Annotated in this window: 52 protein-coding genes, 3 rRNA genes and 1 riboswitch; of the genes, 51 read left to right on the plus strand and 4 right to left on the minus strand. The window is 47.0% G+C overall.

Translation table 11 applies throughout. The features are described 5' to 3' along the window. The 6 genes from dnaA to gyrB all read left to right on the plus strand — a co-directional run bounded on the left by dnaA (nt 1) and on the right by gyrB (nt 6431). Nucleotides 1-1347, plus strand: a complete 1347-nt coding sequence (gene dnaA, locus MKY95_RS00005; RefSeq protein WP_036611990.1) for a chromosomal replication initiator protein DnaA — start codon at nt 1-3, stop codon at nt 1345-1347. Nucleotides 1348-1567: 220 nt separating this feature from the next. Beyond that, nucleotides 1568-2710, plus strand: a complete 1143-nt coding sequence (gene dnaN / locus MKY95_RS00010; protein ID WP_017691408.1) for a DNA polymerase III subunit beta — start codon at nt 1568-1570, stop codon at nt 2708-2710. 16 nt (nt 2711-2726) lie between these two features. Beyond that, nucleotides 2727-2942: a S4 domain-containing protein YaaA gene (yaaA, locus tag MKY95_RS00015; RefSeq protein ID WP_036611994.1), complete on the plus strand. Its 216-nt coding sequence runs from the start codon at nt 2727-2729 to the stop codon at nt 2940-2942. Between the two features lie 57 nt (nt 2943-2999). Then, nucleotides 3000-4112: a DNA replication/repair protein RecF gene (recF, locus tag MKY95_RS00020; protein WP_017691406.1), complete on the plus strand. Its 1113-nt coding sequence runs from the start codon at nt 3000-3002 to the stop codon at nt 4110-4112. Between the two features lie 14 nt (nt 4113-4126). Then, the gene (locus tag MKY95_RS00025) at nt 4127-4375 is read left to right on the plus strand and encodes an extracellular matrix/biofilm biosynthesis regulator RemA family protein (protein ID WP_017691405.1); all 249 of its coding nucleotides are present in this window, start codon (nt 4127-4129) and stop codon (nt 4373-4375) included. A gap of 145 nt (nt 4376-4520) precedes the next feature. Beyond that, entirely contained in the window at nt 4521-6431 is a 1911-nt protein-coding gene (gyrB, locus tag MKY95_RS00030) for a DNA topoisomerase (ATP-hydrolyzing) subunit B (protein WP_036611997.1), read from the plus strand. Nucleotides 6432-6524: 93 nt separating this feature from the next. On the opposite strand, the gene MKY95_RS00035 is transcribed toward gyrB, so the two are convergent. Beyond that, entirely contained in the window at nt 6525-7472 is a 948-nt protein-coding gene (locus MKY95_RS00035; protein WP_036612000.1) for a YheC/YheD family protein, read from the minus strand. Nucleotides 7473-7899: 427 nt separating this feature from the next. On the opposite strand from MKY95_RS00035, the gene gyrA reads away from it, so the two are divergent. From gyrA to MKY95_RS00065, 6 genes are all read left to right on the plus strand, one after another. Continuing rightward, nucleotides 7900-10464 (plus strand): DNA gyrase subunit A, encoded by a 2565-nt coding sequence (gene gyrA / locus MKY95_RS00040; RefSeq protein ID WP_036612002.1) that lies wholly within the window; start codon nt 7900-7902, stop codon nt 10462-10464. Nucleotides 10465-10686: 222 nt separating this feature from the next. Then, a complete protein-coding gene (locus MKY95_RS00045; RefSeq protein ID WP_036612005.1) occupies nt 10687-11805 on the plus strand; it encodes an HD-GYP domain-containing protein in 1119 nt (372 codons plus the stop codon). A 466-nt stretch (nt 11806-12271) separates the two neighbouring features. Continuing rightward, nucleotides 12272-13824: ribosomal RNA gene (locus MKY95_RS00050) — 16S ribosomal RNA — on the plus strand. Between the two features lie 364 nt (nt 13825-14188). Continuing rightward, nucleotides 14189-17114: ribosomal RNA gene (locus MKY95_RS00055) — 23S ribosomal RNA — on the plus strand. A 76-nt stretch (nt 17115-17190) separates the two neighbouring features. Then, nucleotides 17191-17307: ribosomal RNA gene (rrf, locus tag MKY95_RS00060) — 5S ribosomal RNA — on the plus strand. Together the 16S, 23S and 5S rRNA genes form the textbook arrangement of a ribosomal RNA operon. Nucleotides 17308-17519: 212 nt before the next feature. Next, a complete protein-coding gene (locus tag MKY95_RS00065; RefSeq protein ID WP_017691399.1) occupies nt 17520-17960 on the plus strand; it encodes a hypothetical protein in 441 nt (146 codons plus the stop codon). 654 nt (nt 17961-18614) lie between these two features. Here the strand turns inward: MKY95_RS00065 and MKY95_RS00070 are convergent. Further along, entirely contained in the window at nt 18615-19139 is a 525-nt protein-coding gene (locus MKY95_RS00070) for a hypothetical protein (RefSeq protein ID WP_036606136.1), read from the minus strand. A gap of 500 nt (nt 19140-19639) precedes the next feature. On the opposite strand from MKY95_RS00070, the gene MKY95_RS00075 reads away from it, so the two are divergent. The 12 genes from MKY95_RS00075 to rsmI all read left to right on the plus strand — a co-directional run bounded on the left by MKY95_RS00075 (nt 19640) and on the right by rsmI (nt 29609). Further along, on the plus strand, nt 19640-19825 hold the full coding sequence (locus MKY95_RS00075) for a sigma factor G inhibitor Gin (RefSeq protein ID WP_017691396.1): 186 nt from the start codon (nt 19640-19642) through the stop codon (nt 19823-19825). A 259-nt stretch (nt 19826-20084) separates the two neighbouring features. Next, nucleotides 20085-21911, plus strand: coding sequence for an aminotransferase class I/II-fold pyridoxal phosphate-dependent enzyme (locus MKY95_RS00080; RefSeq protein WP_076320279.1), 1827 nt, complete (start codon nt 20085-20087; stop codon nt 21909-21911). A 560-nt stretch (nt 21912-22471) separates the two neighbouring features. Beyond that, a complete protein-coding gene (locus MKY95_RS00085) occupies nt 22472-22849 on the plus strand; it encodes a CidA/LrgA family protein (RefSeq protein WP_143781161.1) in 378 nt (125 codons plus the stop codon). Beyond that, nucleotides 22819-23511, plus strand: coding sequence for an LrgB family protein (locus MKY95_RS00090; RefSeq protein ID WP_051446958.1), 693 nt, complete (start codon nt 22819-22821; stop codon nt 23509-23511). The genes MKY95_RS00085 and MKY95_RS00090 overlap by 31 nt, the downstream gene beginning before the upstream one ends. 217 nt (nt 23512-23728) lie before the next feature. Continuing rightward, nucleotides 23729-24376, plus strand: a complete 648-nt coding sequence (gene tmk / locus MKY95_RS00095; protein WP_036606134.1) for a dTMP kinase — start codon at nt 23729-23731, stop codon at nt 24374-24376. 61 nt (nt 24377-24437) lie between these two features. Next, nucleotides 24438-24767, plus strand: coding sequence for a cyclic-di-AMP receptor (locus MKY95_RS00100; protein WP_017691391.1), 330 nt, complete (start codon nt 24438-24440; stop codon nt 24765-24767). Between the two features lie 342 nt (nt 24768-25109). Then, entirely contained in the window at nt 25110-25553 is a 444-nt protein-coding gene (locus MKY95_RS00105) for a YaaR family protein (protein WP_017691389.1), read from the plus strand. 9 nt (nt 25554-25562) lie between these two features. After that, nucleotides 25563-26534 (plus strand): DNA polymerase III subunit delta', encoded by a 972-nt coding sequence (gene holB / locus MKY95_RS00110; RefSeq protein ID WP_036606132.1) that lies wholly within the window; start codon nt 25563-25565, stop codon nt 26532-26534. A 117-nt stretch (nt 26535-26651) separates the two neighbouring features. Further along, entirely contained in the window at nt 26652-27452 is an 801-nt protein-coding gene (locus MKY95_RS00115) for a stage 0 sporulation family protein (RefSeq protein ID WP_017691387.1), read from the plus strand. 28 nt (nt 27453-27480) lie between these two features. Continuing rightward, a complete protein-coding gene (gene yabA / locus MKY95_RS00120) occupies nt 27481-27849 on the plus strand; it encodes a DNA replication initiation control protein YabA (RefSeq protein WP_017691386.1) in 369 nt (122 codons plus the stop codon). 95 nt (nt 27850-27944) lie between these two features. Further along, a complete protein-coding gene (locus MKY95_RS00125; RefSeq protein ID WP_036606131.1) occupies nt 27945-28724 on the plus strand; it encodes a tRNA1(Val) (adenine(37)-N6)-methyltransferase in 780 nt (259 codons plus the stop codon). Beyond that, on the plus strand, nt 28725-29609 hold the full coding sequence (gene rsmI / locus MKY95_RS00130; protein ID WP_036606130.1) for a 16S rRNA (cytidine(1402)-2'-O)-methyltransferase: 885 nt from the start codon (nt 28725-28727) through the stop codon (nt 29607-29609). 282 nt (nt 29610-29891) lie between these two features. On the opposite strand, the gene MKY95_RS00135 is transcribed toward rsmI, so the two are convergent. After that, entirely contained in the window at nt 29892-30146 is a 255-nt protein-coding gene (locus MKY95_RS00135; RefSeq protein WP_024633700.1) for an AbrB/MazE/SpoVT family DNA-binding domain-containing protein, read from the minus strand. 317 nt (nt 30147-30463) lie between these two features. Here MKY95_RS00135 and MKY95_RS00140 point away from each other — a divergent pair, with 317 nt between their 5' ends. The 14 genes from MKY95_RS00140 (at nt 30464) to MKY95_RS00205 (ending at nt 43429) form a co-directional block, all read left to right on the plus strand. Next, nucleotides 30464-31741, plus strand: coding sequence for an HD domain-containing protein (locus MKY95_RS00140; protein WP_339196299.1), 1278 nt, complete (start codon nt 30464-30466; stop codon nt 31739-31741). A gap of 333 nt (nt 31742-32074) precedes the next feature. After that, nucleotides 32075-32845, plus strand: a complete 771-nt coding sequence (locus tag MKY95_RS00145; RefSeq protein ID WP_179088589.1) for a TatD family hydrolase — start codon at nt 32075-32077, stop codon at nt 32843-32845. Nucleotides 32846-33086: 241 nt separating this feature from the next. After that, a riboswitch (cyclic di-AMP (ydaO/yuaA leader) is annotated at nt 33087-33340 on the plus strand. 273 nt (nt 33341-33613) lie between these two features. Beyond that, nucleotides 33614-34798, plus strand: coding sequence for a 3D domain-containing protein (locus MKY95_RS00150; protein ID WP_036606128.1), 1185 nt, complete (start codon nt 33614-33616; stop codon nt 34796-34798). Nucleotides 34799-34953: 155 nt separating this feature from the next. Beyond that, the gene (gene rnmV, locus MKY95_RS00155) at nt 34954-35499 is read left to right on the plus strand and encodes a ribonuclease M5 (RefSeq protein ID WP_017691379.1); all 546 of its coding nucleotides are present in this window, start codon (nt 34954-34956) and stop codon (nt 35497-35499) included. Nucleotides 35500-35503: 4 nt separating this feature from the next. Further along, nucleotides 35504-36406 carry a 16S rRNA (adenine(1518)-N(6)/adenine(1519)-N(6))-dimethyltransferase RsmA gene (gene rsmA / locus MKY95_RS00160; protein ID WP_100528122.1) on the plus strand — a complete coding sequence of 301 codons (903 nt, stop codon included), beginning with the start codon at nt 35504-35506 and terminating at the stop codon, nt 36404-36406. Between the two features lie 59 nt (nt 36407-36465). Continuing rightward, nucleotides 36466-37362, plus strand: coding sequence for a sporulation peptidase YabG (gene yabG / locus MKY95_RS00165; protein WP_017691377.1), 897 nt, complete (start codon nt 36466-36468; stop codon nt 37360-37362). A gap of 153 nt (nt 37363-37515) precedes the next feature. Continuing rightward, a complete protein-coding gene (locus MKY95_RS00170; protein WP_017691376.1) occupies nt 37516-37791 on the plus strand; it encodes a Veg family protein in 276 nt (91 codons plus the stop codon). 257 nt (nt 37792-38048) lie between these two features. Beyond that, nucleotides 38049-38225 (plus strand): small, acid-soluble spore protein, alpha/beta type, encoded by a 177-nt coding sequence (locus MKY95_RS00175; protein WP_017691375.1) that lies wholly within the window; start codon nt 38049-38051, stop codon nt 38223-38225. A gap of 149 nt (nt 38226-38374) precedes the next feature. Beyond that, nucleotides 38375-39229, plus strand: a complete 855-nt coding sequence (gene ispE / locus MKY95_RS00180; RefSeq protein WP_339196306.1) for a 4-(cytidine 5'-diphospho)-2-C-methyl-D-erythritol kinase — start codon at nt 38375-38377, stop codon at nt 39227-39229. 97 nt (nt 39230-39326) lie between these two features. Beyond that, nucleotides 39327-40154: a pur operon repressor gene (gene purR, locus MKY95_RS00185; protein ID WP_017691373.1), complete on the plus strand. Its 828-nt coding sequence runs from the start codon at nt 39327-39329 to the stop codon at nt 40152-40154. Nucleotides 40155-40342: 188 nt separating this feature from the next. Continuing rightward, nucleotides 40343-40627 carry a septation regulator SpoVG gene (spoVG, locus tag MKY95_RS00190; protein ID WP_017691372.1) on the plus strand — a complete coding sequence of 95 codons (285 nt, stop codon included), beginning with the start codon at nt 40343-40345 and terminating at the stop codon, nt 40625-40627. Nucleotides 40628-40710: 83 nt separating this feature from the next. Beyond that, nucleotides 40711-40905 (plus strand): hypothetical protein, encoded by a 195-nt coding sequence (locus MKY95_RS00195; RefSeq protein WP_124118801.1) that lies wholly within the window; start codon nt 40711-40713, stop codon nt 40903-40905. Between the two features lie 68 nt (nt 40906-40973). After that, entirely contained in the window at nt 40974-42374 is a 1401-nt protein-coding gene (gene glmU, locus MKY95_RS00200) for a bifunctional UDP-N-acetylglucosamine diphosphorylase/glucosamine-1-phosphate N-acetyltransferase GlmU (RefSeq protein ID WP_091039102.1), read from the plus strand. Nucleotides 42375-42475: 101 nt separating this feature from the next. Beyond that, complete coding sequence (locus MKY95_RS00205; protein WP_017691370.1) at nt 42476-43429, plus strand: ribose-phosphate diphosphokinase; 954 nt, start codon at nt 42476-42478, stop codon at nt 43427-43429. Between the two features lie 291 nt (nt 43430-43720). Here MKY95_RS00205 and MKY95_RS00210 read toward each other — a convergent pair whose 3' ends face one another. Beyond that, a complete protein-coding gene (locus MKY95_RS00210; protein ID WP_024633712.1) occupies nt 43721-43921 on the minus strand; it encodes a hypothetical protein in 201 nt (66 codons plus the stop codon). A 139-nt stretch (nt 43922-44060) separates the two neighbouring features. On the opposite strand from MKY95_RS00210, the gene pth reads away from it, so the two are divergent. The 13 genes from pth to MKY95_RS00275 all read left to right on the plus strand — a co-directional run bounded on the left by pth (nt 44061) and on the right by MKY95_RS00275 (nt 57284). Beyond that, nucleotides 44061-44621, plus strand: coding sequence for an aminoacyl-tRNA hydrolase (gene pth / locus MKY95_RS00215; RefSeq protein WP_091039104.1), 561 nt, complete (start codon nt 44061-44063; stop codon nt 44619-44621). Nucleotides 44622-44719: 98 nt separating this feature from the next. Next, nucleotides 44720-44950 carry an anti-sigma-F factor Fin family protein gene (locus MKY95_RS00220; RefSeq protein ID WP_017691368.1) on the plus strand — a complete coding sequence of 77 codons (231 nt, stop codon included), beginning with the start codon at nt 44720-44722 and terminating at the stop codon, nt 44948-44950. Nucleotides 44951-45222: 272 nt separating this feature from the next. Beyond that, the gene (gene mfd / locus MKY95_RS00225; protein WP_036606125.1) at nt 45223-48750 is read left to right on the plus strand and encodes a transcription-repair coupling factor; all 3528 of its coding nucleotides are present in this window, start codon (nt 45223-45225) and stop codon (nt 48748-48750) included. Beyond that, nucleotides 48734-49894 carry a peptidylprolyl isomerase gene (locus MKY95_RS00230; protein WP_036668467.1) on the plus strand — a complete coding sequence of 387 codons (1161 nt, stop codon included), beginning with the start codon at nt 48734-48736 and terminating at the stop codon, nt 49892-49894. The genes mfd and MKY95_RS00230 overlap by 17 nt, the downstream gene beginning before the upstream one ends. A 330-nt stretch (nt 49895-50224) precedes the next feature. Continuing rightward, nucleotides 50225-50767 carry a stage V sporulation protein T gene (gene spoVT / locus MKY95_RS00235; protein WP_036606123.1) on the plus strand — a complete coding sequence of 181 codons (543 nt, stop codon included), beginning with the start codon at nt 50225-50227 and terminating at the stop codon, nt 50765-50767. A 166-nt stretch (nt 50768-50933) separates the two neighbouring features. Further along, a complete protein-coding gene (locus MKY95_RS00240; RefSeq protein ID WP_339196314.1) occupies nt 50934-52682 on the plus strand; it encodes a polysaccharide biosynthesis protein in 1749 nt (582 codons plus the stop codon). Between the two features lie 149 nt (nt 52683-52831). Further along, nucleotides 52832-54325, plus strand: coding sequence for a nucleoside triphosphate pyrophosphohydrolase (mazG, locus tag MKY95_RS00245; RefSeq protein ID WP_339196317.1), 1494 nt, complete (start codon nt 52832-52834; stop codon nt 54323-54325). Between the two features lie 309 nt (nt 54326-54634). After that, the gene (locus tag MKY95_RS00250) at nt 54635-54907 is read left to right on the plus strand and encodes an HU family DNA-binding protein (protein ID WP_017691362.1); all 273 of its coding nucleotides are present in this window, start codon (nt 54635-54637) and stop codon (nt 54905-54907) included. Further along, a complete protein-coding gene (locus MKY95_RS00255) occupies nt 54907-55185 on the plus strand; it encodes an RNA-binding S4 domain-containing protein (protein WP_017691361.1) in 279 nt (92 codons plus the stop codon). The genes MKY95_RS00250 and MKY95_RS00255 overlap by 1 nt, the downstream gene beginning before the upstream one ends. Before the next feature lie 172 nt (nt 55186-55357). Then, the gene (gene yabP, locus MKY95_RS00260; protein ID WP_036606119.1) at nt 55358-55642 is read left to right on the plus strand and encodes a sporulation protein YabP; all 285 of its coding nucleotides are present in this window, start codon (nt 55358-55360) and stop codon (nt 55640-55642) included. Continuing rightward, a complete protein-coding gene (gene yabQ / locus MKY95_RS00265) occupies nt 55639-56208 on the plus strand; it encodes a spore cortex biosynthesis protein YabQ (RefSeq protein ID WP_017691359.1) in 570 nt (189 codons plus the stop codon). Before yabP ends, yabQ begins: the two co-directional genes overlap by 4 nt. 11 nt (nt 56209-56219) lie before the next feature. After that, nucleotides 56220-56555 (plus strand): septum formation initiator family protein, encoded by a 336-nt coding sequence (locus MKY95_RS00270; RefSeq protein WP_017691358.1) that lies wholly within the window; start codon nt 56220-56222, stop codon nt 56553-56555. Between the two features lie 198 nt (nt 56556-56753). Continuing rightward, entirely contained in the window at nt 56754-57284 is a 531-nt protein-coding gene (locus MKY95_RS00275; protein ID WP_017691357.1) for a S1 domain-containing RNA-binding protein, read from the plus strand. Nucleotides 57285-57671 lie beyond the last annotated feature (387 nt).

A 57671-nucleotide genomic window follows, 5' to 3' on the forward strand; every position in this document is an offset into this window, starting at 1 on the left:
GTGGACAGCCATACTTCTGATTTATGGCAGCAAATTTTATCAATCATACAAAACAAACTCAGCAAACCCAGCTTTGACACCTGGTTCAAAGCAACCAAAGCCACAAAGCTGAATGACCGTTCAATCGTCATTTCCGCACCAACCACGTTTGCCGTCGAATGGCTGGAGAGCCGTTACACCAAATTGGTTGGCTCGACGGTATACGAGTTGCTTGGCAAGCAAGTCGATGTGAAATTTGTCATCGAAGAGAACAAGCCTGCTGAACCGGACCCGCAACTGCCGGCGCCAACGCCTACAGTTGTACAGGAAGAAGCCGTACTCAGCATGCTGAATCCGAAATATACGTTCGATACATTTGTCATCGGGCCGGGCAACCGTTTTGCCCATGCCGCATCGCTGGCGGTCGCTGAAGCGCCCGCCAAAGCTTACAATCCTCTCTTTCTGTATGGAGGAGTAGGTCTCGGTAAAACTCACTTGATGCATGCGATCGGACATTATGTTCTGGAGCATGATCCGGGCAGCAAAGTCGTTTATTTGTCGTCTGAGAAATTCACGAACGAATTCATTAACTCGATCCGTGACAACCGCGGGGAGAGCTTCCGTAACAAATACCGGAGCGTCGACATTTTGCTCATTGATGATATTCAGTTCTTGGCGGGAAAAGAATCAACACAAGAGGAATTTTTCCATACGTTTAATGCGCTGCATGAGGAACGGAAGCAGATTATCATCTCCAGCGACAGACCACCGAAGGAAATTCCGACATTGGAAGAACGGCTTCGTTCTCGCTTTGAATGGGGGTTAATCACGGATATCCAGCCTCCAGATTTGGAGACAAGGATCGCAATTTTGCGGAAAAAGGCACGTGCGGAAAACTTGGATATTCCGAATGAAGCGATGATGTACATTGCCAACCAGATTGACACCAACATCCGTGAACTGGAGGGCGCCCTGATTCGGGTCGTTGCTTATTCTTCACTGACTAATCAAGATGTAACCACTCATCTGGCAGCTGAAGCACTGAAGGATATTATTCCTTCCAGTCGTCCCAAAATGATCACTATTCATGACATCCAACAAAAGGTCGGCGAGTATTATAGCCTTAAGCTTGAAGATTTCAAAGCACGGAAACGGACCAAGGCAGTTGCTTTTCCAAGACAGATTGCCATGTATCTCTCTCGTGAACTGACAGACTTTTCTCTGCCCAAAATTGGGGAAGCATTCGGAGGACGAGATCACACCACTGTCATACATGCTCACGAAAAAATCTCCCAAGCGATTAAAAACGATCAGGATCTCTATAAAGTTATCAACAACTTAACCGAAAAAATAAAGAATCCAACCTGAACAAGTCCCAAGCCTATGCACAACGTATACACATGTGGATAGGCTTGGGTGTACGGGTTTATACCCACTTATCCACATATTCAGTGCCCCTATTACTATTATTACTAAAAAGATCTTAAAGATATCATCTCCAAAATAGCCATTTCGGAGCTTAGCCTTCGGCCTTTGAAAAACACCTTTTAACACCCCAACACCCAAAAAAACAGCTAGGAGTGAAACCATGAAAATCAGCATAATGAAAAACTACTTAAACGATTCCATACAGCAAGTATCCAAAGCGATCTCAAGCCGTACGACGATTCCGATCCTGAGCGGTATTAAATTCGACGTCAATCATCAAGGTGTAACGTTGACAGCAAGTGACACCGATATATCCATTCAATCCTTCATCCCGCTTGAAGATGGAGATAAAAGCGTAGTTCAGGTAGATCAACCCGGCAGTGTAGTTTTGCCAGCCAAGTTTTTTGTGGAGATCATCAAGAAGCTGCCATCACAGGAAGTGCACATGGAAGTCAAAGAGAACTTCAACACCTTTATCTCCGCAGGTGCTACCGAAATTCAACTGGTAGGTCTGGATCCGGAAGAATTCCCGGTACTGCCAAGCATCGAAGAAAACCAAACCGTCTCCATTCCAGGAGATTTGCTGAAAAATATGATCAAACAAACGGTCTTCTCCATTTCCACACATGAGACTACTCCAATCCTGACAGGTGTACTCTGGAGTTTGGGTGACAACGAATTGAAATTTGTGGCAACAGACCGTCACCGTCTTGCTACTCGATCAGCAATGCTGGATAATGCAGAAGGTATCCGCTTTAACAACGTGGTCATTTCCGGTAAAACGCTGAACGAACTCAGCAAAATTGTTCCGGATCAAAATACCCTTGTGGATATCGTTGTTGCAGATAACCAGGTTCTGTTCAAAATCGACCGTGTATTGTTCTACTCCCGTATTTTGGACGGAACATATCCGGATACTTCTAGAATTATTCCAACGTCATACAAAACAGAACTTGTTTTAGATACAAAAAAATTAAGTGAATCCATTGACCGGGCTTATTTGCTGTCGCGTGAAGAGAAAACAAACATCGTGCGTATGCAAACGATGGATTCGGGATCCGTTGAAATTTCTTCAAGCTCTTCCGAGCTAGGTAAAGTAAGAGAAGAAATCGAACCTGCCGAGTTTACAGGAGATCCGTTAAAAATCTCGTTCAACTCCAAATACATGCTGGATGTGCTGAAAGTTGTTGAAAGTGAGCAACTGATGATCGCTTTTACAGGAGTCATGAGTCCAATCATCTTGAAACCGCTGGATGACAGTCACAGCCTTTACGTGATATTGCCATATCGGACGACCAACTAACGAAAGGAAGATCATAGTGAACCAAGTTACGATTCGTACGGAATATATTAAGCTTGATCAATTTTTGAAATTGGCTGATTGCATCCCAACTGGAGGTATGGCCAAAGCTCTGCTTCAGGAAGGACTTGTACGTGTGAATAAAGAGCCTGAGGAACGCCGGGGACGTAAGTTATACCCTGGGGATATCGTTGAAGTGGACGGAGAAGGCACATTCGAAGTTGCTGCAGAATAAGAAGACCAGTTCGATCCTGCTGCCTCCTGACGGACGGGATAAAAGGGAGGTTACCGCGTGTTTGTGAACAGCATTGATCTGCAGAATTTCCGCAATTATGAACATCTGAGACTGGATTCTTTTGGTCCCGTAAACTTGTTGATCGGGCAAAATGCCCAAGGCAAGACCAATCTTGCAGAGGCGATTTTTGTACTTGCACTCACCAAGAGCCACCGTACATCCCGTGATAAGGAGTTAATCCGTTTCGGTGAGGAACGTGCCAGACTTGCAGCAGAGGTCGACAAAAAGTACGGATCGGTCAAGCTTGAACTATCTTTGTCGCAACAAGGCAAAAAAGCAAAGATTAACGGCCTGGAGCAGCGCAAGTTAAGTGATTTTGTCGGAGCGCTCAATGTGGTGATGTTTGCACCGGAGGATCTGGAGATTGTAAAAGGCACACCGGGGGTCCGCCGCCGGTTTCTTGACATGGAGATTGGACAGGTTGCACCTGGCTACCTGTACCACCTGCAGCAATACCAAAAAGTGCTCGTCCAACGAAATAATTTGCTTAAGCAGTTATGGGGAAAAGGGGCATCGGCCCAGACCATGCTTGAGGTGTGGAATGAACAACTGGTCGAGCATGGTGTTAAAATCGTCAAAAAAAGGAAACAATTCATAAAGAAACTGCAAAAGTGGGCAGAAACGATTCATCAGGGGATCACCGGAGGCGGAGAAGTCTTGCGGCTGGCCTACCTTCCTTCCTTCAGCGAAGCCGCTGAGGAAGATGAAGCTGTCTTAATGGACCAATTTATGATAAAATTATCACAAATGAAAGAGCAGGAGATTCGCCGAGGCACAACCCTTAGTGGGCCGCATCGGGATGACCTGTCCTTTTTCATTAACGATCGGGAAGTACAAACATATGGCTCGCAGGGGCAGCAGCGCACAACGGCGTTGTCCCTTAAACTTGCGGAAATTGAACTGATTCATGAAGAAATCGGAGAATATCCAGTTCTGTTGCTGGATGATGTTCTGTCCGAGCTGGACCCTTTTCGCCAGACGCAGCTGATCGAAACGTTCCAGAGCAAGGTGCAAACCTTTATTACGGCTACGGGGATCGAGAGCCTGAACGTTGACAAGCTCAAAGATGCCAGTATTTATCACGTTCATGCCGGACAGGTTGAACGCTAAGGAGTGAGGGGCTTATGTACATTCATCTGGGCGGTGAGAAGATCATCCGTTCTTCCGAATTGGTCGCTATTTTTGATATATCGATTGAAAAATCCTCAAAGATCTCCAAGCAGTATGTCACGCATGCCGAGCAGGAAAAAACAGTGGAACACATCGGCGAAGAGGAAGCCAAGTCCATTGTGGTGACCAAAAACATTGTGTACTACTCGCCTATTTCCTCAGCCACGCTGAAAAAGCGGGCTCACATTTTTCCGGATCTCTAGCGTTGTGTGGCATAAAAGATGTCTCTTTTGCTGCTTGTCTTTAAATTTGAATAGCTGCTGAAATGAAGGACGTTGCCTATTTCAGCAAACAATTATTAGTTAACGCATATTTACGATATTGAATCTATAGAAGTAGGTGAAAGGCATGTCTATGAATCAACCGTCATATGATGCGAATGAAATTCAGGTCCTTGAAGGATTGGAAGCCGTACGGAAGCGTCCGGGCATGTATATCGGTTCCACCAGTTCCAAGGGCCTGCATCATCTGGTCTGGGAAGTAGTGGACAACAGTATTGACGAAGCGCTTGCAGGTTACTGCGACCACATTGAGGTTAGTATCCATGAAGACAATAGCGTGACTGTAGTCGATAACGGACGGGGTATTCCTGTCGGCGAACATACCAAAATGAAACGTCCTGCACTTGAGGTAGTTATGACTGTCCTCCATGCAGGGGGAAAATTTGGCGGCGGCGGATATAAAGTATCCGGTGGTTTGCATGGTGTTGGTGTGTCCGTTGTGAATGCACTCTCTGAAAAAGTGGTTGTAACGGTTAAACGTGAGGGACATATCTATCAACAGGAATATCGCCGTGGAGCTCCACAGTATGACCTGAAAGTGATCGGTACAACCGACGAAACAGGAACAACGGTTAGATTCCATCCAGATCCTGAAATTTTCACGGAAACAAGAGTGTTCGAATATGACATCTTGCTTGCCCGGATTCGTGAGCTGGCATTCCTGAACAAGGGCATCGGTCTTACATTGACGGATGAGCGTACAGGTGCAACCAACTCGTTCATGTACGAAGGCGGCATTATCGAATACGTCTCCTACCTGAACCAGAAGCGCGAAGTCCTGCATGAGAATCCAATTTACGTCGAAGGTTCCAGAGATAACATCCAGGTGGAAGTTGCCCTGCAATACAATGACAACTACACCGAGAATATCTATTCCTTCGCGAACAATATCAACACGCATGAGGGCGGAACGCATGAATCAGGTTTCAAGAGTGCCCTTACGCGGATTATCAATGACTACGCCCGTAAGGCGGGGGTAATCAAGGACAGCACGGGGAACCTTTCCGGGGATGACGTGCGTGAAGGTTTGACGGCCATTATTTCGGTCAAGATTCCGGAACCGCAATTTGAAGGACAGACAAAGACCAAGCTGGGCAACAGCGAAGTGCGTGGGATTGTCGAATCCTTGTTTGCCGAGAAACTTCAGGAGTTCCTGGAAGAGAATCCTTCCGTATCCCGTCGCATTTTGGAAAAAGGTCTGCAAGCAGCACGTGCGCGTGAAGCTGCCCGTAAAGCCCGTGAACTGACACGTCGTAAAGGTGCACTCGAAGTGAGCTCACTTCCAGGTAAACTGGCAGACTGTTCATCCAAGGATGCTTCAATCAGCGAATTGTACATCGTCGAAGGTGACTCTGCAGGCGGATCAGCAAAGCAAGGTCGGGATCGTCATTTCCAAGCGATTTTGCCACTGCGTGGTAAGATTTTGAACGTGGAAAAAGCTCGTCTCGACCGAATATTGGGTAATGCGGAGATTAGAGCAATTATTACGGCAATGGGTACGGGTATTGGTGATGACTTCGATATTGCCAAAGCACGCTATCACAAAATCATTTTGATGACCGATGCCGACGTTGATGGTGCTCATATCCGAACACTATTGCTGACATTCCTGTATCGGTACATGCGTAAAATCATTGAGGCAGGTTATGTATATATTGCACAACCGCCATTGTTCAAGATTGAGCGTAACAAAGTGATTCGTTATGCCGGTTCCGAGAGAGAGCGCGATGAAATTATTGCAACGCTCGGCGAAAATGCGAAATTCAACGTTCAGCGTTACAAAGGTCTTGGCGAGATGAATGCCGGACAATTGTGGGAAACGACGATGGATCCGGAGAGCCGGACCATGATGCAAGTATCGATTAATGATGCCATACTTGCTGATACCATGTTTGACACCCTGATGGGGGATAACGTTGAACCGCGTCGTGACTTTATCCAGGAAAATGCAAAATACGTGAAAAACCTCGACATTTAACATATTCGAAGAGGCGCCTGAGAGGGCGCCTTTTTTATATTAGGGAAGGTATGGAACAGGGAAGGCGTATACTTAGATCTCCATATCCCTTTGTTATCTGCGTATACGTTTTTTGGCAGATGAAGCCTGTGCTTTAGGGGATGGACGGGAGCTCTTACCCTTTTTGGAGGGCAAACGACCGTACGCAATCGCATAACGTTTGATCTTCCGGTACGCCTCCTTGTCCGGTAATAAGCCAAAGGCGTAAATGCCTGGAAGTGTGTTGACTTCAAGAATCCAGGGACGCCCTGCTTCGTCTAGCGCAATATCAATACCAATCTCTTTGAGTCTTGGAAATGATGTTTGCAATTGCACAGCGGTATGAATACCTAAGCGGTACAGCTCAGTGCGAAGTTTTTTGAAGCCATCCTGGTGAAGATGGGGGAGTACGAGTTCTTCAAACGTGGCCAATCGCCCACCGCCATGAATGTTGGTGATGATTTTACCAGGGGCAGCAACACGTCCCAGAACACCTGTTGTTTCCCAGTTGTGTTGCAGATTTTTCTGAGTTAACACACGCAAGTCAAAAGGCAAATCTTCATGCTTCATCAGCGATATTCCCTGTTGAATGATATAATCACGTTCCTGAATGCGATCATTCAGTGCTCGTTCGAGTTCGTCCAGAGAATGAAATGATCTCTCCTCTGTACCGTATTGGAGATGATATGTTGTTGTGAGATAGGTAGCTCTGGAGATAATAGCACTTGCTTCGGGTTCATCAGGCAGGTTTCGATCATTGGTTTCTTCCGAAACCTCTGCATCTGTGGTGGAATCTTCGGAATTAACAACAGGTTCGTATAAACGGGTTGTTCTCACCCGCATAACGCCATTACCGTAAGTGCCACGGTCCGGTTTGATATAGTTGGACTCAAATAATTCAGTCATTCGTTCCAGAGTTTGACGGCTATATTTTCGGGTCACTGGGATATATTCATTCACAATGCGACTGCGTTGTAACACGGCTGTTTTGGCCCATTTGCTGGAGACGCGTTGGATACCCAAGATTCATCAGTCCTTTCATGTTTTGTTCAGTTCTAAAGAGGGACCAGACACGGAGAAATCAAGGGACAAGAGACGATTTCAGTGGTATAATAGAGAAATATGGCGTTTTGTGCGATGAGCTGCACAATTTGCAGTTTGATCGTAGGACGGGAATGGCTTTAGCCTCGGTAGGCACAGTACATATGCCGTTTTTCTAGCATTGTATGTGCAATTGGGGAGGAAGGCAGGGCGTATCCCTAGACACGCAGAAGTTCCCGGAAGAAAGGCTATTGCCCAGCGGACGTTTAATTGTGTAACTTTTGTGAAAGTAATATAATAAAGAGTAGCGTTCTTGCGCGGTTTTAGCCTTGTTAGGCTTTTCACATATAATCAACTTTTTTGCATGACGGAATGGAACGTTTGTTGAAGGACAAGAAGGAGGTCCAGCATGGCGGAAGAAATGAACTCTCAGATTACAGATCGGGATATAGGCGTCGAGATGCGTGAATCGTTTATGGATTATGCGATGAGCATCATCGTTAGCCGTGCCTTACCTGACGTGCGTGATGGATTGAAGCCGGTTCACCGGCGTATTCTGTACGCGATGTCAGAGCTTGGCATGACACCCGATAAACCACATAAAAAATCAGCCAGAATCGTCGGCGAAGTTATCGGTAAGTATCACCCACACGGTGACTCTGCTGTTTACGAGACGATGGTACGGATGGCACAGGATTTCTCCCTGCGTTATATGCATGTAGATGGACATGGTAACTTTGGATCGGTCGATGGTGATATGGCAGCAGCCATGCGTTATACCGAAGCACGTTTGTCCAAGATTGCTATGGAAATGCTCAGAGATATCAACAAGGATACGATTGATTTCCAACCAAACTATGACGGTGAAGAACATGAGCCAATCGTTCTGCCTGCTCGTTTTCCTAACTTGCTTGTCAATGGGGTCGGCGGGATCGCGGTAGGTATGGCTACCAATATTCCTCCTCATAACCTGGGTGAGGTCATTGATGGTGTACAGGCCATGATTCAAAATCCGGACATTACATCCATGGAACTCATGGATTACATTCAAGGACCAGACTTCCCTACGTCCGGCTACATTTTGGGCCGCTCAGGCATCCGCCAGGCGTATCAGACCGGACGTGGTTCAGTAACGATGCGGGCTAAAACCAACATCGAAGAGAACAACAACAAGGCGCGAATTATCGTTACAGAGTTGCCTTATCAGGTAAACAAGGCGAGACTCGTTGAGAAAATCGCCGAGTTGGTACGTGATAAAAAGATTGATGGTATTACTGACCTTCGTGATGAGTCTGACCGTAATGGTATGCGGGTTGTAATTGAGCTTCGCAGAGACGTGAATCCGGGGGTTGTCCTGAACAACCTGTACAAACATACATCGATGCAATCCACTTTCGGGATTAACATGCTTGCGATTGTTAATAAAGAACCTAAAATCCTGAACTTGCGCGAAGTGTTGTATCACTACCTGCAGCATCAGATTGAGGTTATTCGCAGACGTACGCAGTTTGAACTGAAAAAGGCTGAAGCTCGTGCACACATTCTGGAAGGTTTACGTATTGCGCTGGATCATATCGACGAGATTATTACGTTGATTCGTTCATCCAGTAATGCGGATGCAGCAAGGGAAGGTTTGATTGAGCGCTTCTCACTCAGTCATGATCAGGCTCAAGCTATTCTCGATATGCGTTTGCAACGACTCACAGGTCTGGAACGCGAACGTATTGAAAATGAATATAACGAACTTATGGTCAAAATCAGAGAGTATCGCGAAATTCTGGCCAATGAGCATCTGGTGCTTGAGATTATCAGTACGGAGCTGCAAGAGATCCGCGACCGCTTCAGCGATGATCGTCGTACGGAGATCACTGTAGGTGAAGAGAGTATTCTGGATGAGGACCTGATTCCACGTGAAGAGGTTATCATTACGATTACTCATACAGGCTACGTGAAACGTCTGCCGGTATCCACATACCGCAGCCAGAAACGTGGTGGACGTGGAGTCGTGGGTATGGATACGAAAGATACTGACTTTGTCGAGCATCTGTTTGTGACCAACTCCCACAATTACCTCATGTTCTTCACTGACAAAGGTAAAGTGTACCGTCTCAAAGCTTACGAGATTCCAGAGCTTGGACGTACCGCTCGGGGAACGCCGATTATCAACCTGATCCAGATCGAGCAGGGCGAATCGGTCAATGCCGTAATTCCGGTCCAGGAATTCGAAAGTGACAGATATTTGTTCTTTGCTACCCGCCAAGGGGTTGTGAAGAAGACGCCACTTGAGGATTACACCAATATCCGCAAAGGCGGCTTGATCGGTATTTCCTTACGTGATGATGACGTTCTGATCGATGTTAAGCTGACCGATGGATTGCAAGAGATCATCATGGGTACAGCTCACGGAATGTCTATTCGATTCTCGGAAGGTAATGTACGTTCCATGGGACGTAGCGCAACCGGGGTCAAAGGGATTACATTGGATGAACAGGATGCTGTTATCGGCATGGATGTAGTTGATAAAGAGCTTGATGTTCTGATCGTTACAGCCAAAGGTTACGGTAAACGTACACCTGTCAGTGATTATCGGATGCAGACTCGTGGCGGTAAAGGGATCAAGACTATTAATGTCACAGAGAAGAACGGCTCAGTAGTCAGCCTCAAAATGGTTAAAACCGAAGAGGATCTGATGATTATCACGTCCAGCGGTACGTTGATCCGGATGAGCATGGAAGGCATATCCACTATGGGTCGATACACGCAGGGTGTGAAGCTGATTCATATTCGTGACGAGGATTCAGTAGCTACAGTCAGCCGAATTGACAAAAATGAAGAGGAACCAGACGATGAGTCGCTTGAAGGCTTGGAAGGCGAGGAGTCCCAAGCTCCGGAAGTAAGCTTGGAAGAAGGCACCGTTTCTGACGCTGAGGTTAATGAAGTTGAGGGCGACGACGATTCCGGTTCGGAAGCATAAAATAGAATTTTATAAAGACTGATCTCTTTGAGATTGGAAGAAGATTGCGAGGGCTCCCACCGGGAGCCCTTTTGTTTGTATAAAGGAATCTCTTCTTTTATTCTTCCGAATCTGGGATGTACAGCCTGATTCCTGAGTAATATAATGGGAAATATCATGAAAAACCGGGACTATGGTCTTGTTTGTATTAACATAGAAGAACGATGAGTGAGGGGAATACACATGGGATTAATCACCCTGTCAGAAGTCAAACCAGGACTCAAACTTGGGAGTGATGTGCAAACACTTCGCGGCAACGTTCTGCTTCAGAAGGGAAAAGTCATTTTACCCAAGGATATGGAAGTGCTCAGAGCCTTTATGATTCAACAGGTAGATATTGAACAAGAAAGAATGGCGTCGAGTAGTACAGGAACCAAAGGTGCATCTGTGTCCGCAGGAAGTTCTGCCAATGATAACAATGGTGAACCGGCAGGGAAGACAGGGAACGTCACCACAGCTCCTGTAGTAACGTCTTTGCAGGATGAGTATGAGAAGATGGTTGGTCTAACCAAAAATGCTTTCCTGTCCTCTCTGGCGGCTGAATTACCGGTCTATGAGTTACGTACACAGTTGGAGGCTGTGTTTGCACATCTCAAACAATATAATGTGCTTACCTTCAGTCCACGAGTAATGCAAGAACATGATTATGTATATCACCATGCCGTACTGAGTGCGATCACATCCTATCAACTGGCTCAATGGATCGATCTCCCCTCCAAGGATTGGATGCAAGTGGCTTTTGCAGGCTTGTTCCATGATATTGGTAACAACAAGGTAGATCCGCAGATACTCCATAAACCATCCACGTTGACGGCTACAGAGCAGGAAGAGATTCGTCAGCATACGAAATATGGTTATCAGATCCTTAAACAGGCAAAGGCCATTAATGAGGGAGCCAGACTTGCAGCTTTACAGCATCATGAAAAAGTGGATGGTTCAGGCTACCCGTTGCAGCTTAGTGGGACGCAGATTCATATTTATGCCAAGATTGTAGCTATCGCTGATATTTTCCACGCCATGACGCTGGAGAAGATCTACCGCAAGGCACAATCACCATACCTAGTCCTAGAACAGATCCAAAGTGAGGCATTTGGGAAATTGGATCCTGCAATCGTAAGTGTATTTGTTCAACGGTCGACCCAGATCCATAATGGCATCCGAGTGAAACTCAGCAATAACCAGATTGGAGAGATCGTATTCTCTGATCGAGATCATCCTACACGGCCTATGGTGTCAGTAGAAGGAACCATCATTAACCTGATGCAGCAACGGCAGCTTCACATCCAAGAGGTTATCGGATAACAATAGATATTAAAGTAACTTGATGAGAGGGCCTTTCTTTTATAGAGAGGCTTTTTACGTGAGATAAATGTGGAAGTGTAGAAAAAACAGAAAGATTGTAGAGTTATATATAATTACTCAAAAAAAGACTTGCATTCAAAATCTCTACATGGTATATTCTAATTCCGGCCAAGAAAACACGGTTTACACGGTGCGGCAAGCAAATGAAATAAGCTTCGAAAGAAACTTAAAAAAAGAGCTTGCGAAGTTGGTTCGGATGTGATAAGATATAAAAGTTGCTGAAGAGAACGACATTCGGTAACAAAATAAGTTTGATCTTTGAAAACTGAACAACGAGTGAGTAAACATTCTGCTTGCAGAATGAACGCGAAAGTTTGAAACAAGCCTTGGCTTGAATCGACTGGAGCACAAATGAGATTTTTAATCTCGTCAGATTCAAAATGAGCTTATCGCTCTTTTCAATACTTTATTGGAGAGTTTGATCCTGGCTCAGGACGAACGCTGGCGGCATGCCTAATACATGCAAGTCGAGCGGACTTGAAGAGAAGCTTGCTTCTCTGATGGTTAGCGGCGGACGGGTGAGTAACACGTAGGCAACCTGCCCTCAAGTTTGGGACAACTACCGGAAACGGTAGCTAATACCGAATAATTGTTTTCTTCGCCTGAAGAGAACTGGAAAGACGGAGCAATCTGTCACTTGGGGATGGGCCTGCGGCGCATTAGCTAGTTGGTGAGGTAACGGCTCACCAAGGCGACGATGCGTAGCCGACCTGAGAGGGTGATCGGCCACACTGGGACTGAGACACGGCCCAGACTCCTACGGGAGGCAGCAGTAGGGAATCTTCCGCAATGGGCGAAAGCCTGACGGAGCAATGCCGCGTGAGTGATGAAGGTTTTCGGATCGTAAAGCTCTGTTGCCAGGGAAGAACGCTTGGGAGAGTAACTGCTCTCAAGGTGACGGTACCTGAGAAGAAAGCCCCGGCTAACTACGTGCCAGCAGCCGCGGTAATACGTAGGGGGCAAGCGTTGTCCGGAATTATTGGGCGTAAAGCGCGCGCAGGCGGTCATTTAAGTCTGGTGTTTAATCCCGGGGCTCAACCCCGGATCGCACTGGAAACTGGGTGACTTGAGTGCAGAAGAGGAGAGTGGAATTCCACGTGTAGCGGTGAAATGCGTAGATATGTGGAGGAACACCAGTGGCGAAGGCGACTCTCTGGGCTGTAACTGACGCTGAGGCGCGAAAGCGTGGGGAGCAAACAGGATTAGATACCCTGGTAGTCCACGCCGTAAACGATGAGTGCTAGGTGTTAGGGGTTTCGATACCCTTGGTGCCGAAGTTAACACATTAAGCACTCCGCCTGGGGAGTACGGTCGCAAGACTGAAACTCAAAGGAATTGACGGGGACCCGCACAAGCAGTGGAGTATGTGGTTTAATTCGAAGCAACGCGAAGAACCTTACCAGGTCTTGACATCCCTCTGATCGATGCAGAGATGTATCTTTCCTTCGGGACAGAGGAGACAGGTGGTGCATGGTTGTCGTCAGCTCGTGTCGTGAGATGTTGGGTTAAGTCCCGCAACGAGCGCAACCCTTATATTTAGTTGCCAGCATTTCGGATGGGCACTCTAGATAGACTGCCGGTGACAAACCGGAGGAAGGTGGGGATGACGTCAAATCATCATGCCCCTTATGACCTGGGCTACACACGTACTACAATGGCCGGTACAACGGGCTGCGAAATCGCGAGATGGAGCCAATCCCAACAAAGCCGGTCTCAGTTCGGATTGCAGGCTGCAACTCGCCTGCATGAAGTCGGAATTGCTAGTAATCGCGGATCAGCATGCCGCGGTGAATACGTTCCCGGGTCTTGTACACACCGCCCGTCACACCACGAGAGTTTATAACACCCGAAGTCGGTGGGGTAACCGCAAGGAGCCAGCCGCCGAAGGTGGGATAGATGATTGGGGTGAAGTCGTAACAAGGTAGCCGTATCGGAAGGTGCGGCTGGATCACCTCCTTTCTATGGAGAATCGTTTCCTGCAACGGAAACATTCAAATAAGCAGGTTCTTAGAACCTGCAACAGCGATTCATTTCGGTCCGTCACTTCGGTGTGGATGAAATGAAGAGCACAAACTACTCACTCGTTGCTCAGTTTTGAGAGCTCAAACTCTCAAACAGCTTGCTTTTGCATGGAGCTTGTTCTTTGAAAACTAGATATCGAAACGAAACAAACGCGAATTAGAACATTCCTTTTTAGCTGAACTTGTGTTAAACAAGTTTCAATAAAAACGGTAGATTGCACGTACGATGGTATCGAATGGGAGCGACTTTTGGCTTTGCGCAAGCAAAACAAGGGAAGTGAGCAGTCGAAACCGGAGCACGAGGTTAAGCTACTAAGAGCACACGGAGGATGCCTAGGCGCTAGGAGCCGATGAAGGACGTGGCGAACAACGAAACTGCCTCGGGGAGCTGTAAGCAAGCTTTGATCCGGGGGTGTCCGAATGGGGAAACCCAGCTGGGGTAATTTCCAGTTACTCATAACTGAATACATAGGTTATGCAGAGGCATACCAGGGGAACTGAAACATCTAAGTACCCTGAGGAAGAGAAAACAATAGTGATTCCGTCAGTAGCGGCGAGCGAACGCGGAGAAGCCCAAACCAGAGAGCTTGCTCTTTGGGGTTGTGGGACGTCTCACATGGAGTTACAAAGGAACCGGTTAAGCGAAGAGGTCTGGAAAGGCCCGCCAAAGAAGGTAAAAGCCCTGTAGTTGAAAGTCTGTTCCCTCCGAGACGGATCCCGAGTAGTGCGGGGCACGTGAAACCCCGTATGAATCCGGCAGGACCATCTGCCAAGGCTAAATACTTCCTAGCGACCGATAGTGAAGCAGTACCGTGAGGGAAAGGTGAAAAGCACCCCGGAAGGGGAGTGAAATAGAACCTGAAACCGTGTGCTTACAAAAAGTCAGAGCCCGTTTTAGGGGTGATGGCGTGCCTTTTGTAGAATGAACCGGCGAGTTACGTTCCCGTGCAAGGTTAAGGTGAAGAGCCGGAGCCGCAGCGAAAGCGAGTCTGAATAGGGCGACTTAGTACGTGGACGTAGACCCGAAACCGGGTGATCTACCCCTGTCCAGGGTGAAGGTGCGGTAACACGCACTGGAGGCCCGAACCCACGCATGTTGAAAAATGCGGGGATGAGGTGGGGGTAGCGGAGAAATTCCAATCGAACTCGGAGATAGCTGGTTCTCCCCGAAATAGCTTTAGGGCTAGCCTCGGAAAACAGAGTCGTGGAGGTAGAGCACTGATTGGGTGCGGGGCCCGCAAGGGTTACCAAGCTCAGTCAAACTCCGAATGCCATAGACTTACTTCCGGGAGTCAGACAGTGAGTGCTAAGATCCATTGTCAAAAGGGAAACAGCCCAGACCATCAGCTAAGGTCCCCAAGTGTGTGTTAAGTGGGAAAGGATGTGGAGTTGCACAGACAACCAGGATGTTGGCTTAGAAGCAGCCATCATTGAAAGAGTGCGTAATAGCTCACTGGTCGAGTGACTCTGCGCCGAAAATGTAACGGGGCTAAACACACCACCGAAGCTATGGCTTGATGCTTTGCATCAGGGGTAGGGGAGCGTTGTATAAGGGTTGAAGGTGTACCGTAAGGAGCGCTGGACATTATACAAGTGAGAATGCCGGTATGAGTAACGAAAAGATCAGTGAGAATCTGATCCGCCGAAAGCCTAAGGGTTCCTGAGGAAGGCTCGTCCGCTCAGGGTAAGTCGGGACCTAAGGCGAGGCCGAAAGGCGTAGTCGAAGGACAACAGGTCGAAATTCCTGTACCACCGTAAGCCGTTATGAGCAATGGGGGGACGCAGTAGGGTAGTGACGCGGACTGATGGATGTCCGTCTAAGCAGTAAGGCTGATGTGTAGGCAAATCCGCACATTGTAAGGCTGAGCTGTGATGGGGAGCGAAAATTATAGTAGCGAAGGTCATGATCTCACACTGCCAAGAAAAGCCTCTAGCCAGGTGATGGTGCCCGTACCGCAAACCGACACAGGTAGGCGAGAAGAGTATTCTAAGGCGCGCGGAAGAACTCTCGTTAAGGAACTCGGCAAAATGACCCCGTAACTTCGGGAGAAGGGGTGCCCCGGTAGTGTGAATAGCACGAGGGGGCCGCAGTGAAAAGGCCCAAGCGACTGTTTAGCAAAAACACAGGTCTGTGCGAAGCCGTAAGGCGAAGTATACGGGCTGACGCCTGCCCGGTGCTGGAAGGTTAAGGGGAGTGGTTAGGAGCAATCCGAAGCTGTGAACCGAAGCCCCAGTAAACGGCGGCCGTAACTATAACGGTCCTAAGGTAGCGAAATTCCTTGTCAGGTAAATTCTGACCCGCACGAATGGCGTAACGACTTGGGCGCTGTCTCAACGAGAGATCCGGTGAAATTTTAATACCTGTGAAGATGCAGGTTACCCGCGACAAGACGGAAAGACCCCATGGAGCTTTACTGCAGCTTGATATTGAATTTGGGTACGATCTGTACAGGATAGGTGGGAGCCTTTGAAACGTGAGCGCCAGCTTGCGTGGAGGCAACGTTGGGATACCACCCTGATCGTATCTAGGTTCTAACCTGGTACCGTAATCCGGTGCGGGGACAGTGTCAGGTGGGCAGTTTGACTGGGGCGGTCGCCTCCTAAAGAGTAACGGAGGCGCCCAAAGGTTCCCTCAGAATGGTTGGAAATCATTCGAAGAGTGCAAAGGCATAAGGGAGCTTGACTGCGAGACCTACAAGTCGAGCAGGGACGAAAGTCGGGCTTAGTGATCCGGTGGTACCGCATGGAAGGGCCATCGCTCAACGGATAAAAGCTACCCTGGGGATAACAGGCTTATCTCCCCCAAGAGTCCACATCGACGGGGAGGTTTGGCACCTCGATGTCGGCTCATCGCATCCTGGGGCTGAAGTAGGTCCCAAGGGTTGGGCTGTTCGCCCATTAAAGCGGTACGCGAGCTGGGTTCAGAACGTCGTGAGACAGTTCGGTCCCTATCTGTCGTGGGCGTAGGAAATTTGAGAGGAGCTGTCCTTAGTACGAGAGGACCGGGATGGACGTACCGCTGGTGTACCAGTTGTTCCGCCAGGAGCACCGCTGGGTAGCTATGTACGGACGGGATAAACGCTGAAAGCATCTAAGCGTGAAGCCCCCCTCAAGATGAGATTTCCCAGTATGTAAGACCCCTTGAAGACGACGAGGTAGATAGGCTGGGGGTGGAAGTGCAGCAATGCATGGAGCTGACCAGTACTAATCGGTCGAGGGCTTATCCAATAGCAAGTTGTAAATCGCGTGTTTCGTTTCGAATCTAGTTTTCAGAGAACAACAACTCTGAAATGTAAGCTACGCGTTTGGTGGCGATGGCGGAGGGGTTCCACACGTACCCATCCCGAACACGACCGTTAAGCCCTCTAGCGCCGATGGTACTTGGACCGCAGGGTCCTGGGAGAGTAGGACGCCGCCAAGCAAAGAACCACTGCCGATGATATTCGGTGGTGGTTTTTATTTGTTTATAAGGATTAAATATGATAAGTGGAAGCTCTGACATGATCGATACTGGAAGGTAACATTTTTGTTACGGATAACAGCGGCAAAACCAGTATAATAGGACTATGTTAAATATGCTAAAAGTACCTGACCACAGAGCTGGAATGTGCAGCTGTGAAAAGGAGGGTGTGTGTGTTAAGTTGGCGGAGACTTGGACTACAATCATTTCTGTTGCTTTGTCTGACCGTTGTTCTAGCAGGATGCGGTGAAGCTTCAGGATCTGTATGGACTTCATATGAAGGCGCGGTGAACGAGAAGAGTTTTCCGGTGCCGAAAGTAGCGAATAAATCTGACCAGTCTGAAAATAATTCGGATATGGATTATGTTCGATATACGCTGTCTGGTATTAGTGAGAGTACTAGCTTGCCTGAGGTATATCTAGACGAGATTAAAAGCTGGGGTTGGACAGAGAGGCAAGCCAAGGGTACATCCAATGAATCCAGTACCTTGCGTGTATTTGCAAAGGAAGGACATACTGTGCATTTAGCAGTACATGATGGTTCCTTTACACTAATGGTTCCTAGAAATGATGCTACTCAAACGACAGTTAAATCATTGGCTGAAGATGATTGAGCTGGTTCAGGTATGGTTTGGTATGATTAATTAACGCTGTGATGTTCCTTATAATATAGTAAAGCTCCCGTGTACTTGATCGGGGGCTTTTTGTTATTTGGCGAATTAGGTTTTAGTAATGATTGGAGAAGCTATCACGTATGGTGGATCAGTGGTCATACATGTTCAGAAGGAATGGAGCAGCTTCTTTTGTACACGTATAGGTGGTATGTGTGCTTGAAGCATAGGGGAGTGTGGAGCGCTAAAAGTAGAGGGGGAGAGATATAAGTTGCATAAAGGTATTGAGGTAATGAAAGGCTGATGGAAGCGACCATAAGGGGGATAGAGCTGAGACTGAGTGAGAGATCGCTTAAAGGTGTAAGATCTACGAGATATCTGGGGTTATGAGGATATGGAGCAGCGGGAGGAAAAGAGGAGAAGAACGGAGCCACGAGTGGGGATAACTCATTTAACTATGCCCATGCTGTGGATAATGGATGAGAAGGGAACAATAAATAAAAGTTATCCACAGTGGATAACTTTTATTTGAGCATGTGAGGCTGAGTCAACTGAACGATACACGATTATGTTTTTGCATCAGATTATTCGAAGGGCTCAGCGGTTATGTATTACAAGTAAGTAAGGTACATTGAGTATTGCATAAATGAGGGAGTGTTATTGCAGATAATATGAGACATCTTGTTCATTCAATTTAATGAGTCCGTCTTTGCGCTCACGGGAGAGAACCATTACAACATACAAGCGAGGACCCAGCAACCACAAATGCCAGAAGATCAGCGAGAGGGTGAAGGACAATGGCGACCATATCAAACATACTGTAATGATACATAGTCCAATCCAGCTCATGTTAAGGTGTACCCGGACAAACATACGGAAGCTGAAATGCTGATCAGGGATATAACCTAACCAGGGCATACGCATATTCCAGCGCCAGCGTTTGGCGTAAGAGGTACGGACCAGCAGTAATATCGTTCTGGCGATGACATAATGAATCCAGATGGTGATTGGACCTGCCAGTACAAAAAAGAAGAGGCCAGTCCAGGAGAATGCGAGTAGATTGAATAAGAGCATGATGACCGGCAGACACAGATAGCTGTAAATGACACTGCGGGCGATAGCCTTTTTTTTCAGAAGCCGGTATTGATAAAATGTTGCTTTATTCTCCGGTTCGGCGATCATACGATTATATATCCTCCTTCGGATTCACGTTTGTGTGGGGTAGGTATTCGTTTTTTTTACACGAGTAAAAGGGAATGAATCATACATGTATGTATATATGAACCTTGTATCTCACGCCATGACGATTGTACAAGATATTGAGATTCGACGGAGCTTATCTCAGTATACTCCCGAATACACGGACTGTCAGGCTTTGATATCGTTATCATGTATTATATATCGGCTGGGATTCCATGTTTTTTTAAGGAAATTGAATATAAGTTTGTGTCAGGCTATGGGATACGTGATGTAGAGGTAAATGCGATGGATTGTAAGATTACTGTATATACATAAGCAGGTGAATGTTCTTGTAGGGAGAATGAATGTATTTTTCGGTACAGACACCCAAGAGGGGGTGGGCGAATATATATATTTTATAGAAAGAAAGCACTATGAAAATGTTTAAAATAATAGAAACTGTGCAATACTGATAGTAAATGTAAAACAAGGTGGGATGGTTCATGGAAGAACATGCCGAACACACATGTATTATCTGCGAGCAAAGAAAAAGAGAAGGCATTTTTATTGTATCTGAATTCATATGTGACACTTGTGAAGCAGAAATGGTTCATACCGACGCGCAGGATGCCAAGTACAATTATTTTATTCATCAAATGAAGCAAATTTGGGTACAAAAAAACGCATAATAAATGTTGCTAATAGAAGTAGAAGCGAAACATCACATTGTAACGATGCTGATGTGTATAGAGGCCCAATGGGCCTTTTTCTGTTTTTAAGAGGAGAGATTGCCTTGTATGACATCTTGGGAAGGCGTATGCTGATATAATGGTATAGATCATTTGCAGTAACGCGTGTGGAGATGGGGAAGAAGGGCGTTGCTTAGATTAGGATGCATTTTTTGGAACGCATCGGGCGCACATAATATATGTACAGGATGGTTATTTCATGGATCATAAAAATAAAGCAAGTAGTGCCCCTTTATATGAAGCGTTGCTTGCGTATCGTGATTCGAAGCAGCGTTCTTTTCATGTGCCTGGGCATAAGAATGGACAAGCTTATCGACATTTGGTAGAACAAGCAGAAGCAGGGCAACCTCCAGTTAAGGATATCGTCAATGAGGAATACCCGCATAACAGAGAGATCCAGAATGATGGAGAAAAGAATTTTAACCAGAAGGTAGAGCGTTTCAGTTCGGTGGGTGAACATGGGGCTGATCTGGAGAGCGTGGAACGACTCAGCGTTGAAGGGGCTCACTCGGAATTAGAACTGGTACCGGTGCGTTCATTTCTGGAGATGATGGAGATGGATGTTACGGAGATTACGGGCACCGATGATTTGCACCATCCGGAAGGTGTAATCCAGGAAGCACAGGAGCTTGCGGCAGATTGTTTTGGAGCGGAGGAGAGTTTCTTCCTTGTGGGAGGAAGTACAGCAGGTAATTTGTCTCTATTGCTAACTGTGTGTGATGAGCCAAACAGTATTGTGCTGGTGCAACGGAATGTGCACAAATCCGTTATTCACGGGTTAATGCTGGCAGGAGCAAGAGCTGTATTTCTGGAGCCGTGGGTCGATCCTGCGTCTGGACTTGCGGTCATGCCGTCTGTGGAGACGGTGCAGGCTGCTGTCCAGTCCTATCCTGAGGCAAAGGGCGTATTGGTCACTTTGCCCAATTATTACGGCATGGGCGCTGATCTGACGCCCATAGCCGAGGTATGCCACGCCGCTGGCATGCCATTGCTCGTGGATGAAGCGCATGGCGCGCATTATGGGCAGCATCCGGAGCTGCCTGTCTCTGCACTGTCATGCGGAGCAGACGGTGTCGTGCAGTCGACACATAAGATGCTGACGGCCTTCACCATGGGTGCCATGCTGCACATTCAGGGACCGCGGTTGAACCGGTCCCTGTTAAGGCAGCGCCTGGCCATGGTGCAAAGCTCAAGCCCATCATACCCGGTGATGGCTTCGCTTGATCTGGCGCGCCGGCTGCTGCATGTGCAGGGCGCGAACACATTCACGGCGGGGCTCGCCGCCGTGAATGCCTTTAAGCGCGGCCTCGCGGAGCTGCCGCGCTTCCAGTTGCTGCAGCCTGCACAGCCGCTGCAGCCAGAACCGCCAGCCGGAACAGCGAAGCCGGCTGGCATGTCCGTGTCCGCTGCGCAGCAGACACGGGAGGGTCTGACCGCGGCGGCTATGCCATCTGCCGCGGGGTATACCGCTCAGGACCCATTCAAGGCCGTCATCTATGACGGCGCAGGGGTGCTGAGCGGTTATGGGCTACAGCAGCAGCTGGAAGCATGCGGCTGTGTGCCCGAGATGAGCGACGAACGGTACGTCGTCTTGCTCTTCAGCCTGGGCTCAACGGTGCAAGATGCTCAGCACCTGTTGCAGGCTTTACACCATATCAGCTCTGCCAATGGGCATGAGCTGAACCAATCCAATACAGAGCCATCGCAACAGCTTGCGAAAGTTTCTGCACATTATATTTCCACGTGGAACAATTTACAAGAAAACACTCGCTACTCGGAACCGATCTCCTTTACACTGCAACCAATTGTGGAGACGAATACGATCAATGTGCCGATAGAAGAAAGCGTAGGCTGTCGATCAGCTGAGATGGTAGTCCCGTATCCTCCAGGGATTCCGCTTGTATATCCGGGTGAACGTATTAGTACATCGATGGTGGCTCGTATACAACTCCTGCGGGATGAGGGTGCAAAGTTTCATGGGGTATCCGATGCATCTCTACGGTCATTGAAGGTTATGAAGGAATGAAGGGAACACATGAGGATCTGAATTGCATTCACCAATAGGTAGGCAATATGACCAATACGGATAGCGATACCGGACCCTACACATGTGAGGGTCTCTTGGCCATTAATCTAGTTGCTAGGGTGTGTCTTCAAAATCAGGCATGCAATACGTTGAAGAATGTCAGGGTCCAACAGCTTGAAGTCAAGGATTGCTGATCCTGGCGAATTGTCCAGACGATTTTCTAAGAAACCGAGGACGTCTTATTTAGCCTTCGAGTCCTCCTTTTATTTTGTAAGGAACCTGAGACACGTTATTAACCATATTGACCTAACAAACACGCTGTAAACGGCTGGTTATTCCAATATACCGTGTTTCAGATTCCTTAGATTGTTGCGGGCGCTTCAAATCGCTGAATAAGACGTCACAGGGTCGTTAGCACTCCCGCTCCGTGCCCTGCTCCAGACACGTTCAGTTTGAAGACACGCTTTAGTTCAACTTATAGAGATAGACATAAGAAAGAAGGGAACACTTTGGGTATTCCGCTAAAAAAATATACAGGAATAGTCCTGCAAGTTTTGTTGATGTACGGTTTTTATTGGATTGGCAACTTGATTCAAGCTGTATTACATCTGCCGTTAACAGGCAGTATTGTGGGCATGATGGTATTGTTTGTCACCATTCAACTGGGATGGATCAAAATGAGCTGGGGAGAAGAAGGGTCGACGTGGCTTCAATCTCATCTGCAATTGTTGTTCATCCCGCCAACTGTGGGCATTATTAATCATTTTGATTTTTTTAGAGCCAACACCTTGTTATTGGTTCTGGGTTTGATCGTTAGCACATTAATCACATGTCTGATATCTGCCAAATTAAGTGAGTGGCTTATGACATGGAGATCGTCTCACTCAGGCAAAAAGGAGGCGATCACTTGTCAGCATTCATCCTCGGAATTGGAATGATCGTGCTAACCATCGCTGTATATATTCCAGCTACTCGTCTATATAAAAGATTAAAATGGCCGATACTTATGCCTGTACTCACAACGACTGCCATCCTGATCCTGATCTTGGTGATCTCCGGTATAAAGCTGGATACGTACATGCTGGGTGGAAAATGGATACAGGAGCTCTTGGGTCCAGCAGTTGTATCTCTTGCTTTTCCCTTGTCCAGACATCTGCATGTGCTGAAGCAAAATATCATTCCAATTGTGGGTGGGACAATCGGAGGCAGTATTACAGGTATCGCTACAGGCGCTTTAATCGCCATTCTGCTCGGTTATCCGCAAGAGATGGTCATCGCTTTATTGCCAAAATCAGTGACAACTCCTGTGGCTATTCAACTTGCTAATCAGGTTGGGGGGAATGCCTCATTCACATCGCTGTTTGTGATGATTGCAGGATTCTCAGGGATATTATTGGGGCCGATGCTCTTGAAATGGGCCAAAGTCCGCAGTAAACATGCCTATGGGATTGGACTGGGTTCAGCATCTCATGCCCTCGGCATGGCAAGGTCTTTTGAATATGGAGAGAATGCGGTAGCCCTCAGTTCAGTTTCCATGATTGTCAGTGCTATTGCCGGATCAATTATGCTTCCATTATGGGTATGGATCATCTACGGTTGAATGTTTTACTTTGTTGTTCATGTTGGAGTAACCGCTGACCTATAGTATGATAGAAAGAAACAAGCTTGTATGATCTGGGTGTTATTAATACGTACCGATATAGCTGTAGCTATACACCTCTGGGCGGGAGATATCATATCTTGTAGCAAGAGGGTCTAAGCATATTCCATTACAGCAGCAATAGATGCAATTATCGACATAGAAAGCAGGGAAGCATATGCAGGGCAGAGGTAAATTCATTACGCTGGAAGGGGGAGAGGGTTCCGGTAAAACAACGATGATCGGTAGAATAGGTTCTTATTTTGAAGAACGGGGTATACCTTACGTAGTTACGCGAGAGCCTGGTGGAATTGAGATTGCGGAGAAAATACGTTCAATTATTCTGGACCCTCTTCATACGGCAATGGATGCTCGAACCGAAGCACTATTGTATGCAGCTGCACGCAGCCAGCATCTGGCGGAGAAAGTAGAGCCTGCACTGAGAGCTGGAAAAGCAGTCATCTGTGACCGATTTGTCGATAGCAGTCTGGTCTATCAAGGGCACGCCCGTGGACTCGGGATAGAGAATGTATGGGCCATTAATCGTTTTGCGATTGGTGATCTCATGCCGGATGTGACCTTATATCTGGACATTGAGCCTGAAGTGGGGCTTGCCCGGATCGATGCTCATGATGGCCGCGAAGTGAACCGTCTGGATCTGGAAAATCTGGAGTTTCACCGTAAAGTGCGAGAGGGTTACTTCCTATTAAAAGAGCAGTTCCCGGAACGGATCAGAGTTATCGATGCTTCCATGAAGCAGGAGGATGTCTTGGCAGCAATGATTTTGTCGCTGGAGACAGGGATTTTGAAGGATTTTGACGAGTAATTGTCTAATATATAGACAGGGCATTTGATAAAGGTGCTTATTCTAAAGGAGGTTATGCAGGATGAAACTGATTGTTGCGATTATACAGGATAAAGACAGCAACCGATTATCCAGCGCATTGGTCAAAGCAAACTTTCGGGCAACGAAGCTTGCCAGTACGGGCGGATTTTTGAAGGCAGGCAACACGACGTTTATGATCGGTGTCGATGATGGTCAAGTCGAATCCGTAATGAACGTCATTCGCAGCAGCTGTAAGGTTCGTGAACAGCTCGTGACTCCGGTCACACCGATGAGTGGAACAACCGACTCTTACCTGCCGCTACCTGTTGAAGTTCAAGTAGGCGGAGCTACTGTATTTGTTCTCCCGGTAGATCGCTTCGAACATTTCTAATTAAACCTATTGCATGGATCCCATGAGGGTCCTTCATGATCGATAGCATGTTGGAAACGATGGATGCAAGAAGAGTTAACAGAGTTCGTGCGTGCCACTTACGGAACGCCTTTCTTGACGAGAAGAATCAGCATACTCTTTCCGGATGAGCATTTCCCAGCTGGGAATGGTTCCTTTCGGAAAGAGGTTGACTACAAAGAACAAGTCCTTGATGGTGATGTGTATCTACCATTATATATAGAGTGTGATCAGCATATATAAAAGCCTCATTCTCAGGCACAGGCGCAACGCGCACTGTGCTGATGGGCGATTGGCTAACTATGATAGAAAGCGGGCGTATCCATGAAAATCAATCCTGGATTCAGACCGATTCAGAGCGGGATCAGTTCTACTGATTCAGGTTCCAAACCGGTTCAATCCAAAAATTTCTCTGATATGATGAATCACCAGGGGGAACGGGCCTCACAAGCTGAACTGAATCGCCGGTTTAGTGAAATCCAGCTTCAGGGAGATCGCTTGGCACGTTCCATGACGATTCGTGAACTGAAGGCGTATAAGCAACTTGTTAAAAGGTTCCTGGAAGAGACCGTTCGTCGCGGTGTATCCATGAAAGAGACAAGGGGTTGGGATCGTCGTGGCAGAGGCAAGCGGTATAAACTGATTGATGAAATTGACTCCGCTCTGTTATCCATGGCTGATGAATTGCTGGATACAGAAGAAGGAAAAATCTCTCTATTACAACAAGTAGGGGAAATTCGGGGGATGCTTATTAATTTAAGCTTCTGAGGAGGAAGTATGTCCTTTCAACAGATTATGGGTCAACAAGCGGCCAAGAAAATGTTACAAAGCAGTTTGAGACGTAAGGCAATAAGCCATGCGTATTTGTTTAGCGGTCCAGCTGGTAGCGGGCAACGGAAGACGGCAATTACCTTTGCCAAGGCAATATTCTGTACAGAGCTTGAAGATGACGCTTGTGGGCAGTGTCTTGAATGTCGTAAGGTAGATCATGGTAACCATCCGGATCTAACCATGCTTGCACCAGATGGAAACAACATTAAAATAGATCAAATCCGGGATCTGCAGCGTATTTTTTCATACCGATCAGAGGCAGGCCATCCCAAAGTATATATTATAGAACAAGCCGAGAAAATGACGGTGCAGGCAGCAAACAGTTTGCTCAAATTTCTGGAGGAACCGCAGGTACCAGCAGTCGGCATCCTGATTACAGATAATGGACAGGCCATGTTGCCAACGATCCGCTCACGCTCCCAATTGGTACCGTTCAGCGCACTGAATCCGGAAGAGATGCTGCAATCACTAATTGAGGAAGGGCACCCTGCCAATCTGGCTCGCTCTGCCGTCCATTTAGCGTCAGGATTGGAAGCATGTAGAGAAATTCTCCAGCAGAATTGGTTTGCAGAAATTAGAAACGTAATGTTACAATTAGGGAAGGAGTCCCTGGGTAGAGGAAGTACATCATTGATCTCTGCACAGCAGAAGCTTTTTAAAACCGGACTCTCTGAACACCTGGACATGTTACTCAGTTTGTTCCATCTATGGTTTAGGGACATGCTGTATGTTCAGTACGATAGGCATGAACATATCGTTTTTATAGATCAGTTAGACATGTTATCTCAGTTGGCACATACCCGCAGCACAGAGCAGTGGGTCTCCTATATGGATATGGCCGCAGCATGCAGAAAAAAATTGCGTTTCAACGTCAATGGCCAGCTTTGTCTGGAGCAATTTTTGATCGGTTTGGCATAAGACTGGGAGAGGGCAAAGTTAGCTCCAATCATATGCAAACGGTTATAACTTCGGCCGGTTCCCTAAGAAGACGGGGCTTCAGACGAAGTGGGGTTGGCTTACAAGGGGGTTAATTTTTTGTACAGTGTAGTGGGTGTCCGTTTCAAAAAAGCGGGCAAAATTTATTACTTCGATCCCCTGGACCTTCCCATTGAGAAAGAAAACTGCGTTATCGTGGAGACAGCGCGGGGGGTTGAGTACGGTAAGGTTGTCGTAGGTAAGAAGGAAGTGGGCGAGTCCGATGTGGTGTTGCCGCTGAAGAAAGTCATCCGCGTTGCGGGCGATACAGATGCCCGTGTGGTTGATGAGAACAAACGTGCAGCCAAAGAAGCATTCGGTACTTGTTTAAATAAAATCAAAGACCATGGCCTCAAAATGAAGCTGGTCGATGTGGAATTTACGTTTGATCGCAATAAAATTATATTTTATTTTACAGCTGAAGGAAGAGTTGATTTCCGGGAGCTGGTCAAGGATCTGGCAAGCATATTCCGGACACGAATCGAGCTGAGACAGATTGGTGTACGTGATGAAGCGAAGATGCTTGGCGGAATCGGACCTTGCGGCCGTGTGTTGTGTTGTTCTTCCTGGCTGGGAGACTTTGAGCCGGTATCAATCAAGATGGCTAAAGATCAGAGCCTGTCACTGAATCCGACGAAAATTTCAGGGTTGTGCGGAAGACTCATGTGCTGTCTGAAATTTGAGCATGATAACTATGAAAGTGTGAGAGAAGAACTGCCAGCTGTAGGCAAATTGGTCGTCACCTCATTGGGTGAAGGAAAAGTTGTCGGAATTAATGCCGGTAGCCGCACAGTCCATGTTCAACTGTTCGACATCAGTAAAGTCAAAGAACTTCCGCTGGATGACGTCGTTATCAAGTAAACCATAAAGGTTGCTTCGGGGTGGAAACTTGGAAAAGAAAAATCTGTTTACGCACATTCATGAAATGGAAACCCAACTGGGTCAGTTGCACGGTGATTTAGGAGAGTTAAAAATGATTGTGAAGGAGCTGCTTGAGGATAATCAGCGGCTTACCATCGAGAATGAGCAGTTACGCAAACTGCTCAAACGTGAGGCTCCGGCAGATCTGCCGATCTCCTCAGCACTCGCTCCTGTAGCAAGACCAGCAGGTCCGGCTACAGGCGAGGATGTTGTGGGCGAAGGGTATGATAATCTGGCTCGGTTGTATCACGAAGGCTTCCATATCTGCAACGTCTATTATGGACATTTGCGGACGGAAGGCGATTGTCTGTTCTGCCTGTCTTTTTTGAATAAATGAAGTGACCGTAGGGATCCCCTACGGTTTTTTTTCAAGGTTATAAACCTAAACTAAACAAACATGAGATATAGAGTACCGGAGGATGAGCGTAACATATGGAAGAAAATGAAGTTGTGTTACATGAGTCAGAGCGGATTGATGATCTGCTCTCTCATGATCTGAGAATCATTCAAAGTGATGAAGTGTTTAGTTTTTCGATGGATGCCGTATTATTAGCCCGGTTTGCTTCCGTACCTAAACGGGGTCGTATACTTGATTTGTGTACGGGTAACGGGGTGGTTCCCATTTTGCTTACAACGCGTACGCAGGCTAGTCTGGAAGGGATCGAGATTCAGCCACGTTTGGCTGATATGGCGCGTCGCAGTGTGCAATTAAATGCATTGGATGAATCGATTATGATTCGTGAAGGTGATTTGCGAGAACTCGTGAAAGAAACAGGACATGCTGTATACGATGCAATAACCGTTAATCCTCCATACATGCCTCTGAATGGCAGTGATCTCAAGATGAACACACATCAGGCAATGGCACGTCATGAGATCGGATGTACCCTGGAAGAAGTGATTCAGGCGTGCAGTCGACTTGTACGTAATGGCGGCAAAGTATCAATGGTTCATCGTCCGCAACGCCTTGCAGAGATTATCTCGCTCATGCGCGAATATAAGCTGGAACCAAAAAGGATTCGGATGGTACATCCCCGTGCTCATTTGGAAGCCAACATGGTGTTAATTGAAGGAATGAAAGATGGTAAACCGGAAGTTAGGATGCTTCCTCCACTCATTGTCTACAATGAAGAGGGGAAATACTGCGAAGAGATTATGGATATTTACTATGGTCAGCAACATGCTGAGCGTACTACGAAAGGAGGGCTTTAGATGACTTTGCATATTCAAAAAAGCTATGCGGAGCAGCCTGAAGGATCAGGCAAGCTCTATCTGGTTGGAACACCCATTGGTAATCTGGAGGATATGACCTTCCGTGCCATCAAGACATTGCAGAGTTGTGACATCATTGCAGCAGAAGATACACGCCAGACCCGAAAGCTGCTCACCCATTTTGAAATTACACCTTCGATGCTGTTTAGTTATCATGAGCATAATAAGGGGGCGAGTGGACCTGAACTGATACGTTATATAATAGAAGGAAAAAATTTGGCACTCGTCAGCGATGCCGGTTTGCCAGCTATTTCGGACCCTGGTTCTGACCTTGTACAGCTTGCACTGGAAGCCGGAATAACGGTCATTCCCATCCCGGGGCCCAACGCTGCGTTGTCTGCTCTGATCGTGTCCGGATTACCGACGGAGCGTTTTACATTCGGCGGTTTTTTGCCGCGGGAGAAAAAGGACATGCGAAAAGTGCTGGAGGCGTTTGACGAATCCAACGGGACTTTGTTATTTTATGAATCGCCTCATCGTATTCGGAAAACATTAGTCCACCTTGAAGAAATTCTGGGTGATCGCTCGATTGTTCTGGCTCGTGAACTAACCAAGCGTCATGAGGAATTCGCAAGGGGTACTGTGAGGGAATGCATAGACTGGCTTGAAGAGCATCCACCTCTTGGCGAGTACTGCTTGCTGGTAGAAGGCATTAAGGAAGAGGAGCGTAAGGCTGAGCGCGAAGCATGGTGGCAGCTCATGTCACTCGCGGATCATGTCAGCCATTATGAGGGTGAAGGACATAACCGCAAAGATGCAATGAAAAAAACGGCTACCGATCGCGGTCTGGCGAAGCGTGATGTATATAATGCATTAATCGAGTAGTAATCTAACCAAATATCTTCTGTTGTGGGGAACATAACCTGAAAAGAAGCTTATATCCAACCTTAGTGGAATATTAAAAAGAGCAGAGTGGCTAAAAAAAATTCCGAACAAAATTCATCGTTCTCTCCCAGTTCGCGTGTGACAGAATCATTTTGGGTAATGGAACCCATAACAAGGCAAAAAAATACCTTCCGCGGTGGGGTTCACACCGGGAAGGTCATTAAGGAATATTAAAAAGGTTAGAAATAACAATTTAGATAAGTCCAGTATACCTGGTTTTTCTTATTTTGTCACAGGTGCAGGGATTTCGGAAATACATTCGTTACAAACAATTTTACCTTTGAAGTAAGTAACGTTCTCTGCATTACCACAGAAGATACAAGCAGGCTCGTATTTTTTCAACATGATGCGCTCGCCGTCAACGTAGATTTCCAGAGCATCTTTTTCACCAATACCGAGCGTACGGCGCAATTCAATTGGAATAACTACCCGTCCCAGTTCGTCCACTTTTCTTACAATACCTGTTGATTTCATCATTATAATCAGTGCTCCTCTCAGCTAACTATCTTTGTCATTATTCGACATTATTTTATGTTTTATGATACTCATCATACCAACGATTCCCAAATCAGTCAACCTTAAAATTAGCTTAAAATTAAGGCTGTTTTTCACAAGGTTACTGGTGGTAAGGGATTGGAAGCCATTTTTCGCATTTAAACCTCAATGTCAGCTTTGTCGATTTGGAAAACGACAAAACTACTTTATTCGACAAAGTTCGTCATATGGTGTCGAATCTTAGGTGAATCGCAGAGCTCAAAGCGTTAATATAAAAGAAATTAAAGGAGTGAGTCGACATGGAACAACGTTTAACGGAAGAGAAAGTATTCAAAGATCCGGTACATAATTATATCCACGTGCAAGATCCGGTTATATGGCAGTTAATTAACACCCCGGAATTTCAGCGTTTACGCCGGATTCGTCAACTGGGTACTTCTTACCTTACCTTTCACGGAGCAGAGCATAGTCGGTTCTCACATTCACTAGGTGTTTATGAGATCACACGCAAGATCATCTCTCAATTTGAAAGAAGTCATTATTCGGATTGGCCGAAGGAAGAAAAGATTGTAGCTCTGTGTGCAGCTCTACTTCATGATCTCGGGCATGGGCCATTCTCTCACTCCATCGAGGAAGCTTTTGACATGAATCACGAAGATTGGACTTGTCGCATTATTACAGGTGATACCGAAGTAGGGGCGATCTTAAGACGGTATGCTCCTGATTTTCCTGAGAAAGTAGCGTCTGTCATTCAAAAAACGTATGAAAAGCCGATTGTGGTGAACTTGGTGACCAGTCCGCTTGATGCAGACCGAATGGATTATTTGCTCAGGGATGCCTATTTTACAGGTGTAAATTACGGCACGATTGACCTTGATCGTATCCTTCGGATGCTGCGTCCTTATCATGGGCGGATTGTAGTCAAGGAGTCAGGCATGCATGCTGTGGAGGATTACCTAATGTCTCGGTATCAGATGTATTGGCAGATTTACTTCCATCCGGTAACTCGTAGTTCTGAAATTATATTGCGGCAAATATTCAAGCGAGCGAAAACACTCCTACAACAGGGTTTTCAATTCCGCTTCATGATTGATCCACTCCCTCAACTATTTGAAGGAGAATTATCCGTGGATGAATATTTGCAGTTGGATGAAGCATTAATTCAGACGGCATTTACGCAGTGGCGCAAGGAGGACGATACTGTTCTTAGTGAGTTATGCGAACGTTTTATGGATCGCAAGTTATATAAGTATGTAGAGCTTGAACAGGTCGACTTGACAATGATGGAAGAGATTCGGGAAGCTTTTGTACAGGCTGGCCTCGATCCCGAATATGATCTTGAAATTGATTTTCCTTCGGATAATCCGTATGATGTGTTTCGTCCGGATGAATCCACAGATAAGCAGATTCTTCTTCTGGATCGACAGGACAATTTACGTGAGTTGTCAGAAGTATCTGACATTGTCCGTTCCATCAGTGGGCTTCACCGAGGGAAACATCATTTGTATTACCCGCAAAACAAGGTGGATGCGATTATTCACGAATTACCGTCACATATACGCCCCTATTTCTTGTAATCGTGTGGGTATAATCCGATGAAGAATTTCGATATCAAAACACTTTCTAAAAGAGCTATTTTCCATGATACAGTAATCTGCTTTAATGGGGAGTATATGTAGATCGACATAATTTTGTAAATGCAAATAGGCAGAATGAGCAAAATCAACAATATATAGATCAGAATATCCGTATATCTTCTATATATTGTAGTTGTGAAGAAACAAACGTAATGATGTAATACACAGATTACCCAAAATGTTTTATGTATGAGTCATTGAATTATTGAATTTTACAAATTGGATTTTGAAAAAGAAGATAGTCGTTATTTCGACATGAAGGGAGATACAGACATGATGCTGTTCGACACACATACACATCTGGATGCACCACAATTCGACGAGGACCGCGAGGACATGATTCAGCGTGCTGTGGATGCAGGAGTTGGTCGCATGATCAACATTGGCTTTAACCGGGAGACGATTCCAACCACAATGAAACTCGCTGAAACATATGACTTTATATATGCAGCTGTAGGGTGGCATCCCGTAGATGCGATCACAATGCAGGAGGGCGATTTGGAGAGGATTGCATCTTTATGCAAGCATGAAAAAGTGGTTGCGATCGGTGAGATTGGATTGGATTATCACTGGGATACTTCACCAAAAGAGATACAACATCGCGTATTACGACAACAAATTGCTTTGGCGCGTGAAGTGAACATGCCAATTGTCATCCATAATCGGGATGCACATGAGGATATCATAAGAATTTTGCGTGAAGAGAAGGCGGGTGAAGTTGGTGGTGTGATGCACTCGTTCTCGGGCAGTTGGGAAACAGCAAAAAGTTGTCTCGATATGGGCTTCCATCTCTCCTTCGGAGGACCGATCACATTCAAAAATGCAAAGCAACCCAAAGAGGTGCTGGAGAAGGTTCCTATGGACCGGTTTTTCATTGAAACAGATGCTCCATATTTGACACCGCACCCTTATCGTGGGAAGCGAAATGAGACAGCGCATGTACGTCTGGTTGCAGAGGCAGCTGCGGAAATTAAAGGCATTTCGGTGGAGGAAATTGCTGCAATAACAACCAAAAATGCCATGGAACGATTTGGGATTCGTTAAAAAAACGAGCAAATGAGGTGAAAAAGGCAGGTAAGCGGAGGTAATTTGCCCTTTGATCCAAATAAATCAAGAATATTACAATATTTTAACCAAATATTCAGAAAAACGTACTTGATCAACGCTTTACAACATGCATCAAAACAGGATATCATCTTTTCAGTGAATTGTTGTGCGGAAAATTGGACAGATGTTCGGGGGATGAACAAAGGGACACTTTCCGATGAAACAACATTACTTTCATGAATCAGTCTCGCTGAGTCTCCGTTATCGGAGAGCGGGGGAACCAATAGGGCTTAAACATCGGTGTATTTGGCCGATGCGCAACGTTCGCTGACCCAAAAGCAGCGAAGGGAACTGCGAAGCCGTATTTGATTTCTTCTTTGGGTCTCGGGGTGAATTCAAGGGCGTCCGCCATGAGCGGGTGACCCAAGATAGGGCGGCTCTCTTTCGCCCGAACCCGACAGCTAACCTCGCAAGCGGAAAAAGAGAGGCAACCTCGTGCATGAATTTCCGATATTCAAAATCATTCGGAAGCCACGAAAGAGTTCCTCTTACACTCTTTCTTTGGCTTTTTTGTTTTTGAATAAAAGAAATATTGTCATCATACGGTAGGTATTCAGGAGGATGACATCATGTTGCGAAGATTGATTCATGGTGCAGAACCGGATTATGTTGGTCCAATCTGTGTTCTGTAGAAAATTTGGTATAGTCACGTCAAAGACATCATGCATTACTTTAGACGGCGAGGCTATGAAGGAGGACGGAGAAGTGGGCACATTCCAACCAGAAGAGACCCATGAGTCACGATCATCCAGTAAGTCTTTCGCGTTGCGGTGGAAGCATGAGAACATGCGTCAAATGGCATTGATCGCGATTTTCTCAATTGCGCTTACAATCATGATCTTGTTAGTCGTTTACGGTCAGGCCGGGAAACAAATTTCACTGGTTATTGATGGCAAAGCTCAGGTGGTAGAGACTCGTACAGGAATGCTTCAGGAAATGCTGGAGGAGCAGTCGATCACAGTCAGCCCTCACGATAAGGTATCCATGTCCATGAATGGGGCGATTACAGATGGAGACCGAATCGTTATTGAGCGGGCCGTTCCAGTTAACATTACGGCAGACGGAGACACCAAGACTCTGTATACAACCGATTCATCGGTAGAAGATGCAATTCAAAAATCAGGTATTCAAGTTGAAAGTAATGATAAAGTGTATCCGGCGCTTGGAACTGCGATCAAAGCGGAGATGAAGATCCGTGTAGTGCGCGTAACAAAGCGTACAGTGGAAGTAGAGCAACCGATCGCTTACAAAGTCATTAAAACGGCTGACCCTAGCTTGTACAAAGGGGATAACCGTGTCGTTGTGAACGGCAAAGAAGGCACAATTGTACAGCATATCGAAAAGGTATTTCAGGATGGAGAATTGGTCTCCAAAAAAATGGTCGGCAAATCTGTCGCTAATAATCGTGTAGATAAAGTGATCGCTGTCGGCACAAAAGCAAAACCGGTCGTGAAAGAACCTGAGATTCAGACCGTATCGGCTCAAACTTCAACAACCAAAAAGGCTACAACAACGAACTCGAAGAAAACATCTGCCTCGGGCAGCAAAGTGATTACCGTATCCGGGACTTCTTTTAAATACTCCAAAGTACTTAAAAATGTATCCATGACTGCTTACTCTTCCGAAGAGCCTGGCATTGGAACTAAAACAGCTTCCGGTACTCGTGTAACGGAAGGACGCACCATTGCGGTTGATCCCAAAGTCATTCCAATTGGCTGGTGGGTATATATCGAAGGTCTGGGATTCCGTCGTGCGGAAGATACAGGCGGTGCCATTAAAGGCAACAAAATTGATGTGTATTATGACAGTGTGAAGCATGCCCTGAATTTTGGACGTAAGAAAGGCAAGACGGTCTACGTGATCGGTCCGGTGAAGCCGGAAGCGAACTAAAATCGTTTTACTTTGAAATGGGAATGCTATAAAATAGTTGCATGAATGATTCATGCGGAATATGCGGCGGAGGAGTCTGAATTCAGTCTCCCCCGCCGTTTGGCAGAGAAGAGGATATTCCTCTTCTTTTTGCGTTAGAAAGGAAGAAATGGAACATGATAAAAGAAGTCATTGTGGTGGAAGGCCGTGACGATACGGTAGCTATCCGTCGGGCCGTGGAAGCCGATACCATAGAAACAGGTGGATCAGCCATCAACCAACGCATTCTGAAGCGGATTGCGCTTGCTCAGGAGAGACGGGGAGTCATTGTACTGACAGATCCGGATCATGCTGGCGAACGCATTCGTAAAATTATTGCGAACAAGGTCCCTGGCTGCAAACATGCCTTCATTCCGGAAGCCGATGCAACGCGCAAAGGGGACATTGGGGTGGAGAATGCCTCACCCGAGGCGATCCGTCATGCGTTGGCGCGCGTACATACTTCATACGAAGGTGCTCCGAGCCTGATCGATTGGGAAGATCTGATCGCGGCAGGACTTATTGTGCATCCGCAGGCTGCTGCACGTCGTATGGAGATGGGCAATCTGCTGGGCATCGGTTATTGTAACGGTAAGCAGTTCCACAAACGCCTCAGTGTATTTCAGATTACACGGGAAGAATTCTCTACAGCATTAGCGCAAATTGAACGTGAAGGATTGTGAGCATATGAAGAACATGGAAGAGACGATTGAAATTGCAACGCCCAAGCGTACGAAAGAGATTATTCAAAGGCACGGATTCTCATTTAAGAAAAGTCTGGGTCAGAACTTTCTGATCGATCAAAATATACTGAATAAAATCGTTAATGCAGCCGATCTGGACGAGTCCAAGGGCGCACTGGAGATCGGGCCGGGTATTGGAGCCCTCACGGAGCGGCTGGCTCGGGTAGCCGGTCCCGTCACAGCCGTAGAGATTGATCAGCGCTTAATCCCAATCCTGGGAGAGGTGATGCAGCCTTATTCGAATGTACGTGTTCATCATGGGGATGTGTTGAAGCTTGATCTGGCTGAGTTGTTTAATACGGATTTTGCATCCGTGGACAAAGTCAGTGTCGTGGCTAACCTGCCTTATTATGTAACGACTCCAATCATGATGAAACTGCTGGAAGAGAAGCTGCCGGTAGACAGCATTGTTGTCATGATCCAAAAAGAAGTGGCTGAACGCATGGCTGCTGCACCAGGATCAAAAGATTACGGTAGTCTAAGCATCGCAGTTCAGTACTACAGTATGCCGGAACTTGTGTGTATTGTGCCTCCTACGGTCTTCATTCCGCAACCTAATGTGGAATCAGCTGTCATTAAGCTGAAAGTGCGTGAGCAGCCGCCAGTGGAGATTCCGGATGAAGCACACTACTTCGAAGTGGTACAGGCTTCTTTTGCTCAGCGGAGAAAAACAATCTCAAACAACTTGAAGGCACGTTTCTTCACAAAGGAGAACCGGGAACAGGCAGACATTCTGCTGGAGCAGGCAGGTATTCAACCGTCCCGGCGTGGAGAGACATTGAGTCTGCAAGAGTATGCCACACTCAGCACCGTAATGTGGGAAGCTGGGGTACGTGCAGCGCTGTAAAATTTGAATGAACCAAACCGGGTCTTTGCCCATACGATGGGGTAGAGGTGATTACGTTGATGAATATCGGAGACTTGGTCGTTCGGAAGTCATACGGCGGCGATGTGACTTTTCGGGTGGAAGGCCTCCAGTTGGATGCTGCGGTCATTAAAGGGACTGAGTTCCGGCTGATTGCCGATTCCCCGGTGGACGATTTGATACAGGTTCCCTACGAACCACAAAGCGCCAAGACCAGACAGGCGCATATTAAAGCACATCAGACCCTGTCCCGTCTGCAACAGAATCGTATGGAACAGGCTGAGCGGAATCGTGAAGGTCTGGTACAGGATTGGTCTGCCCAGCAGGAACCGGCTTATTTTGAAATGCCTGGAAAGGTGCTTCATCTGGATGGAGATCCGAACTATTTGAAAAAAAGTATGGATCTCTATGAGCAACTTCGTGTACCCGCAGAGGGACAGTATGTCCATGAATCGGCAATGGCAGATACCTTATACCGCTTATTACCCAAAGTACGTCCGGATATCGTAGTTATTACGGGTCATGATGGGGTGTTAAAGACACGTCAGCCCTATGACTTATATAGTCTTGGTAGCTACAAGAACTCGCAAAATTTTGTATCGGCCATTCAGGTGGCCAGACAATATGAACGCCATCTGGACGCCCTCACTATTGTTGCAGGGGCCTGTCAGTCCCATTTTGAGGCACTGTTGCGCGCTGGAGCGAACTTTGCCAGTTCCCCAGGCAGAATTCTCATTCATGCACTTGATCCGGTCTATGTGGCAGCCAAGGCCTCCTTTACTTCTGTGCGCGATACGGTCAACATGAGTGATGTTCTGCACAATACCATCAGTGGTAGCCAGGGTGTGGGTGGTGTCGAGACACGGGGGAGTTACCGGGTAGGTCTGCCTGGGCTGAATGATTTATCTACGCTAAAAGTAAACCCGTCGGCAGTCTGATGTAGGCCATTTAAAGTCCCAATTTGGGGCTTTTTTTGTTTGCAAAAAAATTCATTGACAACAACTTTTTGATGCTGATATAATAATTAGTTTTGATTTGACAATGACTGTAAAATCCGGTATAATGGACAAGAAAAGAGGTGGTCGTCGACAATGGCTAAAAACACGCTGTTGGATATCAAACGCAATCTCGATGCACATATTGGTCAGAAAATTATGTTGCGGGCTAATGGTGGCCGCCGTAAGACCATTGAGCGTACGGGTGTATTGGAAGAAACGTACCCTTCTGTTTTTATTGTTAAGCTTGATGAGGAGCAAGAAACCTTCAAGCGAGTATCTTATAGTTATGCGGATATACTTACGGAATCGGTGGAAGTCATGGTTTATGACCCGGGCAGCCAGACGCATAGCTCCTATATGGAGACGTAAGTATCGATTTACAGGCGATTCGCCCCACAAGGCGGATCGCTTTTTTGTTTTCTTTAAACACCAATTCTCCCTCTAACGTAACCCATACATACTCAGGAATGAGCGAGGAACGGTCGCGGCATACTATATGGACAGGTGAAGGGACAGTTTCTTAAGCAATGCAGGAAACTGAATATGGCCTGGTGACAAAATGTTAAAAACGTGAACGAACAACGAACTCATCACATTATGAAGGATACTTTGGAGGAGGATGGTTCATGAGTCGCAGAAGAAGAAGTGTCATGTCAGAGGATCTGAAGAATGAGCTCGCGAAAGACCTGGGCTTCTATGATACGGTGCAACAGGAAGGTTGGGGCGGAATTAAAGCCAAGGATGCAGGAAACATGGTGAAAAGAGCCATTCAACTTGCTGAGCAGGCTGCCCGCAAATCTTAATCCGGTTCAAGCAGACTGAAAAGCGGGGAAATCCGTCAGGAATAACCCCGCTTTTTCCCCTTAGATGCGGAATACAAATGACTTGACAGCCCCATTTTGATATAATATGTTAAGTTGTCTTAGGGAAAAGGTGAGGACGGGTGAACGCCTTGAAAATTTACGAAAAAGCGCCTGCTAAAATTAATTTGATGCTGGACGTTTTACATAAAAGAAGCGATGGATTCCATGAAGTTGAAATGATCATGACCATGGTCGATCTAGCTGATCGGCTGGAAATGTCGGAGCTGCCGCGAGATACTATTTTCATCTCCAGTCAGGCAGGTTATATCCCGCTCGACGAGAAGAATCTGGCTTTCCAGGCAGCCAGACTCATTAAGGAGCGCTATAACGTGCGTACGGGCGTCCATATTCATCTGGATAAAAAGATTCCAGTTGCAGCTGGTCTTGCCGGCGGCAGCAGTGATGCAGCAGCAACGCTGCGTGGATTGAACCGTCTGTGGCGGTTGAATATACCGGATCACGAACTGCAGGAGCTTGGAGCTGAACTCGGGTCGGATGTTCCATTCTGTATCACAGGAGGGACTGCACTCGCTACAGGCCGTGGTGAGAAGTTAACTCCCATTCCTAATCCGCCGCAATGCTGGGTAATTCTGGCCAAGCCTCCGATTAATGTGTCTACAGCCGATGTGTACGGAAGGTTCCGCAGTGACAAGATTGTTCGTCATCCGAGTGCAGCTAAAATGGAGCAGGCTATTCGCAATCAATCATTTACGGAAGTCTGTGACCAGATGGGCAATGTGCTTGAAGATGTAACGTTGAAGCTGTATCCGGAAGTTCAGCATCTGAAGGATGCCATGATTCGATTGGGTGCAGACGGCGTGTTAATGTCTGGTAGCGGTCCAACGGTATTTGGTCTGGTTTCCAAAGAATCCAAGGTTGCCCGGATATACAATGGTCTGCGTGGGTTCTGTAAAGAAGTGTATGCTGTACGTATGTTAACGTAAAATTCGCTTTTATAATGTACAAACACGTATAAAGGTGTTATATTCTTAAATAATTATTCGGATTTGGATGTTTCCGTGATCGTGAGGATGGATCTCTGTGAAGAAGTTAAAACGAAGCGCAAGGCTGGTTGAAATGACGCAATACTTATTGTCCAGACCGCATACGGTTATTCCGTTGACCACATTTGCCGAACGTTATGGTGCCGCAAAGTCTTCAATTAGTGAAGATTTGGCGATTATCAAGGAAGTGTTCGAAGAAGGTGGGTCAGGAGAACTGCATACACTGGCTGGAGCAGCCGGGGGAGTAAGATGGATTCCGAAGGTATCCCGAGAACTGGCATTGGCATTTGCGGAGCGGCTCTCGACCCAGCTCGCGCAACCTGATCGGATCTTGCCTGGAGAATACCTGTACATGTCCGACTTGCTTGGTCAGCCCGCATTGATGAATGAAGCCGGCAAGATTTTTGCAACGGCCTTTGGCAATATGAATATTGATGTGGTTATGACGGTTGAAACCAAAGGAATTCCACTGGCTTATGCGACCGGTGCTCAGCTCAACCTGCCTGTCGTGCTCGTACGCAGGGACCATCAGGCTACAGAAGGATCGGCCGTAAGTATCAATTATGTATCCGGGTCCCACAAAAGTCTGCATACCATGTCCCTGTCCCGCAGGGCGATGCGTGAGCATTCCAGGGTACTTATTGTGGATGACTTCATGAAGGCCGGGGGTACGGTGCAAGGAATGATCGATCTTTTGGCCGAGTTTAATGCTACAGTAGCCGGGGTAGGGGTACTGGTGGAATCTGGTTCTGTAGATTCAGAAGAACGCCTGTTAACAGATTACGTATCTCTGGCGAAACTGACAGCGGTTGATGCCAAGAGCAGACAGATTTCCGTCAAGCCTGGCAACTATTTTGACCTGTAGAAAGATGACGAATGTTATGTCGTTAAAAGGTCTTTTCCATCGACCTGGCACTAACGTTGTCGAATTGTGTATTAAATAAAAAAATTCCTGAAATTAGGAAATTTTTGTGGTTATAAAAAGAAGGAGTTCGTATATGCTGTGTGGAATTATACACCAAGTTCTGATGGAAAAAGGTGGTGAACACACACATGCAAATTACGGATGTCAGACTCCGCCGTGTTAACTCGGAGGGGAGAATGAAGGCTATCGCATCCATTACCATCGATAACGAATTCGTCGTTCATGACATTCGTGTCATTGATGGTAACAACGGAATGTTTGTTGCTATGCCGAGCAAACGTACTCCTGATGGAGAGTTCCGTGATATCGCCCACCCGATCTCTTCTGGTACGCGTGAGAAGATTCAGGCAGCAGTTTTGACTGAATACGATCGTGCGGCAACTGAGGAAGAAGTCATTGAAGAAGGTGCCTGAGAACATTATTGGGGTTCGAAGGAAAAGAGAGCCATGTCTTATGGCTCTCTTTTCTTTTTGACCGGAATAAGATATATTCAGTATTGAGTTTATTAGCAGAGAACAAAAAGCGCATCGTGCGCTTGGTGGCAGGGCGGCATCTTAGGAATCATTGGGATTCGGTTAAGCTCGCAGGTACACGGCGTATACATATAGGTCACGATTCGTTGGTGTCCGCGTTGTTACGTGTGATTACAGAGACAGCAGGCGATGAACAGGACCGGCTTGAAGCCGGCTGAACGATACTCATTGGATATAGATCAGCAATGCATTTCAATGGGATTTTCAGAACAGGAGGTCGTTAATTTTGAAACGAATGGCAATCGTTCTTGCCGCAGGGCAAGGAAAACGAATGAAATCAAAATTGTACAAAGTACTGCATCCCGTATGCGGTAAACCTATGGTTGGACATGTGCTGGATGCAGCACTCAGCGCAGGCGTTGAACGCAGTGTAGTTGTAGTCGGTCATGGTGCCGAAGCGGTGCAGTCATTTTTGGGTTCCAGAGCAGAGTATGCACTCCAGGCAGAACAACTGGGTACAGGTCATGCAGTGAAGCAGGTTAAATCTTTGCTTGGCGGCGAGACAGGTTCTACAATTGTGGTCTGTGGAGATACACCGCTTGTGACCAGTGAGACGTTGGAAGGTCTGATGAAGCTGCATGAGAGCAGCGGAGCAGCAGCCACAGTTCTTACGGCTCAGTTGGACAATCCCAAAGGTTATGGCCGCGTCATTCGCGGAGAAGATGGATCTGTACAACGGATTGTGGAACAAAAGGATTGCACAGAGCAGGAAGATGCTGTGAATGAGATTAACACAGGCACATACTGTTTTGATAATGCAAAATTGTTCGCTGCCTTGGAAAAAGTGACGAACCAGAACGCTCAGGGAGAGTATTATCTCACAGACGTAGTTGGCATTTTCCGCAATGATGGAGAAGTGGTTGAAGCTTACATGTCGGATGACATCGCAGAATCCATCGGGGTTAATGACCGACTTGCACTTTCGCAAGCCGAAGCCTTCATGCGTGAACGTCTTGCCGTACGCCATATGTTGAACGGTGTTACAATCATTGATCCGTCATCGACATATATCGGAGCGGATGTTACGATTGGATCAGATACAGTTTTGTATCCGGGGACGATTCTCAAAGGCACAACTTCCATCGGTGAAGCATGTCATATTGGTCCTCAGGCAGATGTGGAAGACAGCATTATTCAGGACGGAGTTACGATTAAACATTCGGTAGTATCCAATGCCGAGGTTGGTTCTGATGCAACGGTAGGTCCATTTGCTAATTTGCGTCCAGGGACTAAACTGGGTCGCAACGTAAAAATTGGTGACTTTGTTGAAGTGAAAAATGCTACAATTGATGAAGGTTCCAAAGTATCTCATCTCAGCTATATCGGAGATGCCAAAGTAGGGAAAAACGTAAATGTTGGATGCGGGGCAATAACTGTCAATTATGATGGTTATAATAAAGCTGTGACAACGATTGAAGATGATGCTTTTGTAGGCAGCAACGTCAATCTGATTGCACCGATTACGGTAGGAAAAGGCGCTTATGTGGTTGCTGGCTCCACCGTTACCCATTCCGTTCCCGAGAATGATCTGGCTATTGCTCGTCCACGTCAGGAGAATAAACCTGGTTATGCGGAGAAGATTCGCGGACGTGCCAAAGCCAAGAAACAAAATGCCAAACCCCAATAAGGGGTTTTGATAACAAGATTGCCTCCCGAAGATCGGGGAGGTGCCGACATGTCGCAGACGCTTATTGATTCCAATGAACCAGCACGGAGGGTTTTTATTTTATGACTTATTTTGATTCGAAATTAAAAATATTTACTTGCAATTCTAACCCCAAGCTTGCCCATCAAATTGCTGATTATATCGGGATCCCTATGGGTGAATCTCACACAACCAGCTTTAGTGATGGCGAGATTCAAGTGAAACTCTCCGAGAGTGTTCGGGGTTGTCACGTTTATATCGTGCAGTCCACTTGCTTGCCGGTTAATGATAACCTGATGGAAATGCTCGTTATGATTGATGCACTCAAACGGGCATCTGCCAAGACGATTAACGTCGTTATTCCTTACTATGGCTATGCAAGACAGGATCGCAAGGCACGTTCACGTGACCCGATTACAGCGAAACTGGTTGCTAACCTTATTGAAAAAGCGGGTGCAACCCGTGTCATCGCGATGGACTTGCATGCAATGCAAATTCAGGGATTCTTCGACATTCCGGTTGACCATTTGCTCGGCGTGCCAATTCTGGCTCAATATTTCCGGTCGAAACAGATCGAAAATCCAGTTGTCGTGTCGCCTGACCACGGTGGCGTAGTGCGTGCACGTAAATTGGCTGATTTCCTGAATGCACCCCTGGCGATTATCGATAAACGTCGTCCTGAGCCAAATGTGAGCGAAGTGATGAACATTATCGGTAACATCGAGGGTAAAACAGCCATCCTGATCGATGACATTATTGACACGGCGGGAACGATTGTACTGGGAGCGAATGCTCTGATGGAAGGCGGCGTAAAAGAAGTATACGCGTGCTGTACTCACCCGGTATTGTCCGGACCTGCGATGGAACGTTTGGAGAATGCACCATTGAAGGAAGTTATCGTAACGGATACCATTCCAATTACGCATGCTAATCCGACAAGCAAACTCAAAGTGTTGTCTGTAGCGCCTTTGCTCGGAGAAGCGATTATCCGGGTTCATGAGGAATTGTCAATCAGCAAGCTGTTTGAAATTGAATAAGGATGTCTGCATAAAGTAGTAGAGGGGTTACGTTTTCCGGTTCAATGGAAAATGTAACCCCTGTCGGCGTGCCGTTTTTATTAATAGTGAAGCAGACGCTGGTCAGTCCATATAATTTGAACTACTACTTTACACAATAACGGAGAGGGCAGAAAAGATCTGAAGAAGTGAAGTTAAAAGATTTCTGAAAGAAAGCTGCTTCGGAAGCATATGCTTCGACTTAACAGCGATCGGAAGATGTTTCTGCACGCGCAGTGATCCAGTGTAAAATGGTTCGTTCATCTTATATGGTTAATACCCGGGGCGGGAGATAAATCGGAAACGACGCCGATGAAAAAGCGTGTCGGCAATTTCGACGAATTGATTATCGAAACGTGTGATTAGACCAATCTCAATATGGGTGTCGCGGTCGTATACCTGTACAGGTACGTGATATTCGAGATGATAGATAAAATCGCTATGTTGAGTCAGTTGTCCATTGTCTTCGCGCAAAACCCGCTCACCTTCCTGGGTCGATAAAATATGAACTGTAAATACTACAGTAAATCGATCTTTACTTTCCTGATATTATATGAAATATAAGATTCGAAGTCTATGCCTCACCTCAGGCTAATCCGAAGGAGGGAACAAGATGAAGTGGATTGTCGGACTTGGAAATCCAGGCTCGAACTATGCCAAAACCCGTCATAATATCGGTTTTATGGCACTGGATCGGTTGGCTGATCGTCATAATATCTCCATCACACAGAGTAAATGTAAGGCGCTGATTGGAGAAGGTAATATTGGCGGTGTGAAAACCGTACTGATCAAACCAATGACCTATATGAACTTGTCTGGTGAATCGGTTCGAGCATATATGGATTTTTATAAAGTTAGTCTTGAAGATCTGATTGTTGTGTACGACGACATGGATACAGAGATTGGCAAAGTCAGATTGCGTTACCAAGGTAGTGCAGGCGGACATAATGGGATCAAGTCCATTATTCAGCATACCGGTACACAGCAGTTTAACCGGGTACGCATGGGAATATCCCGGCCTGAACCAGGACATGCCATTGTTGATTATGTACTGTCGACATTCATGAAGAAAGAAAAGGAAGCCCTGGATCAGACCATTGAGCAAACATGTGATGCTCTGGAGCATAGCTTGACTCATACGTTTGAACAAACAATGGCGAAGTTTAACGGTTAATTTTGTAAGACATACTGGTAAAATGATCATAAAAGACGGGTTCGATTCAGCCATACTGGACATACTGGATGTATAAACCATGTTCAGGAGGCATAAACATGTCAGTGAATTACGTATGTAGGCATTGCCGTACCTTTATTGGACGAATCGATTCTGCCCGGATAACGGAAGTAGAGCTTGGCTTTCATTTCTTGACCCCCGACGAGCGGAGGGATATAATAGCGTATAATTCCGGTGGTGACATTACCGTTCGGATTACATGTGATTACTGTAAGGAAGCCCTGGAGCACAATCCGGAGCTTAGCCTGCTCGCGAGTCCGCTTCAGTAGACATCGCCTGTACAGGATCGAATGACAGTTGAGGGCGGTTGCGTAATAACGCTCCACCTTTTATAGCCTTGGCAGCCTGCTGAGGCTTCTTTTCAGTTGGCATGAAAGTCATGGCTATCTCGAAATCAGGCTCAGCCGCATCAACAGATGTGGCAATGTTGCGAGTAATCCGATATGATGAAACAGGACAAAAAGGAATTTGTATCCATTTTAATAGTGATGCTACGCGTATGCGTGAGATAATCAAGTAAGTTATAAGAGAGGTGCCCCTTTTGTTACAAGCACTTATACAGGCTTTTTCCAAAGATCCGGACTTCGGGTCCATTACAGCCGGAATCAAATCCGGCATGAAGGAACAATTGGTTTCGGGTCTATCCGGATCGGCGCGTCAGATTATGCTGGCTGCTCTGCATCAGGAAATGAACCGACCATTGCTCGTAGTAACACATAATATGTTTTCAGCTCAAAAAATTGCAGAAGATTTACAGGAAGCGCTTTCACCTGATCAGGTGTTAATCTATCCTGCCAACGAACTTGTCGCTGCGGAAGCTGCTGTTTCCAGCCCGGAAACATTGGGTCAGCGTATTGATGTGTTGGTCCGCTGCGCCCAGGGATTCAGGGGCGTTGTTGTTATTCCTTTTTCCGGGGTAAGACGTTATGTTCCGCTTCCGGAAGTGATGGCCAATGCTCGAATTTTGATCAAACAGGGTAACACACTTCAACTGGACTCCTTCCTACTGGAGATGGTAAAGCTCGGATACGAGCGTGTGGAACGCGTGGAATCTCGTGGTGAGATGAGTGTACGCGGAGGTATCATCGACTTCTATCCGGTTACTTCATCGATCGCATATCGGGTGGAGTTATTTGATGATGAGATCGACTCCATTCGGACATTTGATCCAGCGGATCAGCGTTCGATTGAACGGATTGAAGAAATTACGGTTTTACCATGCAAGGAGTTAATTGCAGATCGTGAACGTATGGAAAAGGCTGCCGATGCGGCTGCTCTTTTGCTGGAGCAACAACTGGAGAAAATGACAGACCGGCAGGCGAAGCTGCGTCTTCGTGAGGAAATTCACCGGGAGATCGAGCTTTTGCGGGAACACGTGTATTTCTCCGAAATGTATAAATATATTTCTCCGCTCTATCCGGAGAACAAAACGATCTACGACTATATGCCAGAAGATACCCTGCTGGTTCTTGATGAGCCTGCCAGACTATCGGAGACATCAAAACAGCTGGACCGTGATGAATCAGAGTGGAACCTGCATTTGATGCAAAACGGGAAAACACTTCCGGATCTTCCATTATCCGCAGACGGTGATGAACTCTTGTATGAGCGTCCATTCCAGACGCTGTTTATGTCGATCTTTTTGCGCCAAGTTCCACACACCCAACCACAGAACATTCTGAACTTCATCAGTCGTGGCATGCAGGATTTCCATGGACAGATGAACGTACTGAAGGCAGAGATGGAGCGTTGGCAGAAGGCCGGAGTCAAAGTGCTCATGCTGGCGAACGGTGAGGAGCGACTCGAGCGGATGCGCCGGGTACTGATGGACTATGATATTCCAGAGCCAGAGATGATGATCGGTAATTTGCAAACGGGATTTGAAATGCCGTCCATTCATTTGGCTGTTGTGACCGAGGGCGAGATGTTCTCGCAAAAACAGCGTAAAGTACGCAAACCGATTCGGAATGTAGATAATGCTGAACGGATCAAATCCTATAGCGAGCTAAAAGTGGGCGATTATGTCGTTCACCAGAACCACGGGATTGGTAAGTACCTAGGGATCGGCACCCTCGAGGTTGGCGGTATTCATAAGGACTACATGCATATTCTCTATGCGGGTGGAGACAAACTGTCTGTACCTATTGAGCAGATCGATCTGATTCAGAAATATGTTGGTTCCGAAGAGAAAGAACCGAAAATATACAAGCTGGGCGGCAATGAGTGGACACGGGTTAAAAATAAAGTCCGCACATCTGTACAGGATATTGCTGATGATCTGATTAAGCTGTATGCAGAGCGTCAGACCTCCAAAGGGTTTGGATTCGACAAGGATTCTGCGGAGCAACAGGAGTTTGAGGATATGTTCCCTTACGATGAGACACGTGATCAGGTGCGTGCGATCGAAGAAATCAAAAAGGACATGGAACAAAACCGTCCAATGGATCGTTTATTGTGTGGGGATGTTGGTTACGGCAAAACCGAGGTGGCTATTCGGGCTGCATTTAAAGCAGCTATTGAAGGCAAACAGGTGGCTGTCCTCGTGCCAACAACTATTTTGGCACAGCAGCATTTTGAGACGTTCCGTGAGCGCTTCTCCGGTTATCCGTTCAACATTCATGTGCTTAGCCGTTTCCGTTCCCGTAAAGAGCAGAATGAAACAGCCAAAGGCATCAAGGCAGGCACAGTGGATATTGTTATCGGGACGCATCGATTGCTGTCGCAGGATCTGGTGTTCAAGGACCTGGGACTGCTCATTGTTGATGAAGAACAGCGCTTCGGTGTAACCCATAAGGAAAAACTGAAGAAGCTGAAAACCAATGTGGATGTGCTGACACTGACGGCAACGCCGATTCCGCGGACGCTTCATATGTCCATGCTGGGTGTGCGTGATCTGTCCGTTATCGAGACTCCACCAGAGAATCGTTTCCCGGTGCAGACCTATGTGGTTGAACACAGCCAGGCGCTTGTACGTGAAGCCATTGAGCGTGAGCTTGCCCGTGGTGGGCAAGTGTATTACCTCTACAACCGTGTTCAGGGAATCCAGGAGATGGCAGCCGAAATTTCTGAACTTGTGCCTGAAGCCAAAGTTGGTGTAGGACATGGTCAGATGTCGGAAACAGAGCTGGAGAAAACGATTCTGGACTTCCTGGATGGTGAATATGACGTGCTTGTGAGCACAAGTATCATCGAGACCGGGGTAGATATTCCGAACGTAAATACACTGATCGTACATGATGCGGATAAAATGGGGCTTTCCCAGCTGTATCAGCTGCGCGGACGTGTGGGTCGTTCCAACCGTATTGCGTATGCCTATTTTACGTACCAACGGGATAAAGTGCTTACAGAAGTTGCTGAGAAACGTCTGCAATCAATCAAAGAATTCACTGAACTGGGTTCGGGATTCAAAATCGCCATGCGTGACTTGTCGATTCGTGGGGCGGGAAATCTGCTAGGAGCGGAGCAGCATGGTTTCATCGCTTCCGTCGGGTTTGATCTGTATTCCCAGATGCTTGCGGAGGAGATCAACAAACGCAAAGTTACGATGCTTGGCGAGGAGCCGGTACCTTCAGATCAGTGGAACACAACCCTGGATCTCAGTATCGATGCCTACTTGCCGTCCGATTATATCTATGACAGTATTCAGAAGATTGAGATATACAAAAAAGTGGCGGTCATTGCCTCCTTCGACGATGCGATGGAGTTGGAAGACGAATTGGTTGACCGATTCGGTGATCTTCCGGAAGCCGTCATTAACTTGCTGGCTGTTGCGCGGATGAAAGTATACGGCAAAATCTACGGTATTGAGTCCATTTCCCAACGTGGTGAGGACATTACCGTGAAGTTCTATGAAGGGCGTGAACATGCCTTTGAACTCTCGAAAATCGCGCACATTGGAAATCAGTTCGAAAGACGTGTACAATTTGAACAAGGACCCCATATGCTGATTCACGCTAAAGGCAAGGGGCTTGGGGATAAGCAACTGATGGAGCTGGTAGAGAAAATTCTGGAGTCCATGAAAACTGCTTTTAAATCAAAGGGGGAACTAAAGGATGTTACCAAAGTATAAAAAAGTAGGAAAAGTACTGTCTGTGAGCATGGTTGCAGTACTATCCTTATCACTGCTTGCTGCATGTGGCAAGAAGGAAGAAGCAAAAACACCTGAATCCACGGATACAAGTGCTGTAGTCGCTACGTATGATGGTGGTACTATTACAGCCAATGAATTCGATATGGAGCAACGTGTCATGAAATTCCTCTATCCGGAGTATGCACAAATGATGGATATGGACGATTTCAAAGAGTATCTGGTAAAACAGGAAGTTGCTTATGAATATCTGAGTGGCAAAGCAAGTGAAGAAGCCAAAACAGCAGGTACAAAAGCGGCAACTGAGCAATTCGATAAAATGAAAGCTTCTGTTCAGGCAGATCAATGGACAGAAATGCTCAAAGCTCAGAAACTGACTGACGACAACATTAAAGACTACATGACTCGGATCATGACAGTAATCAAAGATAAAGAAACAGGCGTTACGGATGATGCAATCAAGGCTGAGTTTGAGAAAAACAAAGATCAGTTCACAACGGCTTCCGTTCGTCACGTGCTGATTAACTTCACAGATCCAAAAACGCAAAAAGAGCGTAAAAAAGAAGATGCACTTAAAATTGCAAAAGAAGTAAAAACCAAGTTGGATGGCGGAGCGGATTTTGCTGAAATTGCAAAAAAATATTCCGAAGATCCAGGTTCTGCTGAAAAGGGTGGACTGTATGAAAATACACCTGTAGGTAGCTGGGTGGAAGCATTTAAGGAAGCTGCAAAAACATTGCCACTGAATAAGATCAGTGATCCAGTAGAGACAGAGTACGGTTACCACGTCATGAAAGTGGAAGCTCGTACTGAAGCTGACTTTGCCAAATTGACGGCTGAACAAAAAGAAAGTCTGAAGAGCCAATTGGCTGCAGCCGAAATCGATACGTTCATGCAAAATGAATTGGACAAAATCGTAAAAGAAGTTAAACTGCCAAAAACAGAAAAAGCTGAAGAAGGTAAGACTGAAGGCACAACTGAAGGCACTACGGGTACAGGAACTGAAGGAGAAAAAACAACCGAACCAAAAACGGATGACTCCACAGGTACGGATACCAAGACTGACCAAGGTACGACTGGAACAGACAAAGATGCAACTACAGATGAAGGTACAAGCAGCAAGTAAGCTGGTAAAATTGCTGTGTTAGCATACGTTCAGGGTTGAATTCGCCCGAATGAATGCCTTGTACTACGTAAATATGGACAACCATACAGAGAAGCAAGGGGAGGACTTAGGACCTCCTTCTTGCTTCTTCTTTTATATATTCAAGTCGTATGGGTACATGGTCGCCTTCTTCGAAAGTTACACAACTATATTCTCCGAAGCATGTATAAGGAAATGGGAACAGATGAATACTATGGTCAAGATATCACACTAAACGTTCTGGGACTTTCCTCTACCCATTAAGGAACAGTAGTTGAAAAATCTTCTCGAGAAAGTGGGGCAACATGTGAAATGAAAGCTACTGGTATTGTCCGCCGTATAGATGACCTTGGTCGTGTGGTCATTCCAAAAGAAATCCGCCGTACGTTACGTATTCGTGAAGGTGATCCACTGGAAATTTTCGTGGATCGTGATGGAGAAGTTATCCTTAAAAAATATTCGCCAATTGGCGAACTTGGTGATTTTGCCAAAGAATATGCAGAATCCCTGTATGAGAGTACAGGACATGTAACGATGATTTCTGACCGGGATACCATTATCACGGTGGCAGGCGGCTCCAAGAAAGAATATTTGGACAAGCAGGTAGGTCAGCTGTTAGAGGGATGTATGGAAAACAGGAAGACCATTCTGGAAACAAACAATGGTTCTTATGAACTTAGCAAAGATCATGACGAGACGTTATCCTCTTTTGTTATTGCGCCGATTATTTCAGGTGGTGACCCCATCGGAACGGTTATCCTGTTTAATAAGGATGAATCGGTGAAGATGTCTCAGATGGAAGTGAAGATGTCTGAGACGGCTGCTGGTTTCCTTGGCAAGCAAATGGAACAATAGACCGCAGATCAACTCCTGGTGCCCTGTCTTGGGCATACGGGAGTTTTTGCATTTTAAGGGACAACGAAGTTAATCCGGATGATTGTGATGGGGGAGGGTTAGTCTGTGTGCCTCCAGGCAGTTATAATAGCAGGGTATGCTTAAAAGGATTACGCGGGAGGGACTTATGAAACAGCCGTCTACAGGCTCAAGGCTGCTACAGGGTGCATTTATACTTGGGCTTGCTGCCATTATCTCTAAAATCATTGGTGCTTTTCAGAAGATTCCGCTGCAGAATCTGGGGGGAGACGGTGTATTTGGCATCTACAATACGGTATATCCGTTATATATGCTCATTATCACGCTTGCTGCTGCAGGGCTGCCGCTGGCCGTATCCAAATTCGTAGCAGAACAGAACGCACTTGGAAGACCAGACGAGAGCAGAAGAATTATTCGACTATCTTCCCTACTGCTCGGGGGAATTGGAATTATAATGGCGCTCTTGATGTATGCAGGTGCGCCACTGATCGCTGACATGATTGGCAACCGCCATGTGGTTCCATCGATTCGTGCAGCTTCATGGGCGTTATTGTTCGTACCGGTGATGACAGGGCTGCGGGGATATTTTCAGGGATTACAACAGATGGTTCCAACAGCGGTATCACAAGTGGTGGAGCAGACGATACGTGTCACCGTCATGATTGTTTTGCTTCTGTGGTTGATGAGACGGGATGCTTCGCTTGAGACTATTGCTGCTGGTGCCATGATGGGCTCCGTTGCTGGTGGAATGGTTGGGCTGTTAACCATGTTAGGATACATGGTCCGTCACCGGCGAAAAGGCAGGGAAGTGGTCAACGGGCAATTGAATTCGGAATGGAGCAGTAACAGTGGAGAGGTTGGATCAGATCGTCATGAGCGTCAGGAGAATACACCGGTTACGCCGCTTAAGAAAACGGTGAGTGCTATTAACCCGGCTCTGGCAGAAAGATCACGATCCAATGGGGAGTGGATCAAGACGCTGCTCATGTACGCCATTCCCGTCTGTCTCGGGTCGCTGGCTGTACCGCTGATGAATCTGGTGGATACCTTCACCGTGCCCCGATTGCTGCGAGGAGAAGGACTGGATGAGCTTCAGTCGATGGTTTCCTTCGGCATCTATAACCGTGGATTGCCGCTGGTTCAACTGGTGACGATGCTGGCCACGTCACTATCTGTGCTGTTTATTCCGGCGATGGCGGAAGCCCGGTTAAAGGGCGGGCCAGAAGTCGTCCGGCAGCAAGCAGGCCTTGCGCTGCGCTGGTTCTGGTTGATCGGCCTGGCGGCATCCGCGGGTCTCGCGGTGCTGGCGGAGCCGATTAACCGCATGCTGTACGGAGATGCCGCAGGCACCGAAGCACTGCGGTACATGGCGCTGACGGCTGCGGGCAGCACCGTCAGCATTATTGCGGCGGCGCTGCTGCAAGGCCTCGGCGCCGTGCGCGCACCCGCGTTCAGCATGCTGGCCGCCGCAGGCGTCAAGGCGCTGCTGAACGTTATGCTTGTGCCGGCGCTGGGCATCAGCGGCGCGGCCCTGGCAGGCGCAGTCGCCTACATGTTGGCGGCTGGCTTGAATGTGGCGCTGCTGGCGCGACTTGTCGCCCTGCGCCCTGCCCCTGGCGCCGTCCTGGCGAAGCCGGCGCTGGTGATCGCCGCCATGAGTCTGGCGGCGTTAGGCACGGCCTGGGCCGCCGAAGCCGTGCTCGGCGGCATGGGTGTCGCGGCCGACCGCAGGCTGGCCGCGATGGGCGTGAGCCTGCTGGGCATTGCCGCAGGCTCTGCCGTGTTCTTGCTGGCGGCGGCCCGGACAGGGCTACTGACCGCCGCGGAGCTGGCGGCTGTGCCCAAGTTGGGGCCTCGCCTTGCCAAGCTGCTGGGCAAACTGCGTGTGCTGCGCTAGCTTCATGCTCACGGTGCTTCTACACCCAGCACAGCGAATATGCAATTATAGGATATCGAATGATTCTGGTATAATACGTGTAATTAGTCCTGTTCAGGCATGATGAATCAGTGAGCCTGGACAGGATAGTCCGGATGGAGGTTTACGTAATGAGTGCAGCTTTAACCGTAGTGGGTCTTGGATCTGGAGATGCAGACCAACTGACCGTAGGTATTATCAAAAAAATGAAACATGCAGCTAGGCTGTATGTACGTACCCTGGATCATCCCGTATTGAATGATCTGAAGCAAGAGGGGCTGGAGATGACATCATTTGATGCCATCTATGAGGCGAAGTCCTCCTTCCCCGAAGTATATGATGAGATCGCGAACCAACTGATAGAGGCTGCTCGTAAGGGTGAGGCCGGAACCGAAGTTGTGTATGCCGTTCCGGGTCATCCCATGGTGGCAGAAGCAAGTGTGCGCCTACTCAAAGAGCGTTGTCCGCAGATGGGTATTTCACTGCGTGTGATGGGCGGGGAGAGCTTCCTAGATGAAGCTTTTATACGACTTGGATTCGATCCAATCGAAGGTTTTCAACTTCTGGATGCCAGCAGCCTGAACACGGAACTGGTACAACCACAGCTACATACGTTGATCGGACAAGTCTACGATGTGTTCACTGCTTCGGATGTGAAGCTATGCCTGATGGAGGTTTACCCGGATGATTATCCGGTATTTGTGGGTCATGCGTTGGGTGTGCAGGGTCAGGAGGTCATTCACAAGATTCCATTGCACGAACTGGACCGGATCGAAGGGTACGGCAATCTGTCACTGATCTATGTACCGAAGAACACCGATGATGCCTTGCGTCGTAGATCCTTTGCGCGTTTGCATGAGATCGTCAATATTCTTCGCAGTCCGGGTGGCTGTCCATGGGATCAGGAGCAGACGCATCAGTCCATTCGCAAAAACCTGATTGAAGAGACCTATGAGGTCATTGAGACGATCGACGAGGATGACCCCGACCATATGAAAGAAGAACTGGGTGATCTGCTGCTGCAGATTTTATTGCACTCCCAGATGGAAGAAGAAGTGGGTACATTTAATGTGTATGATGTCATCGAAGGTTTGAATGATAAGCTGATCTTCCGCCATCCACATGTGTTTGGCGATAATCAGGCAGAAGATGCGAATGAAGCTCTTCAGAACTGGGAACAGATGAAGGCAGAGGAGAAGAAGCGCAAAGGCCAGGATCAGCAGAAGGTTTCCGTGCTGGATGGTATACCGCGTGACTTGCCTGCATTGATGAAGGGATACAAGTTACAGAAGAAAGCAGCCAAAGTAGGCTTTGACTGGGATGATGTTGAAGGTGTGTTTGCCAAGATCGAGGAAGAACTGGCGGAGTTGAAAGAAGCGGTGCAACAAGGCCAGTCTGCGGAAGAACGGAAGCTCGAACTGGGTGATTTATTATTCGCAGCCGCAAACGTTGCAAGATTCATCGATACGGACCCGGAAGAGGCGCTTGCTGCGACCAACCGCAAGTTCGTTGGGCGGTTCCAGTACATCGAAGAGCGTTTGCGTGAACAGGGAAGAACACCAGCAGAAAGCAATGTAGAAGAGATGGAGCAATTCTGGCAGGATGCGAAGAAGGCAGGATTATAACAGGTTCAATTTTCTGGGAAAAGCCAGATAACCTTATTCCATTCATGCTATGCAGTGTGTTATGATAATACGAACATGTGTTCATCTGTGTAAACTGGGGTTGGTGTTTAGCGACGGATGGTTTCGGGTACTGGTCTTAGACTGTTGCCTGCGGACCATCGACAAAAAGCTAAAAAAAGTCGCGGACCAAGGCAGGATTTCAGATGCCAAGCCAGAATACATGTGTAGTAACCTAACGCGAATCAGCGGCAATCGATGTATTGTCAGGAATCGCAGATACTTTTTTTTCAATTTGGGAGGCTTTTAAAAATGAACAAAACAGATCTGATTAACAACATTTCAACCAAAAGTGGTTTGACTAAAAAAGACGTTGAGTCCGTATTGAATGGCTTTTTGGGAGAAATTACAGATGCACTTGCCAGCGGAGACAAAGTACAATTGATCGGCTTTGGCACTTTTGAGACCCGCAAACGTTCCGGTCGTACCGGACGTAACCCACAAACAGGGAATGAAATCGTGATTCCTGAGTCCACTGTTCCTGCATTCAAAGCAGGCAACAAACTTAAAGAAGCCGTAAAATAATGCGTCTTGATAAATTCCTGAAGGTCTCCCGGCTAATCAAACGCCGCACTGTGGCCAAGGACGTCTCTGAACAGGGACGTGTTCTGGTGAACGGACGTGAAGCTAAGCCCAGCGCCGCTGTCAAAGTGGGCGATGAGCTGACGGTTCAGTTCGGTCAGAAACTGGTCACTGTGAGGGTGGAACGAATTGCCGAGAGTACCAAGAAGGATGAGGCGAGTAGCCTCTACACCTTGGTGAAGGAAGAGCCGATCGCCAAGGATAACGGAATGAACTGGTAACAGTACATCTGGTATTAAATATTCATTCAATGCAAGTTGAATCGAAACGTCCTCCTGTAACAGGGAAGGGCGTTTTTGTTTTTACTGGATGCCGGGTTATTTGTTCAACAACGCTGGTTCTATTCCAACCTCCACATCCATAAGCTAGGTGTAAGAAGGAGGGGTACATGCCATGGTTGAGCACGGTAAGGCCAAACAGCATCATCTGAGCATGCAGAATCGGAAACTGCTGGATCTGACGGGTGTCTCCAACGTGGAGAGCTTCGACAGTGAGGAATTTTTGCTGCAGACTGAACTTGGGCATCTGACCATCCGGGGGCACAATTTACATATCAAAAACCTGAGCCTGGAGGAAGGTCTGTTATCCATTGAAGGCACAGTCAGTTCGCTCCAATATCTGGACCCCGGTTCCCAGTCCAAAAATGGTAAAGGCCTGTTTGGCAAGATGTTCCGATGAGTCCGGATACTCAATGGATCACATTGATGTGGATGCTCACCTCGGGGGTCGTGATGGGAATGGCCTACGACAGTTACCGGGTACTGTCCGGACAGCTGCGGTTTCCGAGATGGAGTATACACACGCTCGATCTGTTGTACTGGGTTGCTTCCGCGCTGTTCGTTTTTCGGATGCTATACGCCGGAAACCACGGACAGTTGCGGTTTTATGTCTTTTTGGGGCTGATTATAGGGGTTTGCTTCTATTTTTGGCTTTTAAGTGTTACAACCCAGCGTTTTGTGGTAATGTTAATTAAACTCGCAAGAACGCTGATTCATTGGTGTGGACATATCCTTAACATCCTGATCGTTATGCCGGCTAAAGGAATTTATAAGTTAATTCGCGTATTATTCGGTTTTGTAATTGCGATACTATTATTCCTGGGCAGGCTGGTGCTGCAGTGTTTGGTACCTTTCGGCAAGTTGTTCCGCTGGATGTTTAGGCCGCTCCTGAAACATTGGGTAACGCCACGCTTCATGATCCGTGTGGGTACAAGAATTGCAGCGATGTGGAAACGCTGGTTTTAAGGAGGTCCGTAATGGGTAAAACACCTGTGGGCAGATCAAAGGCTCCAACTAACCAAGGAAAATCTGCCGGTGCAAAAAGGCGCCTCATGCTTTGGATGACGTTTATGATTGTATTTGTAATATGGGCAGGATATACATTCCTTGTGCAGACTGCACAAATTTCGGACAAGAGTTCTCATCTGGCCACTCAGCAAGCTTCAAAGGAAGATACGTTGAAGAAGCTGGAACAGTTGAAGTACGAAGTCAGCCGGTTGAATGACCCTGAATACATAGGACAGCTGGCACGGAAAAAAGGATATTATCTTCCTGAGGAAACGCCGATCCAGGTTGAAGAGTCAGGGAACTGATGGAATTCGGTCTATTACCGAGCTAGGTTTGTTATCCGTGTGTCTGAAGCCGTTAAACCGGAAAAAATAGGCTCTCTGATGGGGTAGTGTTCAGTTGACCTTGGTTTATGGCATAAGGTATAATTACATTAGCGCAGCATTGATTTTGGCATTCAAAAAATCGGGTTGTATATTTTTAAGGGAGGATCATTTTATTCTATGGCAATTGAAGTGGGCACCAAGTTAGAGGGCAAGGTGACAGGAATCACGCATTTTGGAGCATTTGTGGATCTGTCAGGAGGTGTCACGGGTCTCGTTCACATCTCGGAAATCGCCGACAATTATGTCAAAGATGTCAACGACCACCTGAAGCTGAATGACCTCGTTACAGTGAAGGTTATCAACGTTGACAAGGATGGCAAGATCGGACTTTCCATTAAGCAAGCTGTTGACAAACCGGTTGAGCAACAAACCCAATCTAGACCCCCGAGAGCTCCTAGACCGGAACGCAGTGGAGGAGATCGCGAACGATTCAGCGGCGGAGGCCCAAGTGGTGGCCAAGGTCGTGGTGGTGGCGGCGGTGGATTTAACCGTGGTGACCGCGGAGGCCGTTCTTTCAAGCCCGCAGCAGGCAAACCTTCATTTGAGGATAAAATGTCACGCTTCCTGAAAGATAGTGAAGAGCGGATCTCTTCGCTTAAGAAGAACACAGAAGGCAAACGCGGAGGCCGTGGAGCCAAGCGTGTGTAATCTGTCACAACCTGATCTAAACATATAAGTAAAACCGTTAGCCCATGGGCTAACGGTTTTTTTGCGTTTCTTTCACAGATAAGTAGTTGAATAGCTTTTTTTGTAAGGTGAAGCTCCATATCCCCAGTTTTTCTGCACGGCAAAATGAAACCATAAGAACATTTGTCGTCTACCATTTTTTACCGACAGGTTTCCGTGGCATTCCACAGTTATCCTGCTCAAATGGTGGCGAGACCAAACCATCTCCGGTTCAAAATCAGACATTCCGATTGTCGGAATCAAGTAGGAGAATGAATGAAACCACAATAAGGCCGGGGGTTTCGCTCCACCGCGCCAGGCTTGTTTCTTTTGTCGTAAACTTTTTGGACCCTGCCCACCTATTCTGAC

The organism is Paenibacillus sp. FSL P4-0176, from assembly GCF_037975265.1.
GTDB lineage: Bacteria > Bacillota > Bacilli > Paenibacillales > Paenibacillaceae > Paenibacillus > Paenibacillus amylolyticus.

Excerpts from the sequence above, each read along its gene's own strand:
- dnaN (WP_017691408.1), top strand. The coding sequence starts at position 1,568 with ATGAAAATCAGCATAATGAAAAACTACTTAAACGATTCCATACAGCAA.
- MKY95_RS00025 (WP_017691405.1), top strand. The coding sequence starts at position 4,127 with ATGTACATTCATCTGGGCGGTGAGAAGATCATCCGTTCTTCCGAATTG.
- gyrB (WP_036611997.1), top strand. The coding sequence starts at position 4,521 with ATGTCTATGAATCAACCGTCATATGATGCGAATGAAATTCAGGTCCTT.
- gyrA (WP_036612002.1), top strand. The coding sequence starts at position 7,900 with ATGGCGGAAGAAATGAACTCTCAGATTACAGATCGGGATATAGGCGTC.
- MKY95_RS00045 (WP_036612005.1), top strand. The coding sequence starts at position 10,687 with ATGGGATTAATCACCCTGTCAGAAGTCAAACCAGGACTCAAACTTGGG.
- MKY95_RS00070 (WP_036606136.1), bottom strand. The coding sequence starts at position 19,139 with ATGATCGCCGAACCGGAGAATAAAGCAACATTTTATCAATACCGGCTT.
- MKY95_RS00075 (WP_017691396.1), top strand. The coding sequence starts at position 19,640 with ATGGAAGAACATGCCGAACACACATGTATTATCTGCGAGCAAAGAAAA.
- MKY95_RS00080 (WP_076320279.1), top strand. The coding sequence starts at position 20,085 with ATGGATCATAAAAATAAAGCAAGTAGTGCCCCTTTATATGAAGCGTTG.
- MKY95_RS00085 (WP_143781161.1), top strand. The coding sequence starts at position 22,472 with ATGTACGGTTTTTATTGGATTGGCAACTTGATTCAAGCTGTATTACAT.
- tmk (WP_036606134.1), top strand. The coding sequence starts at position 23,729 with ATGCAGGGCAGAGGTAAATTCATTACGCTGGAAGGGGGAGAGGGTTCC.
- MKY95_RS00100 (WP_017691391.1), top strand. The coding sequence starts at position 24,438 with ATGAAACTGATTGTTGCGATTATACAGGATAAAGACAGCAACCGATTA.
- MKY95_RS00105 (WP_017691389.1), top strand. The coding sequence starts at position 25,110 with ATGAAAATCAATCCTGGATTCAGACCGATTCAGAGCGGGATCAGTTCT.
- holB (WP_036606132.1), top strand. The coding sequence starts at position 25,563 with ATGTCCTTTCAACAGATTATGGGTCAACAAGCGGCCAAGAAAATGTTA.
- MKY95_RS00125 (WP_036606131.1), top strand. The coding sequence starts at position 27,945 with ATGGAAGAAAATGAAGTTGTGTTACATGAGTCAGAGCGGATTGATGAT.
- rsmI (WP_036606130.1), top strand. The coding sequence starts at position 28,725 with ATGACTTTGCATATTCAAAAAAGCTATGCGGAGCAGCCTGAAGGATCA.
- MKY95_RS00135 (WP_024633700.1), bottom strand. The coding sequence starts at position 30,146 with ATGATGAAATCAACAGGTATTGTAAGAAAAGTGGACGAACTGGGACGG.
- MKY95_RS00140 (WP_339196299.1), top strand. The coding sequence starts at position 30,464 with ATGGAACAACGTTTAACGGAAGAGAAAGTATTCAAAGATCCGGTACAT.
- MKY95_RS00145 (WP_179088589.1), top strand. The coding sequence starts at position 32,075 with ATGATGCTGTTCGACACACATACACATCTGGATGCACCACAATTCGAC.
- rnmV (WP_017691379.1), top strand. The coding sequence starts at position 34,954 with ATGATAAAAGAAGTCATTGTGGTGGAAGGCCGTGACGATACGGTAGCT.
- rsmA (WP_100528122.1), top strand. The coding sequence starts at position 35,504 with ATGAAGAACATGGAAGAGACGATTGAAATTGCAACGCCCAAGCGTACG.
- yabG (WP_017691377.1), top strand. The coding sequence starts at position 36,466 with ATGAATATCGGAGACTTGGTCGTTCGGAAGTCATACGGCGGCGATGTG.
- MKY95_RS00170 (WP_017691376.1), top strand. The coding sequence starts at position 37,516 with ATGGCTAAAAACACGCTGTTGGATATCAAACGCAATCTCGATGCACAT.
- MKY95_RS00175 (WP_017691375.1), top strand. The coding sequence starts at position 38,049 with ATGAGTCGCAGAAGAAGAAGTGTCATGTCAGAGGATCTGAAGAATGAG.
- spoVG (WP_017691372.1), top strand. The coding sequence starts at position 40,343 with ATGCAAATTACGGATGTCAGACTCCGCCGTGTTAACTCGGAGGGGAGA.
- MKY95_RS00205 (WP_017691370.1), top strand. The coding sequence starts at position 42,476 with ATGACTTATTTTGATTCGAAATTAAAAATATTTACTTGCAATTCTAAC.
- pth (WP_091039104.1), top strand. The coding sequence starts at position 44,061 with ATGAAGTGGATTGTCGGACTTGGAAATCCAGGCTCGAACTATGCCAAA.
- MKY95_RS00220 (WP_017691368.1), top strand. The coding sequence starts at position 44,720 with ATGTCAGTGAATTACGTATGTAGGCATTGCCGTACCTTTATTGGACGA.
- MKY95_RS00230 (WP_036668467.1), top strand. The coding sequence starts at position 48,734 with ATGTTACCAAAGTATAAAAAAGTAGGAAAAGTACTGTCTGTGAGCATG.
- spoVT (WP_036606123.1), top strand. The coding sequence starts at position 50,225 with ATGAAAGCTACTGGTATTGTCCGCCGTATAGATGACCTTGGTCGTGTG.
- MKY95_RS00240 (WP_339196314.1), top strand. The coding sequence starts at position 50,934 with ATGAAACAGCCGTCTACAGGCTCAAGGCTGCTACAGGGTGCATTTATA.
- mazG (WP_339196317.1), top strand. The coding sequence starts at position 52,832 with ATGAGTGCAGCTTTAACCGTAGTGGGTCTTGGATCTGGAGATGCAGAC.
- MKY95_RS00250 (WP_017691362.1), top strand. The coding sequence starts at position 54,635 with ATGAACAAAACAGATCTGATTAACAACATTTCAACCAAAAGTGGTTTG.
- MKY95_RS00255 (WP_017691361.1), top strand. The coding sequence starts at position 54,907 with ATGCGTCTTGATAAATTCCTGAAGGTCTCCCGGCTAATCAAACGCCGC.
- yabP (WP_036606119.1), top strand. The coding sequence starts at position 55,358 with ATGGTTGAGCACGGTAAGGCCAAACAGCATCATCTGAGCATGCAGAAT.
- yabQ (WP_017691359.1), top strand. The coding sequence starts at position 55,639 with ATGAGTCCGGATACTCAATGGATCACATTGATGTGGATGCTCACCTCG.
- MKY95_RS00270 (WP_017691358.1), top strand. The coding sequence starts at position 56,220 with ATGGGTAAAACACCTGTGGGCAGATCAAAGGCTCCAACTAACCAAGGA.
- MKY95_RS00275 (WP_017691357.1), top strand. The coding sequence starts at position 56,754 with ATGGCAATTGAAGTGGGCACCAAGTTAGAGGGCAAGGTGACAGGAATC.